This is a genomic window from Spirosoma sp. SC4-14, from assembly GCF_037201965.1.
Classification (GTDB): Bacteria; Bacteroidota; Bacteroidia; order Cytophagales; family Spirosomataceae; genus Spirosoma.
Genome location: NZ_CP147518.1, coordinates 2,902,672 through 2,960,342, shown reverse-complemented (window position 1 = coordinate 2,960,342; position 57,671 = coordinate 2,902,672). Strand labels below are relative to the sequence as shown.

At 49.3% G+C, this 57,671-nt stretch carries 38 protein-coding genes (2 of these 38 only partly in view); 21 read left to right on the top strand and 17 right to left on the bottom strand.

Annotation, left to right across the window (positions count from 1 at the left end; translation table 11 throughout):
- Positions 1-369, top strand: the 3' portion of a protein-coding gene (kbl, locus tag WBJ53_RS11885) for a glycine C-acetyltransferase (protein ID WP_338876338.1). It extends 843 nt beyond the left edge of the window; 369 of the gene's 1,212 nt are visible here — the last part of the coding sequence; its start codon lies off the left edge, out of view; the stop codon is at positions 367-369.
- 75 nt (positions 370-444) lie between these two features.
- Here kbl and WBJ53_RS11880 read toward each other — a convergent pair whose 3' ends face one another.
- The gene (locus WBJ53_RS11880; protein WP_338876337.1) at positions 445-1,464 is read right to left on the bottom strand and encodes a LacI family DNA-binding transcriptional regulator; all 1,020 of its coding nucleotides are present in this window, start codon (positions 1,462-1,464) and stop codon (positions 445-447) included.
- A 245-nt stretch (positions 1,465-1,709) separates the two neighbouring features.
- Here WBJ53_RS11880 and WBJ53_RS11875 point away from each other — a divergent pair, with 245 nt between their 5' ends.
- Positions 1,710-3,080 carry a Gfo/Idh/MocA family oxidoreductase gene (locus tag WBJ53_RS11875; protein WP_338876336.1) on the top strand — a complete coding sequence of 457 codons (1,371 nt, stop codon included), beginning with the start codon at positions 1,710-1,712 and terminating at the stop codon, positions 3,078-3,080.
- 149 nt (positions 3,081-3,229) lie between these two features.
- Positions 3,230-4,351: a galactokinase family protein gene (locus WBJ53_RS11870; protein WP_338876335.1), complete on the top strand. Its 1,122-nt coding sequence runs from the start codon at positions 3,230-3,232 to the stop codon at positions 4,349-4,351.
- A 46-nt stretch (positions 4,352-4,397) separates the two neighbouring features.
- Here WBJ53_RS11870 and WBJ53_RS11865 read toward each other — a convergent pair whose 3' ends face one another.
- On the bottom strand, positions 4,398-5,747 hold the full coding sequence (locus tag WBJ53_RS11865; RefSeq protein ID WP_338876334.1) for a hypothetical protein: 1,350 nt from the start codon (positions 5,745-5,747) through the stop codon (positions 4,398-4,400).
- Between the two features lie 173 nt (positions 5,748-5,920).
- Here WBJ53_RS11865 and WBJ53_RS11860 point away from each other — a divergent pair, with 173 nt between their 5' ends.
- From WBJ53_RS11860 to WBJ53_RS11825, 8 genes are all read left to right on the top strand, one after another.
- A complete protein-coding gene (locus WBJ53_RS11860; RefSeq protein ID WP_338876333.1) occupies positions 5,921-8,968 on the top strand; it encodes a TonB-dependent receptor in 3,048 nt (1,015 codons plus the stop codon).
- A gap of 150 nt (positions 8,969-9,118) precedes the next feature.
- Positions 9,119-10,603 carry a RagB/SusD family nutrient uptake outer membrane protein gene (locus WBJ53_RS11855; protein ID WP_338876332.1) on the top strand — a complete coding sequence of 495 codons (1,485 nt, stop codon included), beginning with the start codon at positions 9,119-9,121 and terminating at the stop codon, positions 10,601-10,603.
- Between the two features lie 218 nt (positions 10,604-10,821).
- Positions 10,822-13,302, top strand: a complete 2,481-nt coding sequence (locus WBJ53_RS11850; RefSeq protein WP_338876331.1) for a hypothetical protein — start codon at positions 10,822-10,824, stop codon at positions 13,300-13,302.
- Positions 13,303-13,554: 252 nt separating this feature from the next.
- Positions 13,555-15,081 carry an arylsulfatase gene (locus tag WBJ53_RS11845; protein WP_338876330.1) on the top strand — a complete coding sequence of 509 codons (1,527 nt, stop codon included), beginning with the start codon at positions 13,555-13,557 and terminating at the stop codon, positions 15,079-15,081.
- Positions 15,082-15,305: 224 nt separating this feature from the next.
- The gene (locus WBJ53_RS11840; RefSeq protein WP_338876329.1) at positions 15,306-16,169 is read left to right on the top strand and encodes a sugar phosphate isomerase/epimerase; all 864 of its coding nucleotides are present in this window, start codon (positions 15,306-15,308) and stop codon (positions 16,167-16,169) included.
- A gap of 129 nt (positions 16,170-16,298) precedes the next feature.
- A complete protein-coding gene (gene ggt, locus WBJ53_RS11835; protein WP_338876328.1) occupies positions 16,299-18,044 on the top strand; it encodes a gamma-glutamyltransferase in 1,746 nt (581 codons plus the stop codon).
- 195 nt (positions 18,045-18,239) lie between these two features.
- Positions 18,240-19,049, top strand: coding sequence for a sterol desaturase family protein (locus tag WBJ53_RS11830; RefSeq protein ID WP_338876327.1), 810 nt, complete (start codon positions 18,240-18,242; stop codon positions 19,047-19,049).
- Between the two features lie 115 nt (positions 19,050-19,164).
- Entirely contained in the window at positions 19,165-21,720 is a 2,556-nt protein-coding gene (locus WBJ53_RS11825) for a glycoside hydrolase family 9 protein (protein ID WP_338876326.1), read from the top strand.
- A 117-nt stretch (positions 21,721-21,837) separates the two neighbouring features.
- On the opposite strand, the gene WBJ53_RS11820 is transcribed toward WBJ53_RS11825, so the two are convergent.
- The 13 genes from WBJ53_RS11820 to WBJ53_RS11760 all read right to left on the bottom strand — a co-directional run bounded on the left by WBJ53_RS11820 (position 21,838) and on the right by WBJ53_RS11760 (position 42,088).
- Positions 21,838-24,474, bottom strand: a complete 2,637-nt coding sequence (locus WBJ53_RS11820; protein WP_338876325.1) for a hypothetical protein — start codon at positions 24,472-24,474, stop codon at positions 21,838-21,840.
- 3 nt (positions 24,475-24,477) lie between these two features.
- Positions 24,478-25,257: a GLPGLI family protein gene (locus tag WBJ53_RS11815; protein ID WP_338876324.1), complete on the bottom strand. Its 780-nt coding sequence runs from the start codon at positions 25,255-25,257 to the stop codon at positions 24,478-24,480.
- A gap of 88 nt (positions 25,258-25,345) precedes the next feature.
- Positions 25,346-25,597, bottom strand: a complete 252-nt coding sequence (locus WBJ53_RS11810) for a hypothetical protein (RefSeq protein WP_338876323.1) — start codon at positions 25,595-25,597, stop codon at positions 25,346-25,348.
- Positions 25,598-25,779: 182 nt separating this feature from the next.
- Positions 25,780-26,112: a LuxR C-terminal-related transcriptional regulator gene (locus WBJ53_RS11805; RefSeq protein WP_338876322.1), complete on the bottom strand. Its 333-nt coding sequence runs from the start codon at positions 26,110-26,112 to the stop codon at positions 25,780-25,782.
- Between the two features lie 710 nt (positions 26,113-26,822).
- Positions 26,823-27,428 (bottom strand): T9SS type A sorting domain-containing protein, encoded by a 606-nt coding sequence (locus WBJ53_RS11800; protein ID WP_338876321.1) that lies wholly within the window; start codon positions 27,426-27,428, stop codon positions 26,823-26,825.
- Positions 27,429-28,020: 592 nt separating this feature from the next.
- The gene (locus WBJ53_RS11795; protein ID WP_338876320.1) at positions 28,021-28,794 is read right to left on the bottom strand and encodes a M48 family metallopeptidase; all 774 of its coding nucleotides are present in this window, start codon (positions 28,792-28,794) and stop codon (positions 28,021-28,023) included.
- A gap of 308 nt (positions 28,795-29,102) precedes the next feature.
- Positions 29,103-30,431, bottom strand: coding sequence for a tRNA (N(6)-L-threonylcarbamoyladenosine(37)-C(2))-methylthiotransferase MtaB (gene mtaB / locus WBJ53_RS11790; protein ID WP_338876319.1), 1,329 nt, complete (start codon positions 30,429-30,431; stop codon positions 29,103-29,105).
- A gap of 145 nt (positions 30,432-30,576) precedes the next feature.
- Positions 30,577-31,356 carry an ethanolamine ammonia-lyase subunit EutC gene (gene eutC / locus WBJ53_RS11785; protein ID WP_338876318.1) on the bottom strand — a complete coding sequence of 260 codons (780 nt, stop codon included), beginning with the start codon at positions 31,354-31,356 and terminating at the stop codon, positions 30,577-30,579.
- 93 nt (positions 31,357-31,449) lie between these two features.
- The gene (locus tag WBJ53_RS11780; RefSeq protein ID WP_338876317.1) at positions 31,450-32,832 is read right to left on the bottom strand and encodes an ethanolamine ammonia-lyase subunit EutB; all 1,383 of its coding nucleotides are present in this window, start codon (positions 32,830-32,832) and stop codon (positions 31,450-31,452) included.
- A gap of 33 nt (positions 32,833-32,865) precedes the next feature.
- Entirely contained in the window at positions 32,866-34,209 is a 1,344-nt protein-coding gene (gene eat / locus WBJ53_RS11775) for an ethanolamine permease (RefSeq protein ID WP_338876316.1), read from the bottom strand.
- A gap of 468 nt (positions 34,210-34,677) precedes the next feature.
- Positions 34,678-37,188 carry a phospholipase C, phosphocholine-specific gene (locus WBJ53_RS11770; protein WP_338876315.1) on the bottom strand — a complete coding sequence of 837 codons (2,511 nt, stop codon included), beginning with the start codon at positions 37,186-37,188 and terminating at the stop codon, positions 34,678-34,680.
- 240 nt (positions 37,189-37,428) lie between these two features.
- A complete protein-coding gene (locus WBJ53_RS11765) occupies positions 37,429-38,964 on the bottom strand; it encodes a SusD/RagB family nutrient-binding outer membrane lipoprotein (protein WP_338876314.1) in 1,536 nt (511 codons plus the stop codon).
- Between the two features lie 88 nt (positions 38,965-39,052).
- Positions 39,053-42,088, bottom strand: coding sequence for a SusC/RagA family TonB-linked outer membrane protein (locus WBJ53_RS11760; RefSeq protein ID WP_338876313.1), 3,036 nt, complete (start codon positions 42,086-42,088; stop codon positions 39,053-39,055).
- Positions 42,089-43,284: 1,196 nt separating this feature from the next.
- Between WBJ53_RS11760 and WBJ53_RS11755 the strand changes: the two genes are divergently transcribed.
- The 6 genes from WBJ53_RS11755 (at position 43,285) to WBJ53_RS11730 (ending at position 50,248) form a co-directional block, all read left to right on the top strand.
- Complete coding sequence (locus tag WBJ53_RS11755; protein WP_338876312.1) at positions 43,285-44,310, top strand: glutamine synthetase beta-grasp domain-containing protein; 1,026 nt, start codon at positions 43,285-43,287, stop codon at positions 44,308-44,310.
- 553 nt (positions 44,311-44,863) lie between these two features.
- A complete protein-coding gene (locus tag WBJ53_RS11750; RefSeq protein WP_338876311.1) occupies positions 44,864-47,053 on the top strand; it encodes a glutamine synthetase III in 2,190 nt (729 codons plus the stop codon).
- Positions 47,054-47,334: 281 nt separating this feature from the next.
- Positions 47,335-47,853 carry a sigma-70 family RNA polymerase sigma factor gene (locus WBJ53_RS11745; protein ID WP_338876310.1) on the top strand — a complete coding sequence of 173 codons (519 nt, stop codon included), beginning with the start codon at positions 47,335-47,337 and terminating at the stop codon, positions 47,851-47,853.
- A complete protein-coding gene (locus WBJ53_RS11740) occupies positions 47,837-48,622 on the top strand; it encodes a HEAT repeat domain-containing protein (RefSeq protein ID WP_338876309.1) in 786 nt (261 codons plus the stop codon). Before WBJ53_RS11745 ends, WBJ53_RS11740 begins: the two co-directional genes overlap by 17 nt.
- A gap of 121 nt (positions 48,623-48,743) precedes the next feature.
- Positions 48,744-49,523 (top strand): DUF4097 family beta strand repeat-containing protein, encoded by a 780-nt coding sequence (locus WBJ53_RS11735; RefSeq protein WP_338876308.1) that lies wholly within the window; start codon positions 48,744-48,746, stop codon positions 49,521-49,523.
- 23 nt (positions 49,524-49,546) lie between these two features.
- Positions 49,547-50,248, top strand: coding sequence for a hypothetical protein (locus tag WBJ53_RS11730; protein ID WP_338876307.1), 702 nt, complete (start codon positions 49,547-49,549; stop codon positions 50,246-50,248).
- A gap of 13 nt (positions 50,249-50,261) precedes the next feature.
- On the opposite strand, the gene WBJ53_RS11725 is transcribed toward WBJ53_RS11730, so the two are convergent.
- Positions 50,262-50,393 carry a hypothetical protein gene (locus WBJ53_RS11725; RefSeq protein WP_338876306.1) on the bottom strand — a complete coding sequence of 44 codons (132 nt, stop codon included), beginning with the start codon at positions 50,391-50,393 and terminating at the stop codon, positions 50,262-50,264.
- 244 nt (positions 50,394-50,637) lie between these two features.
- Between WBJ53_RS11725 and WBJ53_RS11720 the strand changes: the two genes are divergently transcribed.
- From WBJ53_RS11720 to WBJ53_RS11710, 3 genes are all read left to right on the top strand, one after another.
- Entirely contained in the window at positions 50,638-53,550 is a 2,913-nt protein-coding gene (locus WBJ53_RS11720; protein ID WP_338876305.1) for a gliding motility-associated C-terminal domain-containing protein, read from the top strand.
- Between the two features lie 77 nt (positions 53,551-53,627).
- Complete coding sequence (locus WBJ53_RS11715) at positions 53,628-54,266, top strand: ferritin-like domain-containing protein (RefSeq protein ID WP_338876304.1); 639 nt, start codon at positions 53,628-53,630, stop codon at positions 54,264-54,266.
- Positions 54,267-54,464: 198 nt separating this feature from the next.
- The gene (locus tag WBJ53_RS11710) at positions 54,465-56,363 is read left to right on the top strand and encodes a M1 family metallopeptidase (RefSeq protein ID WP_338876303.1); all 1,899 of its coding nucleotides are present in this window, start codon (positions 54,465-54,467) and stop codon (positions 56,361-56,363) included.
- 37 nt (positions 56,364-56,400) lie between these two features.
- On the opposite strand, the gene WBJ53_RS11705 is transcribed toward WBJ53_RS11710, so the two are convergent.
- Entirely contained in the window at positions 56,401-56,838 is a 438-nt protein-coding gene (locus WBJ53_RS11705) for a hypothetical protein (protein WP_338876302.1), read from the bottom strand.
- A 332-nt stretch (positions 56,839-57,170) separates the two neighbouring features.
- On the opposite strand from WBJ53_RS11705, the gene WBJ53_RS11700 reads away from it, so the two are divergent.
- A protein-coding gene (locus WBJ53_RS11700) for a multidrug effflux MFS transporter (RefSeq protein ID WP_338876301.1) crosses the window boundary here: on the top strand, positions 57,171-57,671 show its 5' end (the start). Its footprint extends 732 nt past the window's final position; only the first 501 of its 1,233 coding nucleotides appear in the window; it begins with the start codon at positions 57,171-57,173; its stop codon lies beyond the right edge, outside the window.

The window sequence follows — 57,671 nt, the reverse complement described above, 5'->3', positions numbered from 1 at the left end:
GCATCGCTCAAAGTGCTGGACATTCTGCAAGGCTCAACCGCGCTGCGCGATAAGCTGGAAGCCAACACCCGCTATTTCCGTGAGGCCATGACAGCCGCTGGCTTCGACATTCTGCCCGGCGAGCACCCAATTGTCCCGATCATGCTCTACGAGGCTCCACTGGCTCAGCAGTTTGCCGCCCGGCTGCTCGAAGAGGGCATCTACGTAATTGGTTTCTTCTATCCGGTTGTTCCGAACGGCAAAGCCCGGATTCGCGTCCAGATCTCGGCCGGTCACGAACCCGAGCATCTGGAAAAAGCAGTAGCAGCGTTCACCAAAGTTGGGCAGGAACTGGGCGTACTTTCACCCACTCAACCGGTGATTGGATAGTAGTCATTTGCCTTCGGCGTCATTAGATAATCCTTCCCAATGGCAAATGACCAATGACTAATCACCAATTGACACTTATACCTCCTCTCTAATAACCAGTTCGGGTTCCAGCATAATGTGTTGGAACCCTTCTTTTTGGCAAGCCAGTTTAGGCTCGGTAACCGATAATAATATTTCGACGGCTTTCATGCCAATCTGGTAGGGATGTTGCTCAACCGACGCCAATGGCGAGTAATCCATATAAACTGTGAGTGGCAGGTTGGCGAAACTCACAAATGAAATGTCTTTATTGATTCGAAGTCCATTTTTTCGGCACGCCTGCATGGCATCGAGCGCCACATAGTCGTTGAAGGCCAGTACGGCATCAGGGCGGTTAGCCGACGCGAGTAACTGGTTCATTTTCTGAATCGTATCGTCAGTGGTCAGATCGACCCGTTTTACCAGCGCATTTTCGACGGGTAGCTTTTCTTCGAGCAGAGCCGTAATATAACCCCGGTACCGGTCTTCGCTCGCTACCAGTGGGTGCGGGCCATTGATGAGCGCAATACGCTGGAAACCCCGGCTCGCTAGCCATTTTGTGGCTTCATAGGCTCCCTTTTCCATATTACAGCCGACCTGATGCGTTTCTATTTTCGGTGGAATTCGGTCGAACAACACAACGGGTGTGCCTCGGTCGATCAGATCCTGAATATGCTGAAACTGCTGCGACTCTTTAGCTACCGATAGCATAATGCCATCGACCTGATTGGAAGCCAGCATCGACAGAATCTGGCGTTCGCGCTCATATTTATCGTGCGATTGATACAAGGCAACCGTATACTGATGATTGAAGGCCAGTTCTTCAACACCATTTACGACTTCGGAAAAGAAATTTTCCCGGATTTCGGGCAACACCATCGCAAAAACGCCTGTTTTGCCCCGGCGCAGATTACGGGCCGTTGTGCTCGGGTAATATTTAAGCGCTCCTGCCAGTGCATGAACAGCTTCCCGCGTTTTCAGGCTAATGCGCGGACTGTGCTGCAAAGCGCGTGAAACCGTTGAGGGTGAGATCCGTAATTGTCGGGCAATTTCCTTAATCGTAATCGCTTCTTTCATCCGTATTGAGTATCGCTTTTACAAAATAGCCATTTATCGCCCGAAATCGAAAATTTCTTCGGTTTTAGACAAACGTTTGCACATCAGAAAACAAACGTTTGCGCAGGTCATCACGCTAGTTTTGTTAACGACACGCCCTCATCACTAGTTATTACTATCCGTTACAGCGTTAATTTTCAACATTCGTTCCGATCGACAGGTAAGCCACGGCTCCTGTTGGTTTTCTATTAAAACTACATTCCTTCATGACCACCCGTCGCTCTTTTCTTCGAACAGCCGCTCTAGGTAGTGCCGCAGCACCCTTGCTTCCCTCGTTCTACAATCCGTTATTAGCCACAAATCAACCGCCTGTTCTCTCAAAGGTAAGACTGGCATTTATTGGGGTTGGGTCGCGGGGTCGTAGTCATGTACGGCAAGCCCTCTACCGCGACGATGTTGAGGTAACAGCCATCTGTGACATTGACCCGGAGGCCATTACACTCACCAATGCCATGATTGAAAAAGCCGGACGCAAAGCACCGGTAGCCTACACAAAAGGCAAAGAAGCGTTTCTGGAGATGCTCAAACGCGACGATATCGACGGTGTTGTAATTGCGACACCCTGGGAATGGCACACGCCAATGGCCGTGGCAACCATGAAAGCCAAAAAATATGCGGGCCTGGAAGTATCGGCTACGGTTACGCTGAAAGAGTCGTGGGATTTGGTGAACACCTACGAGAAAACGGGAGCGCATTGCATGATTCTGGAAAATGTATGCTACCGACGCGATGTGATGGCCATCCTCAACATGATCCGCCAGGGTATGTTCGGCGAAATGACCTACGCCCACTGCGGTTACCAGCACGACCTGCGCAATATCAAATTCAACGATGGTAAATCAATCGGTGGTGTTGGCGTCGAATTCGGCGAAAAAGGCTATTCAGAAGCGCACTGGCGCACCCAGCACTCCGTCGACCGAAACGGCGACCTCTACCCTACCCACGGACTGGGACCCGTAGCCCACTGGCTCAACATCAACCGGGGAAACCGATTTACTCACCTGACCTCCACGGCTACCAAATCCCGCGGACTCCATAAATACGTAGTCGATCATGGCGGTGCCAACCACCCCAATGCCAAAGTCAATTTCAAACTGGGTGATATTGTAACAACGGTTGTCGAGTGCGCCAACGGCGAGAACATCGTAATCATTCACGACACCAACTCGCCCCGCCCTTATTCGCTGGGCTTTCGGGCACAGGGCACGCAGGGCATCTGGATGGACGACAACGACATGATTTATCTGGAAGGCATCAGTCCCAAAGCCCACAGTTGGGAGTCGTTTGCGCCGTATCAGGAAAAATACGACCACCCACTCTGGAAACAACATGCCGAAACAGCCCAGAATGCCGGGCATGGCGGCATCGATTTCTTTGTGCTGCGTGGCTTCATCGAATCGATCAAAAACCAGGTAGCCCCGCCCATCGATGTGTATGATGCTGCGGTTTGGAGTGCCATCAGCCCCTTGTCGGAAGAGAGCATTGCCGGAGGCAGCAAGCCCGTCGAAATTCCGGACTTCACGCGGGGCAAATGGAAAACCAATAAACCCATTTTTGGACTGAATGATATTTATTAATCATTGTTTGTCCACAGAGACACAGAGGTAGCAGAGAGGAAATAAACGGATTTATGCCTCTGTGGACAAATAATGATTTTTTACTGGGCAGGAGTCTGCCTTTTATGCATAACACGATTAAAATTATGGGTCCTCACCCACAACCTTCTGTGCATACACAGCCTGTTTCGATTTCGACCCCTGGTCGTATCTGCCTGTTTGGCGAGCATCAGGATTATTTGGGTTTACCGGTCATTGCTGCGGCCATTTCCTGCCGAATTCATATCACGGCCGAACGTGTCGACCAACCTCATGTTCGATTAAATCTGCCAGACATTAACAGCCAGGAGTTGTTTAGTTTGGCCAGTTTACCGCTTACCTATCAACACGACCGCGACTATTTTCGGAGTGCCATCAATGTATTGCTGCGCAAGGGTTTTCAGTTCAGCACAGGCATCGAAGGCAAAGTTCGGGGCGAAATTCCGATCAATGCCGGAACATCGAGCTCGTCGGCACTGCTGGTTAGCTGGCTGAATGTGCTGACCCGCCTGGCCGACAATCCGCAGGTTTTATCGGCCCACCAGCTAGCCGAACTGGCATATCTGGCCGAAGTGCTGGAATTTGGCGAACCGGGTGGCATGATGGATCATTATGCTACGGCTGTGGGTGGGGTTATTTATCTCGAATCGAAACCAGCTATCCGGCTGGAGTCGTACCAGCCCGCGCTGGGAACGTTCGTACTGGGCGACTCGGGCGAACCCAAAGATACCATTGGCATTCTGGGGCGTGTCAAGCATGGTATGTTGCGCATTGTTAAGCAGTTAATGGCTCTCGACTCTACTTTCTCACTGCACACGACCGATAGCGCAGCTATTTCCGACTTCAAACCCTATCTGTCGAAAGACGACTACATTCTGCTGAAGGGAAATATGGACAATCGCGATATTTTACGCGAAGCATTAGCCTTGATTCAGCAAACCCATGATTCAGAAACCCCGCTGGATGATGCGAAACTTGGCCAACTCCTGACCGATCATCACACTAATTTGCGGGATGCCCAACAGATTTCGACGCCTAAAATCAATCGGATGATCGACGCGGCCCTGGCGGCTGGTGCTTTAGGCGGCAAAATCAACGGATCGGGCGGAGGTGGCTGTATGTTCGTGTATGCGCCCCAAAAAGCGGAACAGGTAGCGGAAGCCATCGAGCGGGAAGGCGGTCGCGCCTATATCGTTACCGTAGCCGAAGGGACTACGGATCAAGCCGAATTACTAAACAGTACGATTCCGTAGGGTTAATTCCGTACACTTCCGCACTGGCAAACAGAAGTGTACGGAATTAAAAATTACCACTAAATGACTTGTTCGTCCGCAGATCTTTCAGCGTAAACGAATGGATTGTTCCGATACCCGAAAAACGGATTTTGACACCGTAGATTCGGCGCAATGGCTTCGTATACTGCGTTTCGTATACTTTCTTATTGTCAATAAAAATTCGGGCTTTTTGATCAGCAACGTTTAGTTTCAGCATTCCTCCCGAGCGAAGATCGGCCCCCAGAAAACTCAGATCATCGCGGTGTCCATTCTTATGCACGTCGGATGTCTGTAAGTCGATCCAGTGAACGCAACCGGGTTTCATTACATCGAACAAATGTTGCGACGACTCGCCCCAAACGGTTAGCCCCACCTGCGAACATCGAACGCCCGCCCTATCCTGCGACGTTGTTACACGCATTGTCAGCTCAAAATTGTCGCCGTCGATTTCCGTAGGCTGGCTGTTGATGAATTCCATAAAAAACGTGCGGTTGGTATCGATACCCGCATGAGCGGCTTCGAGCGCACTAACGGTTCGTCGTTCATCAGCAAAAAGATTTTTAATATCAATGGGATAAACCCGACTCGTATCGTGCATCATATTGGCCGTTACGGTCCACCCTTTGGTCTGAACATATACCATTGCCGAATCAACATCCAGACCATCGCGTTGTAAAACAGCGAAATAGCGCCCTGGCCGTTCGTAGTAATGCGTATAAACGCTATCGGTAGTATTTGTTCGCTCCCGCTTTCCATCGCCATACTGAATAATATATGATGGCGATTCGGCCGCAGCCGACTGGTTATGCCGAAGTTCAAAAACCGCCGAATGCGGGTTTTCGCCCAATGGGTTCCGGCAAACAAATGAAACAGCTTCGTGGCGGCCGGTGGTGGGTCGTATCAGGAAAAAAAAGAGACCGGCCAGCAAAACCAGACCGGCCAGCAACAGCGCTGGCCAGAGTGTTTTCCAGGCTGTACTCGGGCTGGCCTTTCCAGCTTGCGGTACACCCACATCAGAAAGTAGCCCCGAAGAAACCTCAGGCGATTTAAGCTCGCTAGCCCGTTCGGCCCACTCCTGTATCTGCACAAAATGATCCCAGTTAGGATGGTCCAGATAAATGGCCAGCGCATCTCGGGTTGCCTTTTGTGGGTAATATCGGGAGTCGGTTTTGATCTTACCAAAGATTCGCTTCAGGGTGTTGGGGCTAATACGTACACGAGTTTTCTTAAAAAGAATATTACTCAGATTAACATAATCGCCGTTAGTCCACTTATCCCGATCTGGCTTACCAAACGTTTCGCTTACCCGCTGACAACAAACCTCTAAGTAATCGAAGACGTCGGCCTTTTCATGTTGTCCATTTTCCGCAATCATACACGTCAATAAACTGTCATTTAAGCAGTTACCTTATCCATAATTTCGGTCAGCAAAATGGTTAGGCCCATCCTACATTCCCCATATAGTACAAAAGTACCTTTGCATACTCTCATTCCGCCATCACCAACTGGCGGAACTATTGGCATAAAAACTATAAATATCTGAATATTATGCGACAAAAACTTTTACTGTCGTGCGTTGTTTTTTGGGGCTGGGTTTTGCCCCTGCTGGCGCAGCCAGCCCCGCCTTCCAGACAGACTGACGACCGAATTGTTTCGGGAACGATTACCGACGAAAAAGGTATTACCCTACCGGGTGTTAGTGTGCTCCTCAAAGGCACAAAACGAGGAGCCGTAACCGATAGCAAAGGTACGTTTCAACTGGCTGTTCCAACAAAAGAAGCTGTGCTGGTAATTAGTTTTGTTGGTTACCTGAGTCAGGAAGTGGCTGTTGGCAGTCGTACGACCATTACTATTCAGCTTTCGCCCGATACCAAAGCACTCGAAGAAGTGGTTGTGGTTGGTTATGGTACACAGCGTAAGATCGAAACAACAGGAGCCATTGCCTCCGTAAAAGCAGCCGATCTGTTGCAAACGCCCATAGCCAACGTAGCGCAGGGCCTACAGGCACGGGTGGCGGGCGTCCAGATCACTCAGAACTCGGGCGCACCCGGCGGCAACGTCAGCGTCAGGATTCGGGGCACTAACTCGATCAATGGGAGTTCAGAACCACTGTATGTGATCGACGGCATTCAGGTATCCAACAACGGTGGTATCACCGACGCCAGCCCGCTTTCCCAAATCAATCCGAACGATATTGAGTCGATTGAAGTGCTCAAAGATGCCTCCTCGACGGCCATCTATGGCGCACGGGCGGCCAACGGCGTTGTACTGATAACGACCAAACGAGGCAAAGACGGAGCTACACGCGTCAGCTACGATGGTTATGGTGGTGTGCAGCAGGTGAACAAAACGCTGGATGTACTGAACGCCCGGCAATTTGCTCAACTCGAAAACGAGGTATACAAACGAACGATTTACGCCGACCCTTCTTCGCTGGGCCAGGGGACTAACTGGCAAAACCTGATCTTCCGAAAAGCGCCCATTCAGAGCCATCAGCTTTCGGTATCGGGTGGCAATCAGAAAACGCAACTGGCCCTCTCACTGAACTATTTCAATCAGGATGGTATCATCAAAAACTCCAACTTCACCCGTTATTCGTTCCGCTCCAACCTCGACCATCGGCTGAGCGACCGGGTGAAGATTGGCACCAGTTTGTATTACGGCTACTCGATCAATAAGGGCGTTAGTGTAGGCAGTACTGGCTCCGACGTAACCAGTAGCCGCGCGGGTGTTCTGGGGGCTGCCGTAGCCGCTCCGCCCACGCTGACGCCCTACCGGCCCGATGGCAGCGTATTTCCTTTTCAGGATCAGATGAATGGTCAGTATCAGGAAGTAACAAACCCGCTGAATTACATTACGCCCATTAACCGGCAAACAACGCAGCGGCTACTGGCCAATGTTTATGCCGAATTTTCGCTATTCAAAGGGTTTACATACCGTCCTAGTTTCAATGCTGACCTGGGAAACACATTATCGGAATTTTATTCTCCTCTATCGCTACTGAGTCAGTCGCAACTGGCATCGGGTGGCGGTAGCGCCAACAACATCATTTCGTATGGGCGTACGCTATTGCACGAAAGCATCTTTACCTACCGAACCCGAATTGCGGAACACCATTCCATTACGGCCACGGCTGTACTGGCTACGCAGTCCAACGTTAATCAGAGCTATACGCAAACGGCATCGAATTTCCCAAACGACGTTACAGAGAATAATTCGGTTGGGCTGGCCGTCAATCAGCGTATTGGCAGCGACAAGAGCAAATCCAGACTAGACTCCTATCTGGGGCGAATCAACTACGGTTATAAAGACAAGTATTTTCTGGATCTGACGGCCCGTGCCGATGGGTCGAGCAAGTTTGGGGAGAACAACAAATACGGTTTTTTCCCGGCTGTAGCTGGTGCCTGGCGAATCATCGAAGAGCCATTTATGAAGTCCGTTTCGGTTGTTTCCGACCTGAAACTCCGCGGGAGTTGGGGAATTACCGGAAATGCGGGCGCGATTGACCCGTATCAATCGCTGGCAACCGTGAGTGCGTCGGGACTGAATTATAACTACAACCACGTTTCGGTTACGGGTATCAACCCCAGCGCTATTCCGAACCCGGACCTGAAATGGGAACGCTCGACGCAGGTCGACATTGGGTTAGATGTCAGCCTGTTTCGGAACCGACTATCGCTCGTAGCGGATTATTACAACAAGCGAACCGACAATCTACTCTTCCAGAAGATACTACCAATGTCGTCGGGCTACACGGCATTGACGGGTAATTTTGGTTCGATTCAGAATAAAGGGCTGGAACTGGCCCTCAACGGACGGATTTTACCCGGTGGTGGTCGAGGGCTTCAGTGGGATGCATCGGCCAACATTACCTTCAATAAAAATGAAGTCCTGGCCCTCGATGGCCTCATCGACGAATTGCCCCGGTCGGCTTATGCCCTGCTAAAAGTTGGCTATCCCATGGGTCTTTATCGAACCTATGTGTTCGATGGTATCAGCCAAACCGGCGAAACAATTTTACCCGGTTACGATGGACGCGTGGGAGGTCATAAGCTCAAAGACCTCAACGGCGATGGCCAGATTACGGCTGCCGATCAGGCCATTGTGGGGAATGCACAGCCGAAGTACATTTTTGGGTTCTCGTCGTCGTTTCGCTACCGGGGTTTCGATCTGAATTTATTTGTGCAGGGCGTACAGGGCAACAAACTCATGAATCTGTTCCGCTACACGTTCGAGACAGCACTGGGCCAGCAAAATGTACTGGCGGGTCTGGTAAACCGATGGTCGCCAACGAACCCCAACAACGAATACGCCAGTGGCTTTCAGGGCGGACGTTTACCGCTGTCGGACCGCTATGTAGAGGATGCGTCGTTTGTTCGGTTAAAGAATATCTCGCTGGGCTACACGCTGCCCAAATTTAAAGGCATCAGTCAGATTCGGGTATATGTCAGTGCGAACAATGCACTCACGATCACGAAATATAGTGGCTTCGATCCCGAAGTAAACAACTTCGGCAATGCCACCACGCAATTTATCGATAATGGCACCTACCCCATCGCCCGGTCTTATCTGGGCGGAGTACAGGTCACGTTTTAAAATGATTGAATTACTGAATGATTGAATGAATGAATTGGCTGTCGCACCAGATTTTCATTCAACCGCAATGGCGGACCGTAATTCAACCGCAATGGCGGACCGTAATTCAATCATTCAGCAATTCAACAACTCAATCATTCAATCATTTCCATGAAAAAACCATTTCTGCTGTTGATGGCATTGTCGGGCCTGACGGTTTCGTGTAGCAAGCTGGATGAGTCGGTGTATTCGTCCATCTTTACGACAAACTTTTATAAAACCGCGTCGGATGCTGAAGCGGGTATTTCCTCAGCCTCGGGTTCGCTCATTAACTTATATGGGTTTCCGCTGGTAGCGGCTTCAGATTTTGCCGCCGATCAGGCTTATCCGCGCGCCGTGGTTGGTCGAAATACCATTACGCTGTTTACCTACGATCCGTACTTTACGGCCCAGCGCAACTCAGGTCGTCATGAAACAGAAGGCCCGCAGGGTATTTGGCGGTTTAGCTACAAAGGCATTGAAAACGCAAACTGGGTTATCGAGAAAGTACCTTCGATACAGATGGACGTGCAGCGTCGTACCGAAATTGTAGCTGAAGCGTATGCCCTCCGCGGGCTATACCACTGGACGCTGACTAAAGCGTTTAATGAGATCCCGATAAAAACGAAAGCCAGTAGTAGCGAAACCGAAGCACTTGTGGCAAAAAGTCCGAAGGCCGACATCTATAAACAGATTTATAGCGATCTGGATCAGGCCATTGCCGGACTACCATCGTACTCGACCAGTCTGGTAAAAGGCCGTCCATCGAAAGAGGCCATTCAGGGATTGTATGCCAAAGTGGCACTGTACAACGAAGACTGGGCGAAGGCCTTGCAGATGGCGCAGGCTACGATCAGTTCGGGCAAATATTCACTGATGCCGAATGTGCTGGACGTGTTCGATGTGGATAAAGAAGATGCTGCCCGCGCCGAGAATATGTGGGCCGTAGAAGCCGACCGCGTAACACCCAGCCGCTGGCTGACAGTGATGGGCATTGCCGGTCCCCGAAATAGCAGCGGCCCCGACTATGCCAAAGTATCATACGGTTCCTGGTTTGCCTATCAGGCGTTCTTCGACTCCTTCGATCCGAACGACAAGCGTCGTCAGCTACTCGATACAACCTACCGCGACGTTTCCGGGGCCATCGTCCATCAGAAAGATATAACGCCCATTACGCCCAAAGGCGTGCTGATCCGCAAATACCGCGACCCGAATTCGATTGGTGAAGCCAATAACTGCAATTTTCCAATCATTCGCCTGGCCGATGTGTACCTGATTGCCGCCGAAGCCGAAGCCCGGCTAAATGGCCCAACCGCGCTGGCCTATGGTTACATCAACACCATTCGAAAACGGGCTGGCTTAGGCGACCTGACGCCGGGGCTCAGCAAAGATGCGTTTATTGCGGCCGTCCTTCAGGAACGCTCGTGGGAGCTGTTTGCCGAAGCCGATCGCTGGTTCGACCTAACGCGCACCAACACCTTCCTGACGGTAATCCCCAAAGCCGTGAACGACGTGTATCCCACCCGTACACCACAACCGAAACACCGCTACTATCCGATACCGCTGGAAGAAATCCAGGCTAATCCAAAACTCACACAAAACCCCGGTTGGGAATAATTTTTTGACAGGATTTACCGGATGAACAGGATTGAAATAACCTTACCAAGAAAAGCTATCTTGCTCCTATTGAAGCTGTTCAAACGTACTCTAACCGATTCATAATGCGTATGTTGCCCTTCCAGGAAGCGACCGGGCCGCCTGAGCACAAAAAAGGTATTGGATCAAAAGTGCAACCCTGTTCATCCTGTAAATCCTGTCGGAAGAAAATCAAATTCATGAAAAAGAACATTCTTTCTGTTTGCTTCGTCTTATTCCTGATTACCTCTAGCCAGGTATCGTTCGCGCAATTGAAAACGCAACGTTCCTACAGCGGTATTTATCCGCATCTGGCCATGTATAACAACGAAGGCGAATGTGGTACTGGCGCAGTTGTTCCCTGGGCAGGCAATTTATGGGTCGTTACCTATGGCCCTCACCTACCCTTTGGCTCGTCGGACAAACTCTACGAAATAACGCCCGATTTGAAGCAGATTGTGCGGCCCGAAAGCATTGGTGGCACACCCGCCAACCGCATGATTCATACCGAAAGCAACCAGTTGTTTATTGGCCCCTACGCTATCGACAGCAAAGCCCACGTGCGGACGATTCCGTATAAAACCATGCCGGGGCGGCATACTGGCAACGCCCGTCATCTGACCGATCCGAAAGGTAAAATCTACTACGGCACGATGGAAGAAGGGTTTTATGAAGTCGACGTGAATACGCTGACGCCTACGATGCTTTACGAAGATAATAATGTCAAAAATCCGAAAGGCTCAGACGAATCCAACAACCAGCACTCAAATCTGCTGCCGGGTGCGCATGGCAAAGGGCTTTATTCGGGGCAGGGCGTTATGGTGTATTCCAACAATGGTGAACCGGGCTCCAGGGCGTTGGTTCAGTTCGATATTCCGGCCGGATCGCTCTCGGAATGGAACGGCAAAGACTGGACCGTTGTGCGTCGAAATCAGTTTGTGGAAGTGACCGGTCCTGGTGGTATCTATGGCAATAAAAACCCCGACACCGACCCCATCTGGGCAACCGGCTGGGACCACAAATCGGTGCTGTTGGGGGTTCGCGACAACGCTACGGGCTGGCATTTTTTCCGGCTGCCCAAAGCCAGCCACAGCTACGACGGTGCCCACGGCTGGAATACCGAATGGCCCCGAATCCGCGACATCGGCACCGATCAGCAACCCGACTATCTGATGACGATGCACGGTATGTTCTGGCACTTTCCGGGCTCTTTCAGCGCATCGAACACCACCGGAATCCGGCCCCGAACAGCCTACCTGAAAGTAATTGGCGATTTCGCCCGCTGGAATAATCAATTGGTATTTGGCTGCGACGATTCGGCTCAGAAAGAATTTCTGAACAAACGAAAAGCTAAAGGTAACATCGAAGGACCCGGCCAGTCGAATTCAAACCTGTGGTTCACCTCGCTCAATACACCTGATCAACTTGGCCCCAATACGGCCGAAGGGGCTGTCTGGCAAAACGAAGCGGTGAAAGCCAGCGAACCCTCCGAACCATTCCTGTTTGCCGGTTGGACCAATCGGTCAGCCTGGGTGCAGAACGACGGAAATCATGAAGTAACGATCACGTTTGAGGTCGATAAAACTGGCAATGGCAACTGGACTCCGCTTCAAACCTTGGTTGTTGGCGCACATAATGCTACCCACATAGCCTTTGCGGCCAATGCGCCCGGTGAGTGGATTCGCGTAAAATCAGATAAAAAGGCAACGTTGTCGGCACAGTTTTTCTACGCAGCCAGCGACACCCGTACCACAACGGCCAATGCTATATTTACGGGGCTGAGCCGCATTAGTGCCAAAACAACTACGGGCGGATTGCTATATGGCCTGGGAAAAAATCGCAGGGTACTGGGCGTAGCGGCACGCTCCTATACCAACGAACAACCGTCTGATCTGGGCTACTATGAACTGAATGGAAACATGCAACTGGTTCGCAAAGATGACCCGGAAATGCAATCGTTTGTCAATGAAAAATTCGCCATTCCTCAACAGGCAGTAACGATTGATGAAGCAAGCGTGCTGGTGATTGACGACAAAGGCCGTCGCTGGCGGCTTCCACTTGGCAACAATACCTACACGAATCTAACCAATCAGGCCGCCTTACGGATTTGCCGGGAGGTAGCGACCGAACGTGACCTGTTCAACTGCCACGGTACGTTTTACGAACTACCCGCCGAAAATGCCGACGGTTACGCCAAAATCCGGCCCATTGCGTCGCATAACCTGCGTATCAACGACTACGCATCGTATCGGGGCTTGCTGATTCTGACCGGCATCAACCTGCCGTTAGCAGGTAAAAATGAGCACATTGTGGTATCGGACGATAAAAAAGCGGCCGTTTGGGCGGGTGCTATCGACGATTTATGGAAGCTGGGCAAGCCAACAGGACATGGTGGTCCGTGGAAAAACACCCCGGTCAGCGCCAACGAAGCCTCTGACCCCTATCTGATTGGTTTTTATGATCAGCGAACGTTGCAACTCTCGCACAAAGCATCATCATCCGTTACATTCACTATCGAAGCCGACCCGATGGGAAACGGAACCTGGATGCCGTATAAAACCATCACGGTATCGTCAGGGAAACCGGGTAGTTATGAATTCCCCAAAGACTTTCAGGCTCGCTGGATACGGTTCAAAACCGATAAACCCTGCGAAGCATCGGCTCTGTTAGACTACAAATAAAAAGCTGCTGGCCTGCCAATGCGGTTCTATCAGCAAAAAAATGTGAAAAATAAGTTCAATTCTGTTTCAGAGCACACAATAAAGTTCCCAATCCTACGTTTTTAGGTTGTTATCGCTTTCATATAAGCCCCGGCAAATCCCATTGCCGGGGCTTTTTTTGTGTACTGGACTGCATCAGCCCCGATCTGATCATTATAGACTTGCCTAAAAACCCTTTGTAGTGGCAGTAGAAGTCTAACGTTTCCGTCTGGTATGCAAAAACGACTCCTTTCCTATACACTGGCATTTTTGTTTCTACTGGTTCTGGCAGAAACAACCTCCATTGCGCAGTCAGCCAAACGCCCGAATGTTGTCCTGATTTATGCCGACGACATTGGTTATGGCGATCTGAGCTGCTATGGCACTGCGAAAATAAAAACGCCCAACGTCGACCGGCTGGCCAGTCAGGGGCTTCGCTTTACCAACGCCTACGCCACCTCGGCTACCTGTACGCCATCGCGCTTTTCGCTCCTGACGGGCGAATATGCCTGGCGGCAGAAAGGGACAGGCGTAGCCCCAGGCAATGCCTCACTGATCATCCGGCCGGGGCGAAGTACACTCCCCGGCGTGTTTAAAGCAGCGGGCTACCAGACGGGGGCTGTGGGTAAATGGCATCTGGGACTCGGCGGACCCGAAGGGCCTGACTGGAATGGCGAACTAAAACCTGGCCCTATTGAATTAGGCTTTACTCATTCCTACATCATGGCTGCCACCGGCGACCGTGTGCCCTGTGTGTATGTCGAAAATCACCGCGTTGTCAACCTCGATCCGAACGATCCGATCCGGGTCGATTACAACCAAAAAATTGGCGATTGGCCAACAGGGCGCGAAAATCCTGAGCTACTTAACATGAAACACTCACATGGCCACGACATGACCATTGTGAACGGTGTAGGGCGAATTGGCTGGATGACAGGCGGGAAAGCCGCCCTCTGGAAAGATGAAGATATGGCCGATGTGTTTACCGGTCAGGCTATCCGGTTTATCGAAGCCAATCAGAAAAACCCATTTTTCCTCTATTTCGCCACGCACGACATCCACGTACCCCGTGTTCCGCCCCCCCGGTTTGTCGGTAAAAGCGGGCTTGGTCCCCGCGGTGATGCATTGCTTGAGTTTGACTGGGAAGTGGGCGAAGTCTTAAAAACCCTTGATCGGTTAGGCCTGACCAACAACACCATCGTAGTGCTATCGAGCGATAACGGCCCGGTGGTCGATGATGGGTATCAGGATCAGGCAGTCGAAAAACTTGGCGACCACAAACCAGCCGGACCGTTGCGGGGCGGAAAATACAGTGCCTTTGAGGCCGGTACGCGTGTGCCGCTACTGGTTCGCTGGCCGGGTGAAGTGAAAGCGGGCGTTTCCAAAGCGCCCATCAGTCAGGTCGATTTTCTGGCCGATTTTGCGGCACTACTCAAACAACCCTACAATCAGGCCGATGCAATGGATTCAGAAAACCAGTTGGATGCATTGCTTGGCCGTAATCTGTCGGGTCGGGCTCTCATTGTTGAACATGCGGGCACCTGGTCTGTTGTTGAAGGCAACTGGAAATACATCGAACCCAGCAACCGGGTAGCCTTCGACAAAAATACCAGTACCGAACTTGGCAACGACCCAAAACCACAGCTCTATAACCTGGCTACGGATCTGGGCGAAAAACACAATGTAGCCGATCAATACCCCGGCCGGGTTCAGCAATTGAAAGCGCAACTTCAGCGCATCCGGGAAAAAGATGCGCAATAATCGCTGATTTAGCTCCATAAAGCAGCCAATTCGGGCAACATGCCTTTTTTCACTGTGACTGACGATCAGTAGTAGTAAGCCAAAACTAGCTTTTATCTTCCAGATATGCAGTCACCCGGGCCACCGGCCGGTCATTCTGGATTAGCTGAAAAGCTATTGTCAACAACTAATCCAATGACCAATGACCCGTTACTAATGACTAACCAGTTAAATCGTTTTACGGTATGTTGAAACCTGCTCATTCATTATTCCTGATCCCTGCGCTCTGTGCCACGTTAACCAGCGTTTCGGCACAGTCGGGCAAACCGCTCTATACGTTCCCGTTAGGCGTTGAATCATACACCTACCGCAATCAGTTTCCTAACGGTGTTGCGGCAACACTGGATAAAATCAAAGCGCTTGGCTTTACCGAAATGGAAGGGGGCGCTCCGAAAGGACTAACTCCCGAAGAATTCAAAAAAATGACCGACCAGCGCGGCATCAAAATTACCGCAACCGGCGCTGGCTACGACCAACTTACTAAAGACCCCGAGAGCATTGTTAAAAATGCCAAAGCACTGGGAGCTGAGTATGTAATGTGCGCCTGGATACCCCACGAAAAAAGTAAGTTCACCATCGACGATGCGAAAAAAGCTGTCGAGGTTTTCAATAAAGCCGGTAAATACCTGAAAGACAACGACATTACGTTCTGCTACCACAATCATGGTTACGAATTCGGTCCTTACGAAAACGGCACCCTGTTCGATTATATCGTGCAGCATACCGACCCGAGGTATGTTTCGTTCGAAATGGATATTCTGTGGGCTACGCATGGTGGAGCGAATCCGGTGAAGCTGTTAGAAAAATACGGTAGCCGCTGGAAGCTGATGCACCTGAAAGACCTCAAAAAAGGTATTAAAGGCGACCTCAGTGGTGGCACACCTCCCGAAAACGATGTCGTACTGGGCGATGGTCAGATCGATATGCCTGCCGTGCTGAAAGCAGCAAAAAAAGCCGGTATTAAACATTATTATATTGAAGACGAGAGCAATCAGGAAGATGTTCAGGTGCCGCTAAGCATCGCCTATCTGAAAAAAGTGAAAGGCTAGTGGTCAGTCCTAAAAGGTTTTGAAAACTTTTTAGGACTGACCACTTATCAGAAACTTACGGAACTGCCTAACCAACTTCCCGAGACCGACCCCGTTTCGGGAAGTTTTTTTTACTGACCTCCTTCATCTATGAAACTACGACAAACTGGTCTTGCGACTCTCCTGTTCGCATCTGCCGTTTATTCGCTGCCTGCTCAGTCAATAACGGGCAAAGGCGACCGCATCACCGGACCTAATTTTGCCACCCGGAGTCCGGTGCTCGGCAAACATGGCATGGTAGCCACCAGCCATCCACTGGCCACGCAGATCGGCCTGGACGTATTGAAACAGGGCGGTACGGCGGTCGATGCGGCCATTGCAGCCAATGCCGCCCTTGGTGTAATTGAACCCAACAACGGCGGCATTGGTGGCGATCTGTTTGCCATTGTCTGGTCGGCCAAAGACCATAGGCTGTATGGACTGAATGCCAGCGGCCGATCGCCCAAAGGGCTCACGTATGAAAAACTAAAAGCTGTGCTGGGCAATCGCACTCAAATTCCGCTTTATGGCCCTCTATCGGTATCGGTGCCGGGAGCGGTAGATGGCTGGTTCGAACTCCATAAGCGATTTGGCAAACTCCCGGTTGCGTCGCTGCTCGCTCCCAGCATCCGCTATGCCCGCGAAGGAGTGCCGGTGCCACAGGTCATCGCCTATTCGTGGCAGGTAGCCGCCAACCGGCTGGCCGACAATGAGGCTATTGTTGGCGAATTCGGCAATTTCCGAAAAACGTTCCTCATCGATGGGAAAGCACCGGTCGAAGGGCAACTATTCCGAAACCCTGACCTGGCTGCAACCTACGAAATAATTGCCCGACAGGGCCGCGATGGATTCTACAATGGCCCGGTAGCCGATGCTATGGAGCAGTACGCCAAACGAACCGGGATCTATCTGCGCAAAGACGATCTGGCCAATACGCACAGCACCTGGGTCGATCCGGTATCGGTCGATTATCGGGGGTATATGGTTTATGAACTTCCTCCTAATGGCCAGGGGATTGCGGTGCTTCAGATGCTGAACATTCTGGAAGGCTACGACCTGAAAAGCCTGGGACACAATAGCGCCGATTATTTACATCTTTTGGTTGAAGCGAAAAAACTGGCTTTTGAGGATCGGGCCCGCTATTATGCCGATCCTGATTTTTCGAAAATACCCGTTGAGGCTCTGCTCAGTAAAGCGTATGCAGCCCAACGCCGTAAACTCATCGACCCCCAAAAAGCCTCCGAACGCATCGACGCTACCGACCCAACCTTACGCGCTGGCGACACGGTATACTTGACGGTTGCCGACAACGAAGGCAATATGGTTTCCCTGATCCAGAGCAATATGCTCGAATTTGGCAGCGGTATGGTGCCCGACGGGTTGGGGTTTGTTTTTCATAATAGAGGCACCAGTTTCAACCTAACTCCCGGTCACGCCAACGTTTATGCACCCGGCAAACGCCCCTTCAACACCATCATTCCGGGTTTTGCGACAAAAAATGGCAAGCCGTTTCTGAGTTTCGGCGTGATGGGCGGGGCCATGCAACCCCAAGGCCATTTGCAGGTTCTCTGCAACATTATCGACTTTGGCATGAACGTTCAGGAAGCAGGTGACGCGGCCCGGTTCAGCCATTCGGGGAGTAGTGAACCCATCGGAACCATCATGACCGATGGCGGACGGCTGGCGCTCGAAAGTGGTATTTCCAGCGAAGTCCGCACCGAACTCGAACGACGCGGGCATCACCTGACCAAAACGGACTTCTTCGGTGGTTATCAGGCCATTCTCTGGGACTCCGTAAATCATATTTACTGGGGAGCGAGCGAAATGCGAAAAGACGGTCAGGCGGCTGGGTATTAGTCATTGGTTATTGGTCACTGGACCGCGATTGCATCGCGGATGCCTGAGGTTCGCGTTTGCGACGCATAGGAAAAAAAATGGCTACTATTTATCGCCTATCCGCGATTGTATCGCCGACGAGTAGAGCCCAGGAAAGCTTTTCCGGTTTATATTTACCAATGACAACTGACCAATGACCAATTATAGATTTTTGCCATGGAACATTCACTGGAAATTATCGGTCGGATTTTTGGTGTATCCACACTTCGGTATTTCATACTGGCAGGCATCCCATTTCTGCTCTTCTACAGACTTTTTACGTCTTATTTTGCAAAATCGAAAATTCAGCGTCGACAGGCGGTCCGGCAGGATTTTGTGCGCGAAATTCTGCATTCGCTTCAAACCACAGCCGTATTTGCCCTGATCGGATTTCTGGTGCTCTACACACCTTTCCGGCACTACACGCAGGTATATCAACACGTAAGCGATTACCCTGGCTGGTGGATTGCAGTCAGTCTGGTGCTGAGTCTGGTGCTCCACGACACCTATTTTTACTGGATGCATCGGCTATTACATCACAAATGGCTGTTTCCGTATACGCATCTGCTCCACCATAAATCGACCAATCCATCGCCCTGGGCTTCCTACTCCTTCAGCTTTCTGGAAGCCGTGGCCGAAGGTGCGGTACTGGTTGTTGTTGTCTGTCTGCTTCCCATGCATCTGCTGACAGTTGTTCTGTTCATCTTTGTTGGATTCGTCATTAATGTGTATGGACATCTGGGCTATGAGGTTGCTCCCCGCTGGTTTCGGCATTCATTTCTGTTCGAGTTTATCAATACGTCAGTACATCACAATCTGCATCATAGCAAATTCAGGGGCAACTATGGGCTTTATTTCAGAATCTGGGACCGCCTGATGCACACCGAACACCCCAATTACGTCAACGAGTACGATCGCATTCAGGCTAACCGCTTCACCGCTGTAAAACCCGAATCTGAGCCAGTAGCGACAGCCGTTTATCCATAAAACTCATCTCGACAATGCTTTTCGTGCGCTCAACTCGCCTTAATTAGTAGAGCATTCTTAAAGTTTCCCTATCTTGCCCGGATCAATGGCCTGCTATCGGGTCCGTTGCTTCGTTATGTTTTTGAGAATACTTCTGATAGTCCTGCTAACGGTAGGATCTGCTGCATTTATGGTTCGCGCCGATGAGTCGGCAGTCATTCGCATCAACCTGTTAGGGTACCAGCCAGCGAGCCCCAAAACCGCCGTGTGGGGCAGCCTGACCGAAGGTAAAGCCCAGCGATTCCAGCTTGTCAATGCCGATAATGATCAGGTTGTTTTGCAACGCGAAGTTGGGCAGGGGTTTGGCGCTTATGGTCCCTTTAAACAGACGTACCGCCTTACTTTTAGCGGCTATCGGCAACCCGGTCGATATTACCTCCGAACCGACGACGGCACGCGCTCTCCAATTTTCAGGATCGATGAGCATGTATATGATGGTGCTGCCGATTTTTGCCTGCGCTATATGCGCCAGCAACGCAGCGGCTTCAATCCATTCCTGAAGGATTCCTGCCACACCCACGACGGCTATACCATGTATGGCCCCATGCCCGATAGCACACACATCGACGTATCGGGCGGATGGCACGACGCATCGGATTACCTTCAATATGTGACGACCTCGGCCAATGCAACCTATCACCTGCTGGCCGCTCTCCGCGATTTTCCCGACGCCTTTGGCGATCAGTATCAGACCAATGGCCTTGCGGGTGCCAATGGTCAACCCGATGTGCTCGACGAAGCCCACTGGGGTCTCGACTGGTTGCTGAAAATGCATCCAACCGACAACTGGCTTTTCAATCAGCTCGCCGACGACCGTGACCACGCCGGTTTGCGCTTACCCGGTGAAGATAACTTTTATGGCAAAGGTTACGAACGCCCGGTTTATTTCGCGACTGGTGAACCGCAGGGCCTGTTCAAATACAAAAATCGTGCAACGGGTGTAGCCTCAACCGCCGGAAAGGTCAGCAGTGCACTGTCGTTAGGCTATCAATTAATGCGGAGTCGCCCGGCAGACTATATTGATCGGCACTATGTTGACTTACTGCGCCAACGCTCCCGATCGGCTTATCAGTTGGGACTGGACAAACCCGGCAACTGCCAGACGGCACCGGGCCGGGCACCTTATTTTTATGAAGAAGACAACTACACCGACGACATGGAACTGGCATCGGTTGAGCAGATCAATATGATGGGCACACGAAGCCAGCAGGCCATTCTCTGGCGTAATACAGCGCTGAAATACGCCCGTCAGGAGCCCGTTACGCCCTGGATCGAAAACGATACGGCCCGTCATTATCAATGGTATCCGTTTGTGAATATCGGTCATGCTGCTCTTGCCAAACAACTGCCTGTCAGTCAGCGAAAACAGGTTACCGATTTTTATAAAAAAGGAATTGAAACGGTCTGGCAACGGGCCCGGCAAAATGCCTTTTACCGGGGCGTTCCGTTCATCTGGTGCAGCAACAACCTCACAACCTCCTTTGCGACCCAATGTCTTTGGTATCGCCAGCTCACTGGCGATCAGCAATATGCAGCCCTCGAACAGGCCAATTTCGACTGGTTGTTTGGCTGCAATCCGTGGGGAACCAGTTTTGTGTATGGGCTTCCGGCCAATGCCGATACGCCCACCGATCCGCATTCGGCCTTTACGCATCTGAAACAATACCCGATTGATGGGGGTCTGGTAGATGGCCCCGTCAGAGGGAGCATCTATAAAAACCTGATTGGGATTACGCTTCATGAGCCCGACGAATATGCCGCATTTCAGAGCGATGTAGCCGTTTATCACGACGATTTTGGCGATTATAGCACCAACGAACCCACAATGGATGGTACGGCGTCGCTGGTCTATCTGCTGGCCGCGAAACAAAGCGAAAAACGTCCGAAAACGTCTGTCACAAATCCAGCCGGTTCGTCATTACTACCGAGCGATACGAAATCGACCTATGTGAAAGGAGCAAAAATTCGGGGCGACACCAGCGTTCGCCAACTAGCGATCGTATTTACGGGCGATGAGTTTGCCGACGGCGGGAAAACAATTGCCAAAATTCTGCATCAGCATAAACTGAAAGCATCGTTTTTTCTGACAGGCCGCTTTCTGCGGAATCCTGCTTTCAGCCCAATCGTTCAGCAATTGCGTCGGGATGGGCATTACGTTGGCCCGCATTCTGACCAGCATTTGCTCTATTGCGACTGGAAAAACCGGGACAGTCTGCTGGTAACGAAAGCCCAGTTTACGGCCGATCTGAAAGCCAATTACCGGGCACTCGGGCGTTTTGGCATTCAACGCAGCAAGGCTTTGTTCTTTCTTCCGCCTTACGAATGGTACAACGACAGCATTGCGATCTGGACAAAAAAGGCCGGTCTGCGGCTCATCAATTACACGCCCGGCACCCTCAGCCATGCCGACTACACCACGCCCGATGCCCCTAACTACCGCAGCAGTGCCGACATACTACAGTCGATTCGGGCGTATGAACAACGCAATCCGTCAGGATTGAATGGGTTTATTCTACTCATGCACATTGGCACCGACCCCGCCCGCACCGACAAACTATACGATCATCTGGATGAACTGCTCACGGAACTGGAGCAGAAAACGTATCGAATCATACCGTTAAAGAACTTATAGCGCTCAGAAATTTACACTGTCCTGCAAATCATTATTCTGATTCTTCATTACCTACAGTACAAATGCCGAAAAGTGTGAAACTCAAGAAGCTATATTACCTAAAGACAGAGTTAGTTTTTAAAAACTAAGCCGAACTCCCGCCAGAACCATACGAGGCAGCAACGGAAACCTACCCACAGAATATGTAGCTGGTGAAATCGTTACTTGCTGATAGGTTGTCTGATTCTGTAGATTCATAATATCCAGTTTTAAGGAAAGTTTCGGGCTAAATACATAGCTGGCATTTGCCTTAAGAAATAAATAATTATTCTGCTGAATCCGATTCCCCTCAATGGTAGCGCCTAACTGGTATAACTTCTCCCGAAAAACCAATTGAACAGATCCATTCCAGATAGTAAACTGTTGCCGAAAAGTTTGGTTTTCCTGAGAAACTGATAACGCGGTATGCGTATACGTCAGTCCCATATCAACATTAAATGGAGAAGTGAATGCTGATATGTATTTTATCGTGGCGGTAGGCACAAAAGTATTGACCTTCCTCGATACTCCATTAATCTGTTGCAGGCCCTGATTAGATAGAGCATTAATCAATACTCGAATATTACCGGAAAGTGGATAAACCAATTTTTCGAGCGAGCCAATCCCCCCAACTGTATACACGTTGGGAGTATTTATGAGCCTAGCGAGTGTATAGTCAGACGTAAAACTCAGATCAGCCAGATTCCAGAAACTGGCTGAACGGGAGGCAAATAAGGACGTTAGCAGTGTCATCTTCCGATAGGCAATGTCGGAGAAGAGGTAGCTTAAACTAAGTTGATCTCTAACATCGAAAAGCAATCCTTTATTCCCTTGCTGGGCAGTCCGAAAATCAGTAATAATTGGTGCATGAATTAAATATGTATTGACGACAGGCATAGCTTGGTGGTCGTAACTCAACACAAGCTGGCTCAACCGGTTTATCTTATACGAAGTGGTCAGGTTAGCCTGCAATGGACTTCGGTTACCAGGCTCTTTATCCAATACGTTCCAAACTTGCCCAAGTTGCACGTATCCGCTTATTTCACACTTCGGCCAGATTAATTTACCCGATGTACGACTATAGATCGTTTGTCGATCCATGTGTAACGGCTGGTTCGTGAGACTACTGGAGGCATTTTGTTGCTGAATCAATGCATCAAACGCATTATGCTGAAAGCCAAGCTGCTGTTCAAACTTACGCGTTTTCGTCCCGTATAGCCACCGGACCTGTATAGCTGCTAACTGGTTGGTTTGACCAACTTGTTGCGTAAATGCCTGCTCGTTCGTTAGCGAATCACCAAAAACGGCCAACGCCAGGAAAGGGTTAAGCCGGGCAGCATATTGTTCGCTGAGATAAGTACGTGTAACCTGTCCCGAAACCACCAGTGCCTGATGGTCGTTTATTTTTCGTGTAAATTCAATAAAATGCCTATAATCGGTAAGTCGATTGGTAAACTGTTGCGGAAAACGATCAGCCTGAACGCCTGTTATAAACTGCGTTATCTGTTGTAAATCAATCGTCTTTTCGCCTACCACACCCCGATAAAGAAAGCTCGTTCGAGCCGACAAATCGTAGTTAATCTGTAGCTTGAGATGAACTAAAGAGGGTTGCTGCTGTAATGTATCGGCCTGTTGATAGGCTACGGGCGTATCGCTAATCAATTGATAGCCCTGCAATCGACCGGCCTGTACACGGTCACGAAGGAGCGACAGATTAGCCGTTATTTTTAACGCTTTCGTTGGGTTGACTGCTACGTTAAACGTTCCTACCTGCTCATGGTTCAGATTTTCTAAAGGCGAGTTCAGGTGACGGGGAAACGGTTGAGCCGTTTGAGTAAACGGTCTAATAAGTAGCTCCGTTGCCGGACGTTCGTCGGTTAGTACGGTGGCATTGGCATCGGTCAGGTCGAGCCGCCGAATGCCCGTGTTATTACCAGAAAGTACCGCAAATGCTTTTATCTTCTTACTATAAGAAAACAAATTACCCACCCCATTGTAGCGTTGGGGTCCGGCTACAGCATCGATCATGCCGAATAATAGTGACTTTCGGTCATCTTTAACGGCAAGGTTAAGTACAGTCTGATTACCCTGCTCAATTTTACGCAGGAGCTTATTTTCCGAAAAATTCTCAATAGCCTGCACTTCGTTCAAAACCGCCGGGTTGATGCTACGGGTCGCTAACTGGTAAGTATTACCAGCCAGATCATCACCGTCGATAAATACTTTATCAACCCGCTTATTTTTGAAGTAAATATCGCCATTATCATCGACCCGAATATTCGGCATTTTCTTCAATACCTCTTCCAGCGTTTGCTCAGAACCATTTCTGAACGCATCGACTTTATAGCGGGTCGAATCGCCTTTCTCCCGAACCGATACTTTCGCCGAGACTTGTACCTCATTGAGGATCAAGCTACCAGCCTCCATTTCCACTTTCATAGGCAAGTGAATATCCGCTGACAAAGGAACATTCACTTGCCTATAGCTAATATGCGACACTCTCAGAAAATACACTTGCCCGGCTTCGGGAGTAAACGTCAGATTGAATACACCATATGCATTGGTACGGGCAAATGCTACCACCAGGCTATCGGGCAAATGACAAACGGTGACATAGGCCGATTCAATGGGTTGCTGGGCCGCTAATGATACGACATGTCCATTTAGCGTCGTTTGGGCAAACGTGTAGTAGTACGGCTGCAATGTGGCAAACAGTAGCAGTACTATCAAACGCATAGGCTATTTACCATCAAGACATTCAGGGAAATTTATAATGGGTTTTGTGCCGGGTATCGCATCTGCCGAACTACTCAGGAATTTTAGCATTTTGTCTTGCTCAACAATCTCAATTTTCCGGTAAGCCTCGTACGTATAGACGGGATCGCCCATGTCTGGTGGTGCTATTTTGTATGTTTTGGTAGATACTGGATAATTAGCCACTATTAGCTTGTACGTTGCTTCGGCCCGTTCATTAGTAGCTTCCACTATCAAACCTGGTAAGCCACCTAATTTAGCAGGCCCGATACTTACGGGAATTTCGGTTGTAAACCAAACTGTATATTTGGCACATCGGAAAGTGGTAGTGGCTTTTTGGCAATCGTAGGCACCAATTCGTTTTTTTTCTGGCTCCAGTTTCCAGTCAAAAACTGGTATACTATCCTGAACAACACATCGTTTGCCATTCGAAAAAGCGGTTCGATTGACAAGTACTTTTGTTTTATAGTTCTGATAAATAATAAAATCCTTTCCATCGTCAGTCGGATCATGACGATCTAGCGTAATTCGGGTGTCTCCTTTTACAATTGTTTGCGGCTCTGAGGCCGATTGAGCCTTTTTAGCATATTGTATGTATACACTCGCTGTACCATTATAAAATAAGTCTTCAATCCCTGCATCTATTACTGTACCCATCAAAGACACATTTTTTTGGTAACTAAACACGGCCTGAGATTGCTCAGACTGGGCTAGTGCAGGTAACGAAATGAGTATATATAAACCGATTAAACAGAACTTATTCATGCAATTTCTTAATTTAAAGTATCTATTGTCAACATTCATCACCAATAGTAATAAATGTTGACAATAGATACACCTAATAAAAAAACACCTATTGTTCAGGACATTTAATCTGTGCACAAATCATCATCCCTATGAGAGGGTAAAAACTACAACGGAAGCAGACATCGTATAAGGCTTTTGGTGCTGCTTTAGTTATTTTAACATCAATCGGCTTTGCTACCATTTTAGTTGAACTTGTAGACACAATAATACCAGAATGTGCAACTGAATTAGCAGCAAACGATAGAGATGCAGTGAACAGCAAAGCGGCCGTAATTCCACCTTTGAGTAAAGTTTTCATTTAGGAATAAGATTAAAAATGATGATTAAGACCCAAAAACATCCGCGCTTAGTCGACATCGGCAGGTTGTTTTCTTGCCACCAAAATTATTTCTCCTTACTCTGTTTCAACAGAGTGCTAACACCTCAATTAATGAGGTGTTAGCACTTCAATTATTTACCCAACAAAGCAAAAAGAAAACTTCATGCAACCAAATATCCTATATTAGGGGGGGGGGAGAAATAGGATAAGTTGGATGAGAGTTTGCCTACAAGTAGCTCATAATATCGCTGTAAATACTCAGCATGTTTACGAGCGTATTTCGCCAGTTTGTGTCGGCCTTGTAAATCCAGTTTACAGGCAATTCGATACCGGTAATTCTGAACACTTTTTTCTGTTAAATTGAGCTGGTCAGCTATTTCCGCATTGTCCATATCACAGGCTATAAGGAGCAGAACCTCCCATTCACGGTAAGTTAACTCACGAACTTCGGGTGGTAATATTTTTTGATGAGATAAAGGGACTACTGCCTCCATAAGAAATTAGCGTATTAATTGAACTGGTGGTTCGATAGTAAACTATTACTCTTGTCTTTTGGTAAGATGAATTAGCTATACGAAGTATCTAAGTCCAAATGGTATCAACTAGTTGTTACCTGAACAAACACATTCAAAATTCATCATAATTACCAATAATTACTACAAATAAATATATACCCATAAACAAAATGATACTTATATCCATTAAAATGCGATTAAAGCCTGAATAGAACCGTGAAATAATTGCTTATCAGATATTTACTCGCAGCGAGCCATTCACCACTAAGGTGGCACAATGAGTTTGCTCAACTATCATCAGGTTATCCTTCTAATTCAAGTATAGGAAGAAAGATAGATAGTGCTAAAATCCTTGTAAGGTAGAACTGTAGAGGTAGGCTAGAAACCGTACACGCTCAGAAAAAGGCATAAAAAAAGCCCGGATGTTCGGACCATCCGGGCTAGCGAGTGAAACCATTCCGATAAATCGGGAAAGTTTTGCTCATGTTGACGAAGCAAAGGTACCGCTTCCCGCGTAAAAGAAAAACTTCCCAGCCAGAATTAATCCGAAAAATTCTTCTCTTAACAAAAAAGCCCGCTCCAGATTGGAGCGGGCTAAGCATTGGGTGTGACCGGGTTTGTCCGAAAAACCAGATCACTGGAGTTGAGAAATATCGGGCCAAATGGCCTTTACACCAGCTATCCGAAGCTTAGTGTTTGATGTCGACGCGGGTCGTGAATTGTTTTTGGCTAGGGCCAACGATGAAGGTGTAAGCACCATCGGGCAGAGCCGATAGATCGAACCGGCGAGCCGCACCCGAGAAGGTATCGGTTTGTACCAATACGTTCTGCGCATCGTAGATAGCAACATTTGCTTCTTCGACATTGTTAGCGGGCAGGCTTACTTCGAATTTATTTTTGTCGTAAGCCATTACTGTTGGTTGCAGCACTTGTTTCAGACCGTTTTTATCGAGCGTCAGTGAATTACCATTGATCGTGAACACCTGCGACATCCAGTAGGTATCGTTGCTGGCCGTCAGGAAATACTGACCGTCGGGTAGGTTGTTCAGGTTGAACGAGGTAGTGCCTTTCTGGTTTTTAGAAGCTACGCCCCGGTACAGCAGGTGCCCTTCGGCATCAATGATAGCGACATCGACCGGCTGCGCGGTTTGTGTATATAAACGTACTTTCTTTTGCTCGGACTTCTCAACATTCACCCCGCTTACGATTGAACCATTGTCGGCTTTGGCATCTCCCATGCCCGCCAGACCGCATACAGATACTAGTACGGCAATTGCTAAACGGAACTGTTTCATTGGATTTGAATTTTAATTTTTCCGTGACAAAGGTGGGTACAAAAGCATATCTAATGCAATAGTTTTTGACCCAAAAACTAGGTTTTATGCAAATATTCTTTATTTTATCCAATGCAATATAGGCAAATTAGGGCGATTATAAAAAAAGTACAACAAGTCCCTTATAAGTACTTATGATTTGTATTTTTTTAATAATTCTAAAAATTAGGACTATCCACATTCTAAAGTCTAATTTTCATACAGATTGTACAATTATGTCAGATTGACACATTTTATCGGATAGCTCATTTTGTGCTTTAACCTGCTAATCAACCTTGGTTACAGCAGGGCTTTTCATGAACATTTTCAAGCACGGAGTGCTGATATTACTATAGAACCAAAAGGCATATTCGCTAGAAAGAACCTTGAAGGGGTGAAAGGCTTCTCTATAATCTGGGTATGGTTGCAGGCATTAGAAACCTATATCAAAGCTGTTATAAGCTTTTTGAAGTAGATACTTGTTGTCTATAGAGGCACAGAGGACACAAACGGCGTCTAAATCTCTTTGTGTTCTCTGTGCCTCTGTAGACGATAAAAGACTTTAGCTATAAGTTTACCGGGCCAGGCCATCGCGACGGGCGCGGACCCGTATCCGCTCGGCCCGCGTACGGCTATCGGGGTGAGTCGACAGAATACTTGCTACTTTCCCACCCTGGCCACCACCACTTAATTTATCCAGTTTTTCGAACGCAGTAGCCAGCGCCATCACGTTGTAGCCGTTGCGTTTCAGGAAATCATAGCTATAATCGTCGGCTTCACTTTCCTGTTTCCGGCTAAAGGAAGCCCCTACCAGATAATCGGCAACATCGCCCAACTGCGAACGCGACAGTTTGCCCAGGGTTCCCGACTGAGAGGAAACCGCATCCCGAATGGCCGACCGTTGCAGGGCGCTTTTCATGGCATCACGCGAGTCGTGGTTGATGACGTGGCCAATTTCATGCCCCATAACGGCCAGTAATTCCTGGTCGGTCATGATGTCCATTAACCCCTTAAATACCCGAACGCTGCCATCGGCCGTAGCAAAGGCATTAACATCCTTCACTTTATATACTTTATAGTTGATGGGCAGGCCACTAACGGTATGATGTCGACTGACAATACGGTTCAGGCGTTGAGTGTATGGGTCATTGGCGGCTGCAACCGGGTTTTGGGCATCCATCTGCTTGACAGCCTCGCGCGTGTAGGCAACCACCTGAGCGTCGGTCAGCGTAGCCGCCTGAATAGCCTCGAGTCCTGCCTGTACAAGATCTGGATTAACACGGTTCTGCGCTACTGTAGCTAACGAAAACGCCAGCGCAATGCATCCAGTTAATACGATACGTTTCATACGTTGAGTTGCGAGCTAGTCTTATTATACACTACCTTCTATTATCCACTAAAACAACCTGCTCAATATGCTAGAGGTTTAACGGTTCATATCCACCGGTTCGCATAATGGAACGGAAAAAGTGATAAAATCGCGAACGACTGAGGCATGAAACTTATTGGATTGTTCGGTAAAAGCATTGTGGACGCGCCCCTCGGGCATCTGCGATACAATCGCGGACGAAACAACCCATTATAGCCCAAAGCCGCATAAACAGGCGAAAATCATCTCCCATTTATGCGGCTTTGTCGGCTTTCCCTTTTTAGTAGTCAGTGACTTTCATAAACACCCACGGCTTCGTCAACTTCCATTAGCCCATCGGCATTTATGGCCGTTAGCTGTACCGGAATCATTTCATTGATGCGAAGTGGATCGTATTTGGCTATTACCCGAACGTAGTTTTCGGTAAAGCCCTGCATCATACCATCGGCAATGTCTTCTTCAAACAATACCGTTGCATCTCGCCCAACCTGCGACTCGTAGAATGCCCGGCGTTTCTTATCCGACAGAATGTGCAGCATCTTCGACCGCTCGGCCCGAACATGGCCCGGAACAATTGGCTTAATGGCTAAGGCTGTTGTATTTGGCCGCTCGGAGTACGTAAAAACGTGCAGATACGACACTGGCAACTCGTTCAAAAACAGATAGGTTTCCTTAAAAGCTTCGTCGGTTTCGCCGGGGTGACCCACAATCACATCAACACCAATGCAGGCATGGGGCATCAGTTCCTTAATTTTCTGCACCCGGTCGGCATAGAGTTCGCGCCGGTAGCGTCGACGCATCAGCCCCAGCACCCGATTACTGCCCGACTGCAAGGGAACGTGAAAATGCGGCACAAACCGCTTCGATTGAGCCACAAAGGCGATAATTTCGTCGGTAAGCAGATTCGGTTCAATGCTGGAAATCCGGAATCGCTCAATGCCTTCTACTTCGTCGAGTACCCGTACAAGATCAAAAAACGTTTCCTGACGCTCTCCATCCACCAAGCCAAAATCACCAATATTTACACCCGTCAGCACAATTTCCTTAACGCCCCTGGCCGCTATTTCACGAGCAGCTTTCACTACATTGGCCATTGTATCGGAGCGACTTTTGCCCCGCGCCAGCGGAATAGTGCAATAGGCACACGGATAATCGCAGCCATCCTGCACTTTCAGGAAAGTACGCGTCCGATCATTGAGCGAATACGATGCGTGATAGTCGATGGCTTCTTCGATGGGCGAATTGAAGACCTGCGCTGGCTGCCCCGTCGGAACTTTTTCGAAGGTCGGCATCAGTTCGTGCAGACGGAATTTTTCGGCAGCACCCAGCACGGCATCTACGCCCGGAATGTTGGCAATTTCCTGGGGCTTTAGCTGGGCATAACATCCCAGAATAGCCACATACCCGTTGGGATTGATCTTCTGGGCTTCGCGAACAATTTTCCGGCATTTTTTGTCGGCATTGTCCGTTACGGAACAGGTGTTGATGATGAAAATGTCCGGCTGCTGATTGAACTCTACCCGTTCGTAACCCTGCTGCTCCATCAACCGAGCCAGCGTCGACGATTCCGAAAAATTCAGTTTACAACCGAGTGTATAAAAAGCGACTTTTTTCACGATACAGTAGTTTGGGGGAGAGGTTTATGGTTGCTCCGCCACAGAAGGGTGAATGCTGATAGGCGGAGCAACCATAAACCTCTCCCCCTTTTCTCGCAAAAATACAAAAAAACAACGGGGTGGGTTCCCCGCTGTCTTCTGAAAATCACTCGATTGCTAAACGCTGTGGTTCGCAATCGTCATGATCTTTGAGCGCAACGCCGGTGAGTTTCAGCCGAAAGGCCGACTCAATCAACCACATAAGCTTATTGACGGCCATCAGAGGGGGGAGGCCCTCATCACGAATATTGGAGATGCAATTTCGACGTTCGTCGGTTAGGCCCGGCTGAGGATCATAGGTAATGTAGGCTCCCATGCTATCGAACGAACTAAGCCCCGGTCGTTCACCAATCAGCATAATGGCCAGCCGGGGGCGCAAAATGCCACCAATGGCATCGGTGATGGCAACGCGCCCCTGCTCGACCAATACCAGCGGAGCCAGCGAATAACCAGCCTGATGAATGGCTTCAACCAAAAATTGCAGCACGGGCGGAGCATAGCTATTGACCGCACTAGCCGAAAGCCCATCGGCAACAATCAGGCTAATATCGGCGGGTGCCAGTGCCAGTGCCTGGAGCTGGCGAGTCGACTGGCCCGATAACAAACGGCCCAGGTCGGGGCGTTGCAGGTAAACATCACGGTTTTCGGCCCGGCTATGCACACAACATACGGGCACATCCAGCCGGTGCAACGACGCCTGCAAACCCATTGTATCGAGCGTTGAATACACCGCATCTTTTGCATGAGCGTGCGCCATTTTGAACCGAAGCGACTCCTTCAGAGGAATCGACACACCGGTCTTACCCAACGCGATCCGGGCACTGGTATAGGTCTTTAGCGAAGCCCAGTCATCGGGCTCAATGCCTGTTTTTTTTAGTTCGTCCATAGTTAATTGCGGGGAGCTTCGCGCGGGGAGCGCGCGGAAAACTCAGCCTGTGTTCTCCCAACCACCCCTGCAATCCGCGCTCTCCCCGCTTTTTTAGGCCGGTAGCAATGCCGCATACAACTCCTTTTGTACGTTTGTCGATAGTCGATTTCCGGTGGCATCCATGATCCCCTGCCGAAGCAACCATTCCTCAAATTCAGGAGCGGGACGAAGCCCAAGCACCCGGCGCAGGTAGAGCGCATCGTGAAACGAAGTCGACTGGTAGTTCAGCATAATATCGTCGGCTCCCGGAACGCCCATAATGAAGTTAATGCCCGCTACGCCCAGCAGCGTTAATAACGTATCCATATCGTCCTGATCGGCCTGCGCGTGGTTCGTATAGCAGATGTCCATCCCCATGGGCAAACCGAGCAGTTTTCCGCAGAAATGATCTTCGAGCCCCGCCCGAATAATCTGCTTTCCGTCGAAGAGGTACTCAGGCCCAATAAAGCCAACAACCGAATTTACCAGAAACGGCCTGTATTGCCGGGCTACGGCATAGGCCCGAACTTCGCAGGTTTGCTGGTCGACGTTATGGTGCGCCCCCGACGACAAGGCGCTCCCCTGACCGGTTTCGAAATACATGACATTGTTACCAATTGTCCCCCGCTTCAGTGACAGCCCGGCCTCGTAGGCTTGCTGCAAAATTGGCAGTGTTATGCCGAAACTGGCATTGGCTTTCTCGGTACCCGCAATCGACTGAAAAACCAGATCGACGGGCACTCCCTGCTCCATAAGCTGAAGCGTAGTTGTCACATGACTTAAGACACAACTCTGCGTTGGAATGGCAAATCGCTCCCGAATTCCGTCGATCATATACAACAGCCGGGACGTTGCAGCCGGGCTATCGGTGGCTGGATTGATGCCAATGGTTGCATCGCCACTACCATAGAGCAATCCATCGATAATACTGGCGGCAATGCCTCGCGTATCGTCGATTGGGTGATTGGGCTGCAACCGAACCGACAGATGCCCCTGCAAACCGACTGTGTTTCGGAACCGGGTAACAACCTCACATTTTTTTGCCACCAGAATCAGATCCTGATTGCGCATCAGTTTAGAAACGGCGGCCACCATCTCGGGGGTCAGGCCCCAGGCCAGTTGCTGGAGGGCAGTGGTATCGGCTTCGTCGCTCAGGAGCCAGTCGCGCAGGTCGCCAACAGTAAAGTGGCCAATCCCTGAAAATGCGGCTTTATTGTGCGTGTCGATGATGAGTCGCGTTACATCATCGGATTCATACGGAATCACAGCTTCATTCAGAAACGTTACCAACGGCACATCGGCCAGCGCCATTTGTGCCGCTACCCGTTCTTCATAACTTTCGGCCGCCAGCCCCGCCAGCACATCGCCCGATCGAAGCGGACTTGCCTTAGCCAGCAGTTCCTTCAGATCGCCAAACCGATATGTGAAATTACCAACGGTGCATTGATAAGCCATTTTCCTCCGTTTTTAGGTCTGTTCTTTCAGTCACTAATCAGATGTACCATTAACAGATAATCCTGCCAGCCAGTCTTCTTTGCTTTTCCGATATCGTCCCGACACGAAGAAAACGACCGTAATAAGGAGCAGTCCACCAAAAAAAAACAGACTAAGCCAGCAATAAAAGTAAAGCATAGCGGCCAGCGCCAGCAGTGCCAGTAAAAGGGCAACAGCCGGAAACACTGGGTAAAACGGTGCTTTGAACGGTCGAGCCATGGCGGGCTCGGTTTGCCGCAACTTAAACAGTGCCAGCATACTAACGACATAAACTACAACCGCGCCAATCGTCGAAAGAATCACCAGTTTACTGGTATCGAGCAGCACCAGGGCCAGCATTCCCAGCGCCCCACCAACCACCAAAGCCAGGTACGGCACCTGCCTGCGAGGACTTACCTTAGCCAACAAGCCGGGCAGGTAATTACTACGGGACAAGGCAAAAATCTGCCGCGAATAGCTTATGATAATGCCATGAAACGACGCGATCAATCCGAACAGACCAACGCTGGCAAACAACCTGGTCAATGGATTGTCGCGCCCCAGCACGAGCGCAATCGACTCTGGTAGCGGATAATCCAGGTGATCCAACTGCTCCCATTCGGCAATACCACCCACACAAATCATAACTGCCAAAGCCAGAATCGTCAGCGTAAGTAGTGCCGAGATATACCCGTTGGCAATGGCATTTTTTTCGTTTTTCACCTCCTCGGCAACCATAGCTACCCCTTCGAGACAGACATACAGCCAGATTGCAAACGGCAATGCCGCAAAAACACCCGGCCAGCCAAAGGGCATTGGATTATGCAGAAAATTATCCAGTTTGAAATGCGGAGACACAACGCCGATAAACAAAAGCAGCTCCACAATAGCCAGCAACGTCATGATCAGCGAAAACCAGGCAGCCTCCTGAACTCCCAGGAGATTAATCAGTGTAAAAACAACGTAAGAACCCATTGCTGCCGTTATGACCGGAACCGCCGGATAAAGAAAATGGAGGTAACTGCCAAGAGCCAGCGCAATAGCCGGAGCCGCAAACAGAAATTCAATCAACGTTGCATAACCAGCAATAAGCGCGCCCATAGGGCCAAAAGCTTTCAGTGCATACGCAAACGGTCCTCCCGCATTCGGGATAGAGGTAGTCAGCTCGGTAAAACTAAAAATGAAAGTGAAGTAGAGCAGCGTGATCACCAGCGTTGCAATCAGCAGTCCGATGGTGCCGGCAACGGCCCATCCATAATTCCATCCGAAGTATTCGCCCGAAATAACCAACCCAACCCCAATAGCCCATAAATGAATGGGTTTCAATGCTTTTTTTAATTCAGGTTGCTGGTCGGTCATCGTATAGTTGGGAGAGTAATCGTAATTAATGAACCCGTTTAAACTGTTATTTCAATATTTTTTTGTCGTCTCGATAAACGAGGAATGACAAAAAAACCAATTAGGACTCACTTATAGAAAAGCCCAATAGGTTCAATATTAAAGAATGTATCACTCAAAAAACCAATAGAAAATTCTGCAATTGCTTAGATTCTACAAATAAACCATCCAATTCGCAAAGGTAAAACTATTCTATATTCCAATAGGGCACTGTAGGCTGATTATCAGCCTATCCACAAACAGATTTTTCAGAACGGGCAAACCAACGTTACCATTGAAGATGTTAAACTTTTCTTAATGCATATTTTTTGTCATCCCGAGAAACGAGAGATCTTCGGGTAAACTTATTAACTAGTCAGTCGGCAAAGATGCCTCGTTCCTCGGGATGACAAAGTATCTCGGAATGGCCAAAAATCATAGGAGCGATACTTACACGTTATCGACGCGCCCCATGAGTGGATCGCTGTAGCTCGGCTTGCCCGTTTCGACCCGGCCCGCATACTGTTGCAGGAATGACTCAAACCCGGCTACTTTCACACTGAAATCATACCAGTTGTGGCTGTTTTTCAGATTTAGAACAATGGTCTGCTGAGCCCCTTTCGTTCCGGCTTTATCCAGCATACGCTGTTCGCCTTTGGCATGGTATGCGTTGTCGATCAGTTGAATGGGATAGGTCCGGGCGGCATCGTTGTTTTTCAGCCGCACGAATACATTGCCGGTAAATTTCTTCTTTGCGTCCCGTTCGTATTCGCACATAATTTCGACGGGTGGATTTCCGGCACCACCTTTAAACTCCCGGAAGAACCCATTTGGTCCGTATAACCGCAAGTGATAAGGCCCATCGGCCGCCCACGAATCGCTAAGCTGATCGCCCGGCAAGAGCGCATATGACCGCACCGCAACATCACCATTCTGAATCTGATACACCTGAAAAGGAGCACCAGTAGCCTGTTTGCCGAAGGCATCCGTGCGGGCAGCCATTGTAAGCACGAAACGGTTACCCGCGGTACGCCCATCGGCATATAGCTCATAGGGCAGGGCATTGGCCGGGCGGATTCCTTTCTCCTGCCGGGGCATATGGTCCGAAGCCGTCGGATCGAGATTTATCTGCCGAATTTCGTCGGCACTAAACGCCTTATAGCCCGTAGGCACCGGCTTGAACTGGGCCTTGTGGATGCTTTCGATAAACGGCTTTTTAGCAACGAAGGGGGGCAGAGCGATTTTCTCGCCCTGATACGGCCGGAATGCCGATGTCAGGTCGCCACAAACAGCCCGACGCCAGGAGCTGATATTCGACTCCTCGATCTTTTTACCGGTTTTATGGCTCAGAAACTTTTCCAGAAACTGGAGTGTCGATGTGTGGTCGAACACTTCCGAACAAACGTAGCCTCCCCGGCTCCAGGGCGATGCAATGACGAGTGGCACCCGAAACCCTAAGCCAATGGGTCCGGTGCGGCCTTTGCCCGGGCGTTTGTTTTCCTGCTCCTGCGTCACAAATTCCAGACGCGTATCGATGCCTTTACTGGTCTGTCCGCTCGTCGGCTGGTCGGGATGCGATGGGACGAAAGGCGGAATATGGTCGAAATAGCCGTCGTTCTCATCATAAGCCAGAATAAAGATGGTTTTCTTCCAGACATCGGGGTTCTGGGTCAGGATGTCCATCACTTCCGACAGATACCAGGCTCCGTACCAGGGGGCGCCGGGGTGATCGGAGAAATTTTCGGGGGCTATAAGCCACGATACCGTTGGCAGCTTGCGGTCTTTAACATCCTGCCGAAACTGGTGCAGCACATCGCCTTTGGGAACCTTCATTTCGCGTTTGGTATCACCATCCTGATAGGTCAGCGTGGTTAGAGAGCGATAGTCGGGATCGTTTACATTAGACGTAAAGGCTTTTTCGCAGAGATTTTTCTCCTGCTGTGAGAGTTGGCTGAATTTCTCGGGCGTGTAGGTCACCAGATCGTTCCGAATCTCCTCCAGCCAGCGCTGCTGATTGCTCAACTCCCGTTTGGTTCGGGCGTAGTCTTTGTCGCTTTCCGACATCGTTTTCAGCTTTGCCTCCAGCGCCTGAATCCGGCCGGGCACCTTGTCTACATCCTGCTTGATGAACGAATAGTAGGCCGGATGAAAACGCACCCGATACTGCGAAAACCACTCGATGGGGTTGTCGGTAAAGTTACCCAGCCAGTCATCTTCTTCGCCTTCCAGCCCAGTCGACAGGCTGATTTCATTCTGATAAATTCGCCAGGAAATTCCCTGTTGTTCCAGTCGTTCGGGAAATGTTGTCCAGTCTACCTCGGCGTCATAATCAACATTTTCGTTGCGGACGTTCGCTATGGCATTCGGATTGCGGGGGTCACGAATCGTACCAGTCCAGAAATACAGCCGGTTAGGTGTTGTGCCGGTCAGCGACGAACAGAAATTCTGATCACAAACCGTGAAGGCATCGGCCAGTGCGTAATAAAAGGGCAGATCCTCGCGGTTGTAGTATCCCATTGTCAGGGGCATATGCGCATAGGCTTTATTGCCCGACTTTTTGGCCTCCAGCCACCCATCGTTGCGCCCCTCGTTGCGGGCATCGACCTGATTTTCCCAGGAGTGCGGCAACGAGCTCATCCAGGTGGCTTTGGTATCCTTAATATTCAGTCGAAATGGCGCATAGGTTTCTCTGGCTGCATTGGTCTGCAACCAAACTTTGTTTTTATTGGGCAACTCAATCGCGCGTGGGTCGTTGAAGCCCCGAACGCCCTGGAGCGTTCCGTACGTGTGATCGAACGAGCGGTTTTCCTGCATCAGAATTACCACGTGTTCGGCATCCAGATAGGTAGTTCCGGGCTGCGGATCAATGGCAAATGCTTTCTGAATTGATTCGGGAAGTACACCCGGTATGCTGGCGGATAAAAGGGCGGCTTTTTTAAGAAATTCTCTTCTGGAATCCATAACGTACTGTGGGTTTGCCGGTATTGGGTATTCAGTTCTGGTTTACGGTTGCGAAGCATTCGTAGGATATGTACTAACAGGCGAAGCAACCCTAAACCCAATATCGATTCTTACCTTTTATACTCTATTTACCCGCTATCGGGCCTCTATTCGGTAATAAAACAAAAGCCGGAGTAATTCTAATCCTCAAAAATAGAGAAAGCGGCTGTTCGGATGGCCGCTTTCTCTATTACCAATACATTACTTTAAAATCCACATCAGTTCATTGGTGTTATCATTGCCATTGAACTGAGAGGTAAGGGCCTGCTTAACGTTCTCGCCATTATAGTCCAGTTCGCTCTGCGGATACAACCAACGGACGGGTAGTTTGTCGCCCGGCACATTTACGTTCGAAGCTGGATTAACCGGAAACGCAGGGTAACCTGTCCGGCGATTTTCGAAAAAGGCGTTGTAAGGTGCCTGTAAGAACGTGCTCAGAAACTGCTGAGTTATAATCTGAGCAATCTGCTGGTCGGCGCTTCCGGCGAGTTTTACCTTATCGGAGGTAACATAACTCTCGATGTAAGCGTCTGTAATGGGCATATTGTGATGATAAGCGGCATCGTTTGGCGTATTGTCCATCACAAATTTCATGGCCGCCCGGATCCCGTCTTGATAGTATGTATCGGCTGTTGTGCCCGCAATCCAGCCGCGAACGGTTGCTTCGGCCAGCATAAATTTCAACTGGGCATAACTCAGCAAATAAACAGGCTCACCAGCAGCTAATTCCATGTAACGGCTGTTTATGTTGGAATAATCTTTCGTTGCGTAGATTTTGCTAACATCGGCATACACCATCGACGGATCGGTGCCGATATAGGCCGACGGGTCGTTTACGGCTTTTCCCTGACTGATCTGAATCGCCGATGGATTAGCGTAATAATACAGCCGCCGGTCGTCGAGTGCTTTCAGTTTATCGGTCAATACGCTGGATACCATCGTGTAAATGATAGATGGGTTACCCAGCTTATAGAACGGATACCGTTGCCCGGCCTTGTCGGAATAAACCAGTTGAAAATTGTCGGCATTACCCGCAAAAATCGGGCGGCTGCTAACGATTTCCTTAAATCGATCGGTAACTTTGAGATCGGTATCGGCCGTTTTTTTATAGAGGTTTAACAGAACCTGTAATTCAAAGGTATTCACCAGTTTCCGCCATTTTGCCGGATCACCACCATATACCGGATCGCCGTCAAATTTAATACCGCCCGCAAACAGTTTATCGGCTTCGTCGAGTTCGCTCAAAATACCCTGAAAAACCTGCTTTTGCGTGTCATAGGCGGGCGCAATACCACCCGTTTCGCCTTGCAGGGCCTTACTGTAGGGAATATCACCGACGCGCATGGTCAGGTTATAGAACTTCCAGGCCCGTACAAAATGCCCCAGTGCTCTATACGAATCGTTGGCCGTACTTCCCGCAGCATAAGCCAGCATTTTTTCAACATTGGTCAACACCGGAATCACGTCGAAACTAGTACGGCCAAGATCGTTATACTGCTGTGGTTCGGCAAATTCGGTATACAGAATGGTTTTGCCGAGCATAAACGGCTGCATAAAGGTCTTTTGAGAACTGATCGTTTCATCGGTGATGTTCAGAATCAGCTTGGTCGCCAGCATGGGTGCCGTTGCATTTACGGCTGCGTCGGGGTTCGAGTTGATCGCTTCGAAGTGCGAACACCCCGCCGACGACAACAGTACCAGACCGGCAAGTATATAGTGTTTAAAAGTCGTTTTCATCCAATTAATCGATTTATGTCACTGGGTATTAGTCATTGGGCAGTCGTTTTGTCAATGACTAATACCCAGTCAACCAATGACTGATTACTTAAAATGTTAGCTGAAGATTGGCCCCTACGTAGCGAACCGAAGGCGAGGTAAGCTGCGTATCATCGGCTTTGTCGGGATCGGCAAAGCGGAAAGCTTTGGTCCACATCCATACATTTTGTCCCGTTAGCGAAATACTGGCCGACCGCGCGCCAATGCGGCTCGCAATAGCACTCGGCAGCGTATAGCCAATCGATACTTCCCGAAGTTTCAGGAAGGTAGCATTGGTAACGCCCCGCGTTCCGTCGCCATAGGTCCGGGCATAACTCTGATACGAGACCTTTGTATCGTTGGGCGCAAACTCCCGCGTATCGTTCGTAATCTGGCCGTAGTTATCGTAGGTAACCGTACCGCCCGTCACTTTCACCCCCTGACCAACAAACGATTTGTTGCCGTTCACAACTTCATCGTACCGCCACTGGTTGTCGCTGTCGGGATGCGAGCCCGTATCCCACATTTTGTAGGCACTGTAGTTGTTAAGATAGCCCCCAACCCGGCCGTCGAAACGAAGCCCCATCTGGAAGTTTTTGTAACGGAATGTATTGGCTAAACCAACAATGTAATTTGGATCGGTAAAACCATACAGGTAGTTGTAGTTGCTGGCCAGTGGCAATCCATTTGCCTGATGCACAACATTTCCTGCCGGATCGGTTACCCAGGTTTTACCCGTATAGGTATCAACCCGACCCCCAACTTTGGTCCAGAGGTTGTTGGCTGAATACACCGGATCGAGGTCTTTGAAATAACGGTGCGTGAAGGAATAGTTGGCCACGGCATCCCACTGGAAGTTACCGTTTTTGACCACAGTAGCATCCAGCGTTATTTCCATTCCCCGACGAACATAGCTCTCTTTCGTATTGATCAGCGTAGACGTAAAGCCCGAAGAAGGAGAAATGGTAGCCGACCGCTGAATGTTGTAGTTGTACTTGTTGAAATACGCAATATCGAGTTTCAGGCGCTTGCCCCAAAAGTAGGCCGATGTACCAATTTCCCAGGTACGGTTGGTTTCGGGTTTAACGTTGCTGGTTCGGATAGTTGTGGGGTAGGTAGCCGAATTCCAATTGTCCCAGTCGGCTGTAGTTGTCGAATAGGTCTGGTTGGTAGCGTATACACCCAAATCGGTTTTGGAAAGCGTCCATGATCCGCGCAGTTTCCAGAAATCGAGCCACGACGGCATTTTCAGAAATTCACTCATCACCACACTTCCTCCTACCGACGGATAGAAGTAAGACCGCGAACTAACCGGCATCGTCGAACTCCAGTCGTTTCGGCCCGTTACGTCGAGAAAAAGGCTATTTAGGTATGCCAGTGTCAGTTTACCATACAGACTGTTTACCTGTTTTTTGCCGTAGGGTGTTCCATCAGTAATGGTAAAAAGCGACGACTGCGTACTAGGGCTTGGGTTAACAATTACGTCGGGTCGTTCGACGGAGTTATTAAGCGAGTAATAACCTGGCACAACAATACCTCCGCGCGTGGCACTATAGAGTTCTCTATTGTTATAGGTAAAAATGGTACCTCCCACCAATGCATCAATATCCAGCTTCCCCACCTGCTTGTTGTAAGTTAGTAAAGCGTCACCATTGAAGCTGTATCCATTACGCTGATCAATGGAGTAGAGGCCATTGGCTACCCAGCCCCGTGTCGATAAGATATTGGGCGGATTCCGTCGCGTTTCGTTGTTAAAAAACATGTCCAGACCAGGCCGAACAATCACTTTAGCGCCGGGAAACGGGGTATAGGTAGCTGTTAAGTTTGTATTGATCTTGTTTTGTTCAATACCGTTCAATTTTTCATAGGCCATTAGGTAAGGATTATCGTACCAGGCCTTATAATGCCAGTTCTGCTGCTCATTCGGAATCAACCAATAGTTGTCCTTGTATAAGCTCAGATCATATTCAGGGCCCATCCAGACCAGAATATTATAAATGTATCCCTGCGCCGTATAGCCACTTCCAAAAATCTGCGGAGCTGTTTTTCGGTTAAAACCGGCCTGACTCGACAGGGTAAATTTATCGCCCACTTTCATTTCGCCCGAAACAGAAAAATTCAGCGCGTTTGATTTAAGGTTAGGATATTGCCCTTTATTGTAAATATGGTTCAGCGACACCCGGAAGCTACCATTTTCGCCACTTTGCGATACGCTGATGTTGTTGTTGGTAATTCCTCCCGGCACCAGAAAATCGCGAAAGTTATTTTTGCCGCGCGATGTCAGCTCCATATCCTCCTTCTGCTTCGTAATTGGGTTCCACTGCATGGCCCGCTGACCAATATCCAGTTTAGCTCCCCAGACATAATCGGTTGGGTCATAGACACCCCCCAGACCAGCACTGTAGGAATGCTGTACTTCAGGAAGCATCAGAAAGCCTGCGTTTGCCATATTGTTGCTGTTGATCGTAACAGTGAGCCCTTTAGTGCCCGATCCCCGCTTCGTGGTTACGATAATGGCTCCACTTCCCCCACGCGACCCATAGAGAGCAGCCGCTGTTGGCCCTTTCAATACATCAATACTCTCAATATCGTCCTGTGGAATGTTGCCGATATTCATATTGCCGTACGGAACACCGTCAATCACCAGCAGCGGTGTTTCGCCCCGTAGTGAAAGCGTTGGGGCTTCATTAAACTCCGTACTGTTTTTAACCCAAAGCCCGGCAACACGTCCCGTCAGCGAGGTAGCCGCATTAACCCCTTTCACGGTTTGCAGGGTATTTCCGGATACTTTCTGAACGGCATAGCCTAAAGCCCGCTCTTCACGCTTAACACCCAGCGCCGTTACAACAACCTCGTCGAGCTGTTTCTGGTCGTCGGCCATGGTCACGTTAATTTCAGTACGGTTGCCAACCGTTTCCTCTTTATTGACATAGCCGATGAACGAGAAGACCAGCACATCGTTGGGGCCCGATACAACAATGCGGTATTTACCCTGCGCATCGGTAGTAGCGCCACGCGTAGTGCCTTTGAGCGTCACGTTCACCCCCGGTAGCGGTGTGTTGGTTTTCGTATCATTGACTACCCCACTAACTGTTATGTCGGCCACAGGTAGTGTACTGGACGCAATGGAAGTAGCACGTCGTGCATACGATGAAGAAAAAGACAGGCAGAGTGCTACTACAAATAAGGAATGAATGCCGAACCTTCTGGCAAATGCGCAAAAGGCTAAACATACGTGTACAGGATGTGCCATAAGTCTGGACATGTAGGTTAGTGAACAAGAATGGACTGGGAAAATCAATCAAACCAGGGCAGGCCCGATTGAAGCAAGCGAATAGATACCGTTAAAAACGGATCAAGAATGAGGGCCGATTTTTGTAAAACAACGGCAAAGAGCAACGTAAAGAATTAGTCATACGATGAGAAAGAGGAGGTTAGAATGCAAAAATCGAATTAAAATCAGATTAAACACAACCTTACTACGCTGGTTACACCCAATCAGACTATGGTTGATTGCTCAATTATGTTTGTGCAAACGTTTGTCTTGCCCTGCGCAAACGTTTGCACAAGTCAGTATTAATTTTAAAAGAATTTTGTATTAAATATTTTACATTCTTAAAATTATATTTCAATAAATACTTTCATATTGATATTTCACAAAATTTTCCATAAAATTCACAGCTTACAAAAAAGCCCCTATATCCGCTAAATGCCTTTGCGCCCGAACAACCTGTACGGTATTGCATTAAGGGCATTCATGGATAGACGTGCGTTCGATAATAAACTGTGATTGTTGCTGGTGCGACGCCTTTAGCAAGTGTAGTAAGCAAGTGTATTGAGTGATAAGGGTGTACCCCACCACTCAGGACAAGCAGGGCTCAGCCTGTTTATAAAGCACATTTGTCTGGCACCCGAGTTGCCAGATTGAGTAAAACGCATCCATTTACGCTACCTATATGACGTAGTATTCACATACTATTCTATATAATTTTCCGATACGCTTCTACGTGAAAAGTCCGAAAATCTGCTTTTTGCCAGCGTAAAGCCCTAATTTTTAATGCGCTAAAGCCCATAAACGGTACTTTATTGAAATATTATCCATTTTTTCAATCTGCGTAGATTTTCTTGAAAAATATGGCCAATTACTGTACCAAACGAATTTTAATTATAATATTTCCATAAAATCCGAAAGAAATACGGTTTAGAGGGGGGTAGGCATTAATAATTTATTGTTACGTCGTCCTATATTTGCCGAAAGTATTGTAACAAAACCCGTATCTCAATACAATCCACCTGTATATCATGGCAAAGTCGAAGTTAGAGTACATTTGGCTCGATGGCTACAAGCCCACCCAAAGCTTGCGTTCCAAAACTAAAATTGAAGGTGATTTTTCGGGTAAGCTCGAAGATTGCCCAATGTGGTCGTTTGACGGTTCGTCAACCGAACAGGCTCCCGGCGGTTCGTCAGACTGCTTGCTGAAGCCGGTTTACATCATTACCGACCCACAGCGTAAAGACGGTTACCTCGTTATGTGCGAAGTACTGAACTCTGATGGAACTCCACACGAGTCGAATGGTCGGGCTACGATTGAAGACGACGACAACGATTTCTGGTTTGGCTTTGAGCAGGAATACTTCCTGTGGAGCCCTGTTACAAACAAACCACTGGGTTTCCCGGCAGAAGGCGATCCAGCTCCTCAAGGCCCATACTACTGCTCAGTTGGGGCAAACAACGCATTTGGCCGTTACATCATCGAAGAACACCTTGATGTATGTCTGGAAGCTGGTCTGAACGTTGAAGGTATCAACGCTGAGGTTGCCCCTGGGCAGTGGGAATTCCAGATTTTTGCCAAAGGTGCCAAAGAAGCTGGCGACCAGATCTGGCTTGCCCGTTATCTGCTGGAGCGTATTGGCGAAAAATATAATGTTGCTATCAACTGGCATTGTAAACCGCTGGGTACCGATGCCGACTGGAACGGCTCGGGCATGCATGCCAACTTCTCAAACACAACGCTGCGTACGGCCGGGAGCCAGGAGATTTATGCCAAAATCTGCGATGCCTTCGCTCCTGTTGTTAAAGAACACATTGCTGTTTACGGTGCCGACAACCACCTGCGCCTGACCGGTAAGCACGAAACCCAGTCGATCGATCAGTTCTCCTACGGTATTTCGGACCGTGGTGCTTCGATCCGTATCCCTATCGCTACGGTAGAACGCGGCTGGAAAGGCTGGCTCGAAGATCGTCGGCCAAACTCGGCGGCTGATCCTTACAAAGTTGCAGCCCGTATTATCAAGACCGTTAAGTCGGCCGATTTAGTAGAAGCCTAGGCTTATTCTATATAATGCCAGAAGCCACCCCAGTTTGGGGTGGCTTTTTTGTTATTCCCGAGGCTCTTTCGTTCGATTCGCCAGGTCAAACGACGATGACCGTGTCGCACTAATTTTCAGATTAATCCCTGCATCCGATAGTAGTTCATATCCTTCTACCAAAAGTTTCATTTGACCAAATTCCGTGACGACAACAGGGTTTAATAAGCAACTTCATCGGCATTGATCATTAGCGACCAATGGGTAGTGACTTTATCAACTCTTGAATCAACGTTGTTTTACCAATCTGACGAGGTCCGTATAAAATCACAATTTTGTTAGAGCTAACAAGTTGTTACTGAATTATCTCTGTTAGTATATGAGGGCTAATAGCCATGTAGCTTTTGAATTAATCTTATTTCAGCTAGTTAATTCGCCAAATTTGCGCTAGAAAAGCTGATTTACTTTTAGTTGATGTACATTTTAATTGATTAGCCAATAGTCCTATCACCCTTTCTTCCTTTTTTTTCTATGTTTGGCAAAATTTTAACTCCAAACCGCCCCCATTTCCTCCATGAGCAATTATCGTTTTAAAGCTCTTGAGATTGCCCAAAGTCGTCAGGCTATGGCAGTAACGGCGCCCACCGAGCGCGTTGGCGATTTTTTTGCCAGCAATACCTTTAATAATGAAGTAATGCGGGCACTTCTATCGCCCGAAGCCTATCTGAAAGTAACCGAAGCCATACAAACCAACGGCCAGATCGACCGTAACATCGCCGACGAGGTAGCCAGCGCCATGAAATCGTGGGCCACCTCCAAAGGGGCAACGCACTACACCCACTGGTTTCAGCCCCTAACGGGCGAAACGGCCGAAAAACACGATGCGTTCTTCGATATTACGATTGATGGAAAAGCCATTGAAAAATTTAAAGGAAGCGCGCTGGTACAACAGGAACCCGACGCATCGTCGTTTCCGCATGGTGGCCTTCGCAATACCTTCGAAGCACGCGGCTATACCGGCTGGGACCCATCCTCGCCCGCCTTTCTGATGGACAACGGTGCAGGGGGAAAAACACTCTGCATTCCTTCGGTTTTTATTTCCTATACGGGCGAAGCTCTGGACTACAAAACACCACTGCTGAAAGCACTGAATGCGCTCGACAAAGCAGCTACGGCCGTTTGTCAGTATTTCGACCGGAATATTACGAAGGTAACCCCTACCCTTGGTCCAGAACAGGAATATTTCGTTGTCGATCGGGCTCTGTTCTATGCGCGTCCTGATCTGGTGCTGGCTGGCCGAACCGTATTTGGCCATCAGCCAGCCCGTGGCCAGCAACTGGAAGACCATTACTTCGGCTCAATTCCACCGCGTATCAATGCGTTTATGGTCGATTTTGAGTTTGAAGCCATGAAGTTGGGAATGCCTGTCCGGACTCGCCATAATGAAGTAGCACCGGGCCAATTTGAGGTAGCCCCTACGTTTGAAGAGGTCAATCTGGCCATCGACCACAATGCCCTGCTCATGGACTTAATGGAAAAGGTGGCCGAAAAACATAACCTGAAGGTTCTTTTCCACGAAAAACCATTTGCGGGTATCAACGGGAGCGGCAAACACAACAACTGGTCGATGGGTACCAACACGGGGGTGAACCTGCTGGCGCCCAGCACAAAGCCTAAAGAAACCCTCCGATTCCTGACTTTTCTGGTCAATGTGATCAAGGCCGTTCACGACAATGCCAACCTGCTTCGGGCCAGTATCGCTTCGGCTGGTAATGAACACCGCCTGGGGGCTAATGAAGCGCCCCCAGCCATTATGTCGGTGTTTCTGGGCGAAACGCTAACCCAGGCCCTGACCGATCTGGAAACCAAGTCGGAAATTACGGTCAACAAAGGCGATAATGTATATTATAAGCTAGGGTTGAACCGGATTCCGAGTCTGATGCGCGACAATACGGACCGAAACCGTACCTCGCCGTTTGCCTTTACGGGCAATAAATTCGAATTCAGGGCGGTGGGTAGTGCAGCCAACTCGGCTTCGACCATGACAATCCTCAATGCAATTGTTGCCGACCAGTTGACTAAGTTCAAGACTGACCTCGACGCCCGACTGGCTAAAGGTGAAAAGAAAGAACTGGCTATTGTCGATATTCTGAAAGAATACTATGCCAACTCGAAACGGATTCTTTTCGAAGGAAACGGCTACTCAAACGAGTGGGTTGAAGAAGCGGCCCAGCGTGGCTTGTCCAACATTAAATCATCGCCTGAGGCATTGGGGGTCTTTGTGTTGCCCGAATCGTTGGCACTCTTCGACCGCACGGGTGTTATGAACCATGCCGAAGTAGAATCACGCTACGAAATTGAATTAGAGAAATATATTAAAACCGTTCAGATCGAGTCGCGGGTAATGGGCGATCTGGCCATGAATCACGTAGTATCAACAGCTCTTAAATACCAGAACAAACTAGCCGAAACCGCTCGCAATCTGGTTGAACTCGGCATGACGGCCGAAGCGGAACCAATCAAAGACATCTTACGCGAAATATCGACTCGGGTGATGGTGATCAAGAAAGGTGTTGAAACCATGATCGAATCGCGTAAGAAAGCGAACAACGTAGCCGACACCACCGAACGCGCTCGGCTGTATGCAACAGAGGTTAAAGATCATTTCCCCCTCATCCGTTATGAAGTCGACAAGCTCGAAGAAATTGTTGACGACGAAGACTGGCCCCTCATCAAATACCGCGAACTGCTGTTTGTGAAGTAATTGTTGGTCATTGATGCGTTCGTCCGCGATTGCATCAATGACCAACAGCCACTGCCGAATCCCATGTCGAGAAAACTCATTATTTTCTCGACATTTTTTTTAGATTTTTATGGGGCAAGACACAAGCGTATCAACCCATATCAATCCACTCATTATCAACAAATTAACTAATGATCAGCAACTAATTTTCCTCGCTAAATCCATATACCCAGGCATCGGCCAATCACTTTTTTTTCTACAAACTGTAATGTTTGTCTGTTTCAGGCGTCTTTGTCATTGAAATGGACTTACAAGCTTTCAAACAACGAATACTGCCTGTTCAGGGGCGTCTTTTTCGACTGGCTCAGTTGTTTCTACGCAACCGCGAAGAAGCAGAAGATGCCATGCAGGATGTGTTGTTGCGGCTATGGACCAATCGGCAGCAACTGGACTCGTACCATAGTGTAGAAGCATTGGCGGTGCAAATGACCAAAAATCTATGTCTGGACCGGTTAAAATCGCCCTTCCGTCAGCGAATGACCGACGACTCCAGCCTGGAAATAGCGCAGTCGGAAAGTGTTTCTCCCTACAGCCAGACCGAACTGAGCGATAGTGCCGGGTTGATCAGGCGCCTGATCGACACGCTGCCCGAACAGCAAAAGTTCATTCTTCACTTACGCGATGTTGAGGAATACTCCTTCGAGGAAATTGAAAAAGTAACGGGACTCAGCGTCAATAACATCCGGGTAATTTTGTCGCGGGCGCGCCAACGTTTGCGGGAGAGTTACGTAAAAGCAAATGATTATGAAGCAGGACATTGAAAAGCTGCTGGAGAAATATTATGATGGCGACACCACGCTGGCCGAAGAGAAGCAGTTGCGCCAGTTTTTTCAGCAGGAAACGATTCCAGAGCATCTGCTAAGCCATGCAGATCAGTTCCGTTACTTTGCCGACGCCAGAAATGAGCATCCGTCGGCAGGGTTCAACGCCCGGCTGGCCGAAAAGCTCAGTGCTTCGGAGCCGGGCCGGGTACGAAGTCTGACCTCATGGATCATGCGTATAGCAGCCAGCGTTACCCTTCTGTTTCTGGGCTTTGGTGCCGGGCGTCTTTACGACCAATGGCGGCAAAGTTCGCATCAGCTGGCGGCCAATGCACAGGACGAGGCTCCGATGCAGGCAATGAAGAAAGTGTTGTCGTTTTCTGAAATGCCCAAAACCTCGGCCAGCGAACGAATTCAGGCTGTTCAGCAAAGCTACGAACTCAATAAGGTGGACAACGACATTACGCAACTGCTGGTAAACACCCTGAATTTCGATGCTAATGTCAACGTTCGGCTAGCTGCCTGTGAGGCACTGGCTCGTTTTGAAAATGAACCGGGCGTCCGCGAAGCCCTAATCCAGTCGCTCAAGATACAAACCGATCCAAACGTTCAGCTAACACTTATCGACGTTTTAGTTGCCATTAAAGAGAAACGGGCAGCCGACGAGATGAAGCGGCTGGCCCACAATCAGGAAACACTGGACATCGTGCGCACCAAAGCCCAGGAAGGCTTGAACCAACTGATTGGAGAACACCGGTCGCCATCGTGAGATTCATCACTGGTTATCCGCCTTCGGCATCGTTAGTCTTTCGTTGTTATTCTACAACTAACTCATTACCAATGACTATTTACCAACTAGCACGTTTTTAACAAAAATAATATACCAATTCATGAAAAAGTTAATTATGCTGAGCCTCACCGCTCTGTGGTGCATGACCTATGCCCAGGCTCAGGAATACAAGACCAAACTGACCAATGCAAAAGATCGAAAAATTACGATACAACTCGCAGCGAGTGACCTTAAAATAGAGGGTCATAACAGCGATGACGTGATTATTCTGGCGACCTCTGGCTACGAAGCTCCTCCCGAACGGGCAAAAGGGCTAAAACCCATTTACTACACTGCCGTCGATAATTCGGGAATCGGATTGGCGGTAACGGCTGAAAACGGTGGATTAAAAATCGAGAAAGCTACCCGAAAAGGAATTAAATACACCATGCGCCTACCGCGTAAAGTGGCTATTCTGTTCGAGCAAACGAACTGGCAGGGCTCCGACCTATCGATCAGCAACATGGATGGCGACCTCGAAATAAAAACCAATAACGCCCGCATCGACCTCAACAACGTAACCGGGCCAGTAGTAGCTAACACAACTAGTGGAGAAATCAATGTTACCTTCTCCACGCTCAGTCAGGAAAAACCAACCGCCATCTCAACCATCAGTGGCGCTATTGACATCACCTTACCCGCTTCGGCCAAGGCCAATCTCCAACTCCAGTCGATTTCGGGCGAGATGTATACGGATTTCGATCTGGGCCTTAAAAACAGCAAAGACGGTTTGTCGAAAGTGGGTGGCGGTCACTCCATCGAAGGAACGACCAATGGCGGGGGAGTGCAAATGCAACTCAAAACCATCAGTAGCAACATCTATATCCGCAAACAAAAATAATTCCTCCTATCCTTCTCATGACCATGAAAAAGAGTCTATTCCTGCTTTTGCTGGGTTTACTGATCCGGCCTGCCATAGCGCAAAAAATAATTGACAAAGCCGTAGCAGTGGCACCGGGACAAACCGTTAATCTGAACCTGAAATTTGGCGATAGCATTCAGGTTCGCTACTGGGATAAACCGACCTTATCGGTACGAATAGCCGTTACCATCAATAGTGGTAAACTCAACGATGCGCTTCTGGTTACAACGGGTTCCAGCGGTGATGAAGTAAGTTTAAAAACCGACTTCGACAAAGAAATGCTGAAGCAGGGCAAAGCTGAAGACTGCCCCGGCAACAAACGGTCGACCTGGCGAACCGAGCACAACGGACAGGATTACTATGTGTGCAGCACGATCAACTATCAGGTATTCGTACCTCGGCAGGCAAAACTGAAAATCGAAACTATTAATGGAAATATCGACATTCAGGGAGCTTCAGGGGCCGTGTTTGCCAAAACCATAAGTGGGTTTGTAGATATGAGCTGGCCAAAGGCCAAAGGCGCTAATGTGGCTATGAAAACCATTACGGGCGAAGTATATTCTGACCTGGATATTGCCTTCAAGAACAAAAAACAAAAAGACCCGATTGTCGGCTACCTGCTGGAAGGAACAGTGAACGGGGGTGGCCCTGACGTTCGGCTCGAATCGATCAGCAACCATATTTATCTGCGAAAAAAAGACTGATTTTACGGTAGTATCAACCTAATGAGTGCGACAGGTTATCGGCCTGACTCCGACGAGGCTTAACGGCTAAACCTGCCCCACTCGTTAGGTTTAGGGTACCATTTAATGGATTTGCCGGATCAATCAAAAGCGTATAGCCGTGCATTTTATTGAGTAAACGGCTATAAGAAACGTGCAGACAACTTCTCCACAAACGGCCACGCTAAAAAGAAAAACCATTGACTATAAGGCATTTATCAAAACAACAACACAGTCAGCAAGTTATTTATCTGCTGTAATGTCACTAGTGATCGTTGTGGCTTTGCCGCTCTAAAAAAGCAGACGTTAGCTATACCTGAAAGATATACTTTTCTAACTACCCGGCGTTGTAAGAGAAATGCGATGACTTTATGCGTTTCTTCTACATCATTGGACTATCTACATTGTGGCTGGTAGCCCTTCTGAAACCAGACACAAGCCAGGCAACACACGTACGAGCCGGTGAAATTACAACCCGGCGACTGCCTGGTACCTCATTAACGTATCTGATCACCCTGACGGCCTACTACGACGAACAAAAAGGGCATGATGCGGCTGATGCTGCATCGAGCGTACCATTCTGTTTCGGCGATGGCACCTCCCTTGAAGTACAGCGAAGTGGGCGAGTCTATATTAACGGACGTACCTCCTCGGTCAACTCCTATACCGTCATTCACACCTATGTCGGGCCGGGTGCCTACACCATTGGCGCTACGATTGTAAACCGAAATGAAGGGACCATAAACCTACCGCCACCTGGTGGCTCCGATGACATTTCTTTTTATGTGTCGACAACAATTTTGATCAATGCGGCTCTTCAGGTAAACTCAACACCGGTCATGCTCAATCCTCCCCTCGATTCGGCCAGGGTTGGGCAAAAGTTCTGCCATAACCCGGCCGCCTTCGATGCCGATGGCGATAGCCTTGCCTACCGCCTGAGCAGACCGCAATTAGGCATTCCGAATAGCTGTCGGAGTCAGTTTATTCCGGTCTATCAGGACCCAACGCGCTATAGCACCAGCCGGGAGGATGGCAGCTCGCCCTCAACCTTTACCATCGATGCGAAAACCGGCGATCTCTGCTGGGATGCTCCAGGGCAAGTTGGCCAGTTCAACTTTGCCTTCATCATTGAAGAATGGCGAAATGGTGTCCTCATCGGCGAAATCACCCGCGACATGCAAATTATTGTCGTCGATCAGCCCAACAAACGACCCCTGATTGCCGGAACGGAACTCTGCGTCGAAGCCGGTACACTCATTCAGCAACCCATTCAGGCAACCGATCCTGATGGACAACCGGTTATCATTACGGCTTATGGCGGACCTTTCAACATAAATAGCGATGGCAAGCCGCTCCCGCCCGACCTTCAGATTGCGCCTGAATTTGCCCGGCTGATTAACGGCGGTGTGGCCCTGCCGCAACCAGCCACAGCAACCTTCTCCTGGCAAACCAACTGTAACCACGCCCGAAAAGAACCGTACGATATTACGCTAAAAGTAAATGATGTCCCACCCGGTCGAGGCACCGCATCGCTCGTCTCCTTTGCGACATTGCGCATTCGGGTCTATGCCCCTGCCGTTAAAAACCTGACTGCCAAACCCACCGCTACCGCGTCAGGAAGAGCCATCCAGCTCAACTGGAATCCCTACTCCTGCGGCCAAATCACCTCTTCGGGAGGACTGCCCGATACTACCAAACTCATCATCTACCGAAAGGAAGGTTGTACGACCTACAACCCCGATGTCTGCACCACCGGACTGCCGGCTTCGCTGGGGTATCAGAAAATTGCCGAGCTGCCTTATACCGCTACGGCCTACATCGACACCTCCGCCCTCAAACGGGGCATCAGCTACTCCTACCGAATCGTAGCCCGCAATCCCGGTATCGGCGATAACGGTGGACTCAGCGTGGCCTCCACCGAAGCCTGTCTCGAACTGCCCCTGCTGGCACCCGTCATGACTCAGGTCACCGTCGACTCCACCCACACCCAGCGCGGACAGATCACCGTTCGCTGGACCAGACCCCTGGGGCTCCAACCCGGCGAGCTGGGGGCTCCTTATCAGTACCGGCTCCAGCGGGCTAGCGGCCTCAATGGCTCCAGCTTCTCCCCCATTGCCACCATCAACACCTCCATCCAGCCCGGACTGGCCGACACCGTCTATGTCGATCGGGGAAGCCCTACAGCGGCTCTCAACACCACCGACTCGGCCTATCGCTACCGGGTGGAGTTCTACTACACCAACGCCAATGGCCAGCTCACCCGCCTGGATGTGACCGATCCGGCATCGAGTGTGCGGCTGGCGGCCAATCCGGCCCAGCGGAGCATCACCCTCAGCTGGCAGGCCAACACCCCCTGGAGCAACGACAACCAGCGTCACGATGTCTACCGCAGCCGCTCGGGGCCAGGGGGACCTTTCAACAAGATTGCTGAGGTGTCGGTGCAGGGCGCCCCCACTTACACCTTCACCGATACGGGCACCGACAGCTTTGTGGCCGATGGCAACACGAGTCGGAGCTTGTCGGCCGACAGCAGTTATTGTTACCGGGTGATGACCCGTGGCCAGTATGCCGACAGCAAGCTGGCCAGTCTGGGGGTGTTGCTCAACTACAGCCAGCTCATTTGTGCCACGCCCACCGACACGACCCGTCCCTGTGCGCCGATGCTGGGTCTGGACAGTCTGGACTGTGCCAGCCTGAGCAATGAGAGCCTGTGTGGTCAGAGTAGTTTCACCAACAAGCTGCGCTGGCGGCTGACGACGAGTGCCGATTGTGATCCTAATGTGGTGAGTTACAAGGTCTACTATGGGCGTTATGAGCAGGACAAGCCTTCGGAGCTGGTGAGTATCCCGGCGCCGACGCTGAGTTTCGATCATGTGAATCTGACGACGGTGTCGGGTTGTTATTTTGTGACGGCGGTGAGTCGTTCTGGAGTCGAGAGTTTACCCTCCAACAGGGTTTGCAATGACGCGTGTCCGTTGTTAGTGCTGCCGAATGTGTTCACCCCGAATGGGGATGGGAAGAACGATTTGTTCGAGCCCTTGAAGTGTCCCCGTTTTGTGGAGAGTGTAGCGTTGGTGGTTTACAACCGGTATGGCAGCAAGGTGTATGAGGGGAGCAGCGCGCGTTTGTCGTGGAATGGCAAGTCGAGTGATGGGAGTGATTTGCCGAGTGGTTTATACTACTATCAGGTGAGTGTTGGGTATTCGCTGCTGGACCGCGATGCTCCGGCTCAGGTGCTAAAGGGCTGGGTACAGATCCTCCGCGAAGGCGTGAGTATGCGTTGATTTGAGTAAAACGAACAATTAGTAGCGGATATAGTTTTCCAATAGTAACATAATTCACCTCAAACCACTTGTACATTATGTCATCGTTGACAGACCGAATCGCCAGTTTTTTCAGCGGGAACGACTCCAATACCGACGAGGGATTACGCGATTTATTCATTACGGAGGTAAAAGGCATTTATTATGCTGAAAAGCAGATAGTCGATGCGCTGGGCGATCAAGCCCAAGCCAGCACAACGAATGAAGTGAAAGCGGCTTTTCTACAACATCAGGATGAAAGTAAACGTCATGTTGAGCGTCTGGAAGAGCTATTTCGAATACTCGATATTCAAACCGAGGAACGGCCGTCTGATGCTGTCGATGGCCTGATCAGTGAAGCGCGTTTTGTCATTTCCGACACCGAAGCAGAATCCTTAACCCGTGATGCTGCGCTTATCATTGCGGCTCAAAAGATTGAGCATTATGAAATCGCCGTTTATGGTTCTCTTTTAACCCTGGCCGACGTGCTGGGTTTTAGTCAATCGGCAGAGCTATTGGCCCAGACGCTGGAAGAAGAAAAATCAACCGATCATAAACTTACGGCTCTGGCCAAAGCGTTTGTCAATGTTCGCTCAAAAGAGGAAGAAGACAACCATCCCGGTAGCCATCATGCTAGTCGGCACCATACCCACGGGACCGGCTCCGACGTGACCCTGGGCGGTCCGCTGGGAGTTTAACAATCATTTGCCATTGATGTACGTATACTCAATGGCAAAAAAATAGCGACATCAGTTCCTGCGCACTATAGTGTTGGCGAACCTGATGTCGCTATTTTTTTAGGTATTACGAGCCATTCATGTAAACATCCTACGTTTCTTTTTACTTTTTCCATAGTTTAGCCCTATAGTCAGGAATCGTATAAAGCATTTAACATCGTGTTAGCACTCACCATCACTTTCAGCAGAAAACTGGCACTCCTTTGTAGCCTTATTCTTTGTATTGAAGCGCTACAGGCACAGTCACTATACATGCCCCGCAACATAAAACAGGCCTATCAGAAAGGCACACGATCGATGGATGGTAAACCAGGCAAACACTACTGGCAGAACGTTGCCCGCTACAATCTGACGGTTACCGCTACGCCACCCAACCGAACAGTTCGTGGCACCGAAGAAATTACGTATATCAACAACAGCCCCGATACGCTACGACTGCTTGTTTTCAAGCTTTTTCTGAACAGCCATAAGCCAGGAGCGATTCGGCAAACGCCTGCTTCACAAGAATACCTGACCTCGGGGGTTCACATCGACAAATACACCGAAAACAGCACCCCTAAAACCTGGCAGGATGCGGGTAGCCTGACCACCAAACGTGTAGCCTTAACCAAACCACTTTTACCCCGCGATTCGGTAAAGCTCGCTATTGACTGGCATTTCGATGTTTCGCAGGAAAGTAATCGCGAGGGCGCTCTCGATTCGACAACATTCTTCCTGGCTTATTTCTACCCCCGTATTGCGGTTTATGACGATTATAATGGCTGGGATCGCACCGATTTTACGGAAGCCCAGGAGTTTTATAATGACTTCAACGATTATACGCTAACCGTAAATGTCCCGAAAAACTACCTGGTCTGGTCAACTGGCGAGCTGCTAAACGCCAGCGATGTTCTCCAGCCTACTTTTGTTCAGCGCTTGCAGGAATCCATGCAAACGGACGCGCTCATCCATGTAGCCACGCTCGACGATGTTACCGCAGGTGGTGTGACTCAACAACAGGATATGAATTCGTGGAAATGGAAAGCAATCAATGTACCCGATGTTGCACTCTGCATTAGCGATCATTATGTGTGGGATGCATCCAGCGTAGTTGTCGACAAAGCTACCAGTCGCCGGGCCAGTGTGCAGGCCGCCTTTCTGGACAATGCCCGCGATTTTCATCAAATGGTTGGTTTTGGCCAGCACGCACTCGACTGGTTTTCCAACAACTGGCCGGGCGTGCCCTACCCTTACTCAAAAACAACCATCGTACAGGGTTTTGCCGATATGGAATATCCCATGATGGTGAACGATGCGACTACGCAGGATCTTAACTTTTCGCGCTTTGTGGCCGAGCACGAAATTGCACACACGTGGTTTCCCTTCTATATGGGTATCAACGAAACCCGCTATGGCTTTATGGACGAAGGCTGGGCCACTGCGCTGGAATACCTGATCAGCCAGGCCGATCTGGGGAACGAAACCGCCACCCGCAATTTTCAACAGTTCAGGGTATCATTCTGGAGCAAAGATCCATCGGCCGAAGAAGACATTCCCATCATTACGCCTGCCAACATACTAAGCGGTGCGGCTTTAGGAAACAACGAATACGGTAAAGCAGCCATCGGTTATTTAGCCCTGAAAGAACTGCTGGGCGACGCCGTGTTCCGAAAATCGCTGCATGAGTTTATGGAACGCTGGCACGGCAAGCATCCTACGCCCTGGGATATGTTTTATAGTTTTAGCAGTGCATCGGGGCAGGACCTGAACTGGTTCTGGAACAACTGGTTCTTCAGCAATAATTACATCGACTTTGCCATTAAACAGGTTTCCATAGCCTCAACAAAATGCACTGTCAGCATTCAGAATATCGGTGGTTATGTGGCTCCGATGGATGTGGTACTTACGTTTGACGATGGCACCAGAGAAACATTCCATCAAACACCTGCGCTCTGGAAAACCAACCAACAGCAAGCCACCGTAACGCTCCCTGTTCATAAAAAACTACAGACAGTAACGCTCGAAGGCGGTATTTTTATGGATGCCGACCCCAGTAATAACACCTGGAAAACGAAATAGAATGTTGTGTATTGGCCAATAGTCATTGGCCAATACATTATTGCTTTGTTGCAGTAAAATCGACGGTTAAACCACTAACGGAATAACCGCTGACCGTGATTACACCCGACGCATAGGTTCCAAACTTTGTTGTTCCTGTATATAGATCAATGGCACTAGCAGTCTGCTTCAAATCGACAGTTTGGTTCTGCGAAAAATTGGCATTCACTCCCGAGCTATTCACCGTGTAGGTAACGGAAAAATTTACCTGATCCAGCGCCGATCCATTGCGGGTTGCTACTGCCGTTCCACTGGTAACCCCTGTAATCGGGATTGGGCTTGAGCCCGTAACGTTTATCGACGACAACCCATATGTGCCTATTACACTAGCCGCCAAATCGGGCTGAGCTTCGGTTTCCGATTTTTTACAACTGGCAAGGATTCCTAAAAAACCAAGCATTAAAAGAGGTAAAAGCAAACGAACTTGTTTATGCATGAGCTTAACTTTGGGTAATTTCCACTGCAAAATAAAGCAATTTTAACTCCTGTTGCAGAGGGTTTTGAATCGCTATGTGGCCTGATTAATTCCGCAATTCCAACCGAAAAACAGTTTCTCCCATATTCGATACAGCACAATTGGCCAGCTCGTTATTTATCGAGTCTGCGTCAGGCACTTACGAATCTCTTAATTATCTTCTGGACAGATACAGAAAAACAAAAGAATTTGACCCACTTGACGTTAGCGAACTTTCGTTTGTACAAATCCAAGAATAAGGAACAATATCACCCGAGAATATGTCTGCTAAATAATACCTCTTCACTGAGTTCATGACTCGCCAACGCCACTTTATTATTATTCTGATTCTGGGCTTGCTCACAACCGTAAGCCCGTTTTCTATTGACATGTATTTGCCGGGTTTCCCGGCTATTGCCAATGATCTTCACACGTCCATAGCACAGGTTCAGTTGTCGCTGACGGCCTATCTGATTGGTATTGCGGTAGGACAACTACTCTATGGCCCTATGCTGGACCGGTTTGGCCGCAAAAAGCCGCTCTATGTAGGACTTGGCATTTATTTGCTGGCGTCTATCGGTTGTGCGCTAACTACCTCTATTGAGATGCTGATTCTGATGCGGCTCCTTCAGGCACTGGGTGGCTGTGTTGGTCTGGTAGCAGCTCAGGCACTGGTACGCGACCTGTTTCCGGTGAGCCAGATTGCACAGGTATTTTCGCTATTGACGCTTGTGCTGGCGGTTTCGCCAATGATTGCCCCAACAGTGGGCGGTTATGCCACAGTGGCCCTGGGCTGGCATTCTATTTTCGTGATT

Coding starts and splice junctions, on each gene's coding strand:
- WBJ53_RS11880 (WP_338876337.1), bottom strand. CDS start 1,464: ATGAAAGAAGCGATTACGATTAAGGAAATTGCCCGACAATTACGGATC.
- WBJ53_RS11875 (WP_338876336.1), top strand. CDS start 1,710: ATGACCACCCGTCGCTCTTTTCTTCGAACAGCCGCTCTAGGTAGTGCC.
- WBJ53_RS11865 (WP_338876334.1), bottom strand. CDS start 5,747: ATGATTGCGGAAAATGGACAACATGAAAAGGCCGACGTCTTCGATTAC.
- WBJ53_RS11860 (WP_338876333.1), top strand. CDS start 5,921: ATGCGACAAAAACTTTTACTGTCGTGCGTTGTTTTTTGGGGCTGGGTT.
- WBJ53_RS11855 (WP_338876332.1), top strand. CDS start 9,119: ATGAAAAAACCATTTCTGCTGTTGATGGCATTGTCGGGCCTGACGGTT.
- WBJ53_RS11850 (WP_338876331.1), top strand. CDS start 10,822: ATGAAAAAGAACATTCTTTCTGTTTGCTTCGTCTTATTCCTGATTACC.
- WBJ53_RS11845 (WP_338876330.1), top strand. CDS start 13,555: ATGCAAAAACGACTCCTTTCCTATACACTGGCATTTTTGTTTCTACTG.
- WBJ53_RS11840 (WP_338876329.1), top strand. CDS start 15,306: ATGTTGAAACCTGCTCATTCATTATTCCTGATCCCTGCGCTCTGTGCC.
- ggt (WP_338876328.1), top strand. CDS start 16,299: ATGAAACTACGACAAACTGGTCTTGCGACTCTCCTGTTCGCATCTGCC.
- WBJ53_RS11830 (WP_338876327.1), top strand. CDS start 18,240: ATGGAACATTCACTGGAAATTATCGGTCGGATTTTTGGTGTATCCACA.
- WBJ53_RS11825 (WP_338876326.1), top strand. CDS start 19,165: ATGTTTTTGAGAATACTTCTGATAGTCCTGCTAACGGTAGGATCTGCT.
- WBJ53_RS11820 (WP_338876325.1), bottom strand. CDS start 24,474: ATGCGTTTGATAGTACTGCTACTGTTTGCCACATTGCAGCCGTACTAC.
- WBJ53_RS11815 (WP_338876324.1), bottom strand. CDS start 25,257: ATGAATAAGTTCTGTTTAATCGGTTTATATATACTCATTTCGTTACCT.
- WBJ53_RS11810 (WP_338876323.1), bottom strand. CDS start 25,597: ATGAAAACTTTACTCAAAGGTGGAATTACGGCCGCTTTGCTGTTCACT.
- WBJ53_RS11805 (WP_338876322.1), bottom strand. CDS start 26,112: ATGGAGGCAGTAGTCCCTTTATCTCATCAAAAAATATTACCACCCGAA.
- WBJ53_RS11800 (WP_338876321.1), bottom strand. CDS start 27,428: ATGAAACAGTTCCGTTTAGCAATTGCCGTACTAGTATCTGTATGCGGT.
- WBJ53_RS11795 (WP_338876320.1), bottom strand. CDS start 28,794: ATGAAACGTATCGTATTAACTGGATGCATTGCGCTGGCGTTTTCGTTA.
- eutC (WP_338876318.1), bottom strand. CDS start 31,356: ATGGACGAACTAAAAAAAACAGGCATTGAGCCCGATGACTGGGCTTCG.
- WBJ53_RS11780 (WP_338876317.1), bottom strand. CDS start 32,832: ATGGCTTATCAATGCACCGTTGGTAATTTCACATATCGGTTTGGCGAT.
- eat (WP_338876316.1), bottom strand. CDS start 34,209: ATGACCGACCAGCAACCTGAATTAAAAAAAGCATTGAAACCCATTCAT.
- WBJ53_RS11770 (WP_338876315.1), bottom strand. CDS start 37,188: ATGGATTCCAGAAGAGAATTTCTTAAAAAAGCCGCCCTTTTATCCGCC.
- WBJ53_RS11765 (WP_338876314.1), bottom strand. CDS start 38,964: ATGAAAACGACTTTTAAACACTATATACTTGCCGGTCTGGTACTGTTG.
- WBJ53_RS11755 (WP_338876312.1), top strand. CDS start 43,285: ATGGCAAAGTCGAAGTTAGAGTACATTTGGCTCGATGGCTACAAGCCC.
- WBJ53_RS11750 (WP_338876311.1), top strand. CDS start 44,864: ATGAGCAATTATCGTTTTAAAGCTCTTGAGATTGCCCAAAGTCGTCAG.
- WBJ53_RS11745 (WP_338876310.1), top strand. CDS start 47,335: ATGGACTTACAAGCTTTCAAACAACGAATACTGCCTGTTCAGGGGCGT.
- WBJ53_RS11740 (WP_338876309.1), top strand. CDS start 47,837: ATGAAGCAGGACATTGAAAAGCTGCTGGAGAAATATTATGATGGCGAC.
- WBJ53_RS11735 (WP_338876308.1), top strand. CDS start 48,744: ATGAAAAAGTTAATTATGCTGAGCCTCACCGCTCTGTGGTGCATGACC.
- WBJ53_RS11730 (WP_338876307.1), top strand. CDS start 49,547: ATGAAAAAGAGTCTATTCCTGCTTTTGCTGGGTTTACTGATCCGGCCT.
- WBJ53_RS11725 (WP_338876306.1), bottom strand. CDS start 50,393: ATGCACGGCTATACGCTTTTGATTGATCCGGCAAATCCATTAAATGGT.
- WBJ53_RS11720 (WP_338876305.1), top strand. CDS start 50,638: ATGCGTTTCTTCTACATCATTGGACTATCTACATTGTGGCTGGTAGCC.
- WBJ53_RS11715 (WP_338876304.1), top strand. CDS start 53,628: ATGTCATCGTTGACAGACCGAATCGCCAGTTTTTTCAGCGGGAACGAC.
- WBJ53_RS11705 (WP_338876302.1), bottom strand. CDS start 56,838: ATGCATAAACAAGTTCGTTTGCTTTTACCTCTTTTAATGCTTGGTTTT.